We start from the raw sequence: 53,471 nt of genomic DNA, 5'->3' as shown, positions 1-53,471 counted from the left end.
CGGCTTAAATGGATCTAACTTGCTTTTTCTTTGTTTTCGCTTGGATTTGGAAGGAGGATTGGGGGAGTGAATATATTCTCGGACGGTTTTCCGATCGATCCCCAATTTCCTCGCAATTTCGGAAATACTCATTCCCCTTTCATACATCTCTTTGATCATAAAAAATCCCCCTCTCGTAATCATGAACCATAGCTCCTCTCGTTGACACTATGGTTCTATTGTAAGTGGGGAATTTTATTCCGGCTATATTGGGGATTTTATCATCGGCTTTAACAAACGACACAAAAAACAAGAATTAAACATATTATTAAGGCTATCGGAGGATTTAAAAAAGAGTTAAACAGTTGAAACAAAAATAAGAAAAGAAATCCAATTAAAAAATATTTAATCGCAGTTTCCTTCTTTTATAGATACTTTCCACATGAATTTAGAATGCTTGGTAGTTTAAAGTCCTTCAAACACTTTCTCCATTTCATCTATCACGCGCCCCATTATTTGGTCACTACGATTATAAGAAATAACCTTTATCGTGTGTCCGGGGGACTAATGAGTAAAAACCCTATTTTTAGTATATATTTCACGTAGAAACTAATGATATTCATGCCATTGTATTGTCCTTAGATCATCATATTGTTCATCTTTAGAAAAACCATAGTAATATTTTGGCTTTTTATCGGCAGAAAGAGCTATTGGGTTGATATCTCTTTCATTAAACTTCCCTTCCCAGTAAAAAATCTCGATATTCCCTAGATGCATTGGACGCAAAAATCTTTCTCCGTCCGTACCAGCTTCAACATATTTAATGTCATTTGTATTTGTTTTAAAAGCCAACATAAGCATATTAATGGTTTGATCATTTATCTTGGCGTAGCCAACTGTTTCAATATCATTTTTTAAATTTGATTGATAATTAAATGCTATCTCACTTTTCCAGAATGGTCCAAAAGGCTTAGATATGACAGTTTTATAGGATTGATCGTTATCCTGAAAAATATATATTTTGTTTTCACGAGCGCTTATTTCTTTTAGTAATACAGCATTCTTATGTATATAATTGTTTTTCTTAGCAGCATTTAAAGGAGTAAGATATAAATCCAAAAAAAATACAGTACATGCAAATACAAAAACTAATATAAAAAAGACGATACCTATAAGCTTTTTAACAGGTTTTCTTTTGTTCATAAAGATCCCTTCCTGATAGAATATTTGACCCTGACATACATGCATAAATTTATTCTCTATTTCAAAATTTCAAATCGATTTGATGCTGTTGTTTTGCTTTCCAAAATTAATCATGTTCATTTTTCTTTTACACGTCATAGATGATATATATAGATTCAGATTAATTTTCCGACATAACTATCTGTCCAATGCGTTGGAGCACTTTTTCTGGAAATTGAGTGAGATGCTCCAAGAACGAAACAATCGATTCCCGCAACTCTTTTCGATTGGCATGAAACCGATTGGCAATCACGCTCTCTTTCAGCCATCCCCAAATCCGTTCGACCAAATTTAAATTCGGTGAATACGGAGGTAAGAATATCAAAGTCAACCGTTCTTCGTGCTCATGTAGAAAAGGCTGAAGAATTTTGGCGCGATGAATTTTTGCGTTATCCAAGACCATCACGACATGTTTATCTGGATACTGGTCCAATGTGTATTGAAGAAATTGCAGAAAAGCCTGTGCATTGCATTGATTGGTTTCCATACAGTGAAATTCCCCCGTTTCGATATTCACACCGCCTAATAAGCTAACGGTTGCGTGATGTCCATACGTAGGGATTTGTTTTTGACGCCCTTTCACACTCCATGTGGCCCGTAGAGTTTGGTAATCTTGAATATGGCTTTCATCTTCATAGATGATGACCATGTTGTCGGACAAGTTTTTTTTATGAGTTCCATCTCCTGTTGAAACTCTTTTTGTTTTTGTGGATTGGCCCGTTTGAGGGTATACGTAGGGCGTGTATAGCGAAATCCCCATCGATGAAGCATATCACCAATACCGCCACGGGACATGGTGAGCATTGAATATATTAAGAAAATATATCAAAGGTATTCCCAGAGCAATACAAATTGCGAGGGATAATGGGTGCTTGAACCACCCCTTGAGAATAAGGGTAGTGTAAACTACCAAACTTCTCAAGAATCTCCACCTTCTGTAAGGTGGAGAGGTTCAAGAAATTAGCGCAGATATCTTAGTTGCAACGTAATCCACACAAGAAAAATAAAACTGACAAAGCATTTCATCTTCGTAACCAAGAAGAGATATAATAGCTTCTCTGATTTGTTGTTTAAACTGATGCGGCGAACACTTATGAAGATAATCTCCCTCCATTAATTCTTGAATAACATTGCTGGCGATGATAGAAGATGGATGCAAAGCAGTATCCATCTCTTGAGCCAATGCCTCCAAAAAACGCTCCAGTTCTACTTCGATGACATGATTCCCGTATAATGAAGGTTCATAAAAAGCATATTGTAAAAACAAATAATGAAATGAATTTAATGTGGTCCTTGCAGTGGCGTTCATATGCGTTTCCCCTCCATTATTTGGATGATACCTCTATTATATTGATTTTTTCGATAAAATCAAGAACATATGTTCCCGATAATAAGGAATGGAGGTAATGTAGGTATAAAGAACTACAACCACATATCTATATAATATACCAAAAGACAAAAATATTACAACTCTTATTACAATAGTCCTATATAACCAAAAAATTCTACAAAAAATAAAAGCCTTCTCATCATAGAGAAGGCAAGTCCAGAAAATACACTATTAAATTTGCTATCATTATAACACGAAATATGACATTCTACAACAAAGAAAAAGAAAAAACTTCACAGTTCAACAATTTTGTGATAATATGATACCAAGTCCAGAAAATCTCAAGAAATTTGCTATTGCTGTATTACTTAGCAGCAAGCAGGTTTCTTGGGCATTTTTGGTCGTACAATTGCATAATCTGTACGACTTTTTTATTTACCACTGATCTTTGACAACATCATACCATGACAAGAAAAAAGAAATTCTAGCGGGGAACTAGAATTTCTTGGGAAACTACCAAAGCGTCAGCGAAAACGTTTGGCAGAGTTAGTCTATATTCGTATGTTATATGCCTTATTATAACGGTAGTTTCCCTTCTTGTCAAAAGGAAAGAGGGGAGTTATCGTGTATGGAGAGAATTTTGAAAACAAACTTTCTCTTCTAGAAACGGATCCACAATTAAAAGGATATCGTTTTTATCGACAGGTGCCAACAGATAAAAAAATAGAAACAAAGAGAAAAGACAAAAATGGTAAACCTGTCAAAATTACAGTCAATCAAAAAGAATATTACTCTATTGAAGACATCGAACAGCTAGATCTAAAACAATATTCTAAAGTACTTCCAGACATGAATGGGCACAAAACCATTATAAATAATTATTTCATCAGGTTTTGGGCTCCTGTTCTGGATCCAAAACAACGATCGGGTGGAAACATTGCTTTCTTGTATATTACGTTATTGAGTTATTGCTACGGCGATAGAGATTATGTGTGGGTTAGCATCTCAACATTAGCAGAAACCATTAATGCATCAGAAGAAACGGTTCGAAAATATTTAAAAATACTAGAAGAAGAAGGATTTATCATCCGTTTCTGGAGAGAAAAAGAAAACGAAGAAGAAAAGACAGAGCAAGGAAGCATGCTCATTAAAGTGCGGCGTAGTATTCCATTTTTAACAAAAGAAAAATTAGAAAAACTGTCTCCAAAAAAGAAAGCAGAACATGACCGATTCTTGCGCAGCATTAAATTAGAAAGCCAATTTGAATTTGAAGAAGCATACAACTATATCCATGCGTTAGAAAAATTCCGGGAAAAAGCAGTAGAAGTGAAGATCCCAGAGATAGAAGAAACATCAACTACTCCATTTGACATAGAATCTGTAAAACACATGTTTAGCAAAGAAGAACAATTATATTGGGGAATGGTATTAAAACGGATCGAACAAAAAATCAGCAAAGAAAGCTATGAACAATGGTTTGCAAACACGATGGCTTCTATTCAAGATAATCGATGGACAATTTATTGTCCACATATATTCATTAAAGAACATTTAGAACAACGCTATACTTCATTTATTCAAGAAACAATCCAAGAATTGACCTTCGATTGCAAGCAAATACGCTTTACCGTTTTCTCAAATACATAAAAGAGCCGATAGGCTCTAATTTTTTTATCCACAAAATTATCCACACTCTATTCACAGAATTAACAATTCCACAATTTTCACAAGGGGAAATAGTGGTCAAATGATTAGAGGAGGGGTGGTCTAACCATTGGAGGAGGGGAAAAATGCCGAAAAAACGTGGTCTAATCATTAGACCAGGGTGGTCAATTCATTAGACCAGGGGGGTGGTCAAATGATTGGAGGAAGGTGGTCAATTGATTTGACCAGGGGTGGTCAATTCATTAGAGGAGGGGTAGTCAAATGATTTGACGAGGGGTGGTCAAATGATTGGAGGTTAATAAGAACAAAAGGGAAGAAGAACTAACTCTAAGTAATGCCCTATGTTATTACCAATAGAATCATTACATTGAATTAATTAAACTATGTGCTAAATACACAAAAATAAAGGAGAAATTTTTGTTCTTAGGGGAGGATTTTTCTTTTAGAAGATCGAATAGTTACCACATAGTTCAAATAGAACATGGAGGGGGATAGAATGGATTTTGCTTATGTGAAATTAACAGAAATTCCTGATTCGCTTCGAAAAAGAGTAAAAGAAGAAATAGAAAAATTTAGCGATACGGAAATCATATGTATGTTCCGAACAAGGCCAAATGAAAATACTTATGTGTACCATGTGTATTTAGATTATTACACAAATTTCACGATCCTTCGTTTAAAAATAGAGAATCAAAAAGAACAGGAAATTGAGGTGACCAAATTTGATGTAGGGGACATTAATTTTATTCTTCGACATAAACCAGAAGTTAAAGCATGGCTCATTTAGGAAAGCAGGAGCTTGTTTTTTACAAGCTCCTTAATATTCATCCGGCAGCAATACTGTTGTTGTATTCCGATTTGCTTCTGTAATAATATAGAATCGGATTCCATTTGAAGATTCATAAACAGAAAACAATCGGCCACTTTCTTTTAATGCCTGATCATTTAGTTTCGCACCTTCTTCACTTACATCTCCCCAATCACCGGCAGCATGACGGGAAATCGCTTGAAAAATCTCATGATAAGAAATTGCTTTTCTAGCTCCTGGAGTAATTAATAAAGCTCCTAATTCGAATTTAGATTCCTTTAACATATATATACCTCCTTAAAAAATAAAACCTCCCCGTATAACAGGGGAGGTGAAATATCAATTTTTTAATTGCAATGTTTTCTTTTGAATTTCATAAATATAGGTGACAGCTCCATTATCAATGGAAAGCTCAAAACGATCTTCATATCCTTGACCATGACTAATGCGACCTTCATATGCGTTAAACACATTTGCTACAGCTTCTTTTAATTTTACACGGGCTATATCTAAATCAGTGTATATATCGATATTTATTTCTGGTTCAAGAGATAATCCATTACGATAAATCTCTATCAGCAAATATAAATCCATTTGCTTGTTCATTGTTCTCCACCTTTCTTTACAAATAGATAAAAAATAAAATAAGCCCAGGATAATGTCTGGGCTTATTTTCATATGTAGATTAAATACCGTGATAACTTCTAAATGCAGAAAGAACACGCTGAAAATCATATGGATGCATTATGCCATAAAATTTTCGAAATCTAGTAGTAGCAGGTATCTCATTATACCAATCATATTGAACCCAAGAAGGTGATCGTAAACCTGCATGTCTCCAATAAATAATTGGTATGCGGTAAGGAAAATGTGGCGTTCTTCCTGATCTTGTGACCTTCAATCCAATAGCAAGTGCATGATTGCTTTTGAAACCCAAAATAAGAACAGGACGATAAGAACCGCCCTGTTGTGGATTTTCATATTGAAAGTAAATATCGTATATTCCCCCTGGCACTATCTGTCTTGCCGGTCTCATCAGTCTTCTAACCACTGTCGATGGACAGGATTATTCGGATCGACAATAACAACACCGTTGGAATTAACATCGAGTATGTCACCAGGAGGTAGTCGATCAAAATTAATTTGTGAACTCAAAGTAGCATTCATTTGTGCATATCGAACTTGTTTAGATCGTCTGAAACGAAAAGCCCTAGATGGTTGAAATCCTTTTCTTTTCATAACAGGAGCTCTCAATCGGCGATTCTCCTTTCGTTTCATATGCCATCACCACCTGAAAAGGGTAGTAATAGCATATGCAATCTTCAGTGAAAAATTTATATATTAAGCATAAATAATAAAAACGAATATGTCAAACTTATAGCAAATAAAATAATTACACATAACTAAACTTCTGTATAATAATTTTTCTGGAGAAATTGATTTACAAACATATGTACGTTATAATGTAATCATCAAGCTTTCTTTATAATTCGATGATGTGTCGATTATGTAGAATTTTGTTGATTTGCTTTAAGGAGGTTCACTATGGAAAGCCAAATGCATTTGATCGAAGAACGCCTGAATCGATTGCCTTGGTACATAACCGAGTTTATTGAATATAAAGGACACCGAACTACTGAAAACACATTATTAAGTTATTGCCGAGATTTTGAAGTGTTTTTCAACTGGTTAGTGGCCGAAGGATTTCATCCGGGTCCTGCAAAAGAAATTCCATTAGAGACATTAGAAACGCTTCGTGCAAAAGACATTATCAGCTTTGAAATGTTTTGCAGCAAACGTTTAGGAAATGCAACCGATACGATTGCTAGACGTATTTCTGCGTTAAAATCCTTATTCCATTACCTTTCACAGATTGCAGAAGATGAAAATTTCTACCCATATTTAAAACGAAATGTGATGGCCAAAATCGATGTTGTCCGAGAAAAACAAACCGAAGAAGAAAAAGCAGAACGCATCTCCAGTCGCATTTTATTGGATGAAGAAATTGACCAATTCCGTGAATTTATCGCACAAGGATATGGTGAATTAGTCAAAGATGATACGAAAAAATACAATGCTTATGTACGAAATCGAGAAAGAGATCTTGCGATTATTAGCTTAATCTTAGGTTCTGGATTGCGGGTATCCGAAATTGTTTCTTTAGACATGGATAAAATTGACTGGCATAATCAACATGTATTAGTAAAACGTAAAGGTAATAAACACGACAAAGTAGTATTTAGTGATATCGCTTTGCAGGATATGCTTGAATACAAAAAGATCCGGGAATCTCGTTATCAACCAGATAAATCTGAAAAAGCATTCTTCCTCTCCTACCCTACTCGCAATGGCAAAGCCACCCGTTTGTCGAGAAATGCGGTTCAAAAAATGGTTAACCGCTATGCTAAGGCCTTTGGAAAAGGCACACTATCTGTTCATAAATTGCGGCATACTTTTGCTACTCAGCATTACAAAAATAATAAAGATATTTACACGCTAAAACGACAACTGGGCCATAGCAATATCAATACAACAGTTATTTATACACATGTGTTTGATAATACACTAAAAGAATCGGTTAATAAAGCAGATAATTAAAGGAGCTGCTCTGAATACAGCTCCTTTAATATTCACTCGTTTCATTGAACTTAATTTGATTGTGATCTAAATAACACACCTTTCCTTGCAATACTCCATTTTCATCGTATCGATGAGTTTCATGTGGAGACGCAAGCAATTCATACACATCTTCTTCTGTTTGGCCATCATCCCAAAAACCAAACAGTTTGGCATCATGTATATATTCTTCTACCGCTACTTTCTTGGCTTGATCCGATAGTTCTGAGAACTTATACAACATCATCAATCACTCCACTCAACAAAAAACAAATTCAATATTTTCTTGTTATTTGTTGAATTGGGTATTCGGATTATCTGGTGGAATACAGTTTTGGTTTAGTATCCTCAAATAGTGTTTTGTTACACTGTTTCTTCGTACTGCGACATTATTTCATAAAAACTAACCAATGAGTTTTGCTTCTCTTATTGCCGAATAATGGCTTTTTATCAAAGCATTTTAATACTTCTTTAAGCGGTATTTGTTCCTCATTCCACTTAAATATTAATGTTCCGTTCGGTTTTAAAACTCTCATACATTCTTTAAACCCTTTTGCTAAATCATCACGCCAATTTTCGTCTAACTTCCCATACTTTTTGGCCAACCATGAATTTTCTCCAACCTTTATTAAATGAGGCGGATCAAAAACAACCAAATAGAAGCTGTTATCTTCGAAAGGCATGTTGCGAAAATCCGCAATAATATCAGGATTTATATTCAAAGCACGTCCATCACATAAGGTTGTACTTAACTGGCGATTATCCATGTACAGCACATCTTCATTTTCCTTATCAAACCAAAACATTTTACTACCACAACAGGCATCTAAAATCCGTTTCATCATTTCCCTCCTCTACTGCACAGTTTGTGTCTACTCTGTCACGTATTATTTTTTATAATTACGAAATTAACGTTTCCACCACTTAATCCGAAGAACCTTTTTATCTTTAGAGACAGCAATTACTGCTACAATTAATGACGTAAATGAAATCATTAACGTCAATGCGTCCGTAACAGTAATCATCAGCAGCACCCCTCTCTTCAAGGGAGTAGTCGCTGCCCACCCTGCATGCAGCCGTGCGTCTTTATTTCATAGGCCACTGTACATAAAAATTATGAAATGATTACAAAGTATATCCAATAACTAAGATATTCCTTTCAGTTTTCGCAATCGAACTAATTTTTTTTCAATACCATTTTCTGAACTTATTCAAGTATTATAATATTACTACTTGATAAGGTATTTTCTGTTCATTTAGTTCTTGTCTTCTGGACTGCAATTCCTGTTCTGAATGACAATAAATCACTGTTTCTGTACCATATTCATTTACATAAAGAATCTTCCATATACGTTGGTTTTCCATATTGGCTCCCCCCTCCTCAAAGTGCAATGCATATCGTTTTTCTACTTTAGCATATCGGTAATTACTGCGGCGCAAATAATATTCGATTAATTCAGCATTAGGATATTCATCTAGTAATGGACTTTCTTCAAAAGAATGATCATCTCGATTATGTAGAATAATGACATATTTAGTTTGAATCATGGCCTCCTCCCACCTATTCATCATAATTCCCGACAGGAAATTTTTAACCCAGAATCAATTAATACTTTAAATTTTTCTTCCGCTTTCGTTATACTTGTTGAATGACATATTTCTCTACCATTGCAGATTACCGTATAGTGAAAAGGATTTTCGTAAAACACATAAGCGGTATAGCCTTTATATTTAAATGTTTTGCATAAATTTTGCAATACTAAACACCTCACAAAAATCTAGACATTAAAATTCATCATTTCAACAGCCTCTAAAATGGGATTTTTAAATTCATAAACTCCTTCCGGCAATGGTTCTACCATAAGTGTTTCGCCAAATTTCTGTACTTTATCATTAAGCCAATCTTTCCAATTTTCCACAGTAACATCATCGCCTGTAATGTCTTTCAAAAATGGAAATTGTTCTAATAAGTATGGCTTGCATTCTTCGGCAGCTCTTGGCAACTGATGAGTAAACAAATTATCACCTGTCATGTAGTTTAATATGTCATAGATGCCTTCCATATGTCTTAACGAAACCAGCTTGCCTGTTGTTATGGATAATACATCGCCGATATGAAATTGTTTAGCCATAAAGAAATCGCCTCAATAATAAGAAATATTATAATGTTTTGACGTTAATATGATTTTTGATAAACTCCTGAAACTCAGGTGGGTTCTTTTTCTTGAGCCAATTCACATAAGCAATATTGTCAGCCCCATAATGACCGGATCTTTTAGAAGCAGGGACTTCTTTGATAAATTGTTTCCATAACTGAGTATGAGCTTCTGGATATGCAGTTGCAAATGTATTCGTAATAAAGATAGCTCGATCAATAGTCATGCCCATCATACTAAAACCACCTCTTTTTCAAGTTCTAATGACAATTGATTTTCATCGGTTAATGCAGAAAAGATATGTGCTAATACCCCATTTTCCACAACATAGATGTAATTTTTATAGAGATATTGGCCATCCGGCAAAGATACCGGATCGCCAACATAAAGTTTTTCCGCTACAGCTTCACATAATAGTTGAATCATCTTGTTATTCCTCCTTACCTGCTTCTACTTCTTCTTCAGATTGTTTATATATATCTAACTGAACGTCTGCTTTGAAGTCTTCAATAATAACTTCATCATTTGGATTTAATGTTGGCATTCTTACCGGTAATACTAAATCAAGATTTTGTTTATCATCATTTAGCGGCCGAATTACAATCGGTTTATGCATATGCAAGAATTGCAAACGAATGACTGAACCTTTTGGATAACGATCAATCGAATCTTTCAATAATTTTGGACTTACCGCAAGTTGAATGTTATCGCCTTCTCCATTGATCAATAACAAGTCTTCAACAAGAACGCCGTTTTCATTTTCTTTTGACATTAAACGGAATTGTTTATCTTGAGGGCGAATCTTTAAGATAACCGGATCATTTGGATTCATAATATTTGCATGCTTTAGCATTTCTGATAAATCTTCCGCTTTTAATTGAATTTCTGTTACACAATTTGTTGGAATTAATCGTTGAATATCTGGATAGTTTTGACCAATTAAACGAGTATAAATTTTGGAATCATCCATTTCATATATCAAATGATTTTCCGAGAAATAAACAGTAACATGGCCAGCATCTTTCAAGTGCTTCATCACTTCGTTAATTGTTGATGCAGGAACAATTGCATCGATCTCTGATACATCTGCATGTAAATCATGTTCAATGTATGCTAAACGTAATGCATCTGTTGCTTCTAATCGAAATACTTTATCTTTCACCACATGATGAACGCCAGTCAATGCCGGCCGAGTTTCACTAGAAGATGTAGCATACACCGTTTTGTCATACAATCGGCTTAACACGGTTGGATCAATTTTGAATGAAACTGTATCTTTCAGACGAGGGAATTTTGGAAACTCATCACCTAGCAACACATTAAAGCGAAATTCTGCACGTCCTGACTTTAATATTACTTTCTTATCTTCAATAACCATGCGAGTTGTTTTTCTTGGTAGCGAATTCACAATCGAAACAAATCGTTTATCAGCAAAAACAACACTTGCTTCTACCCCATCTACTACTGTAAAATTCTTTCCTTTCTCATCTCGCTGTACTGTCACTTCTACACCATAGTTGCTATTCATCGCACGAGCAGTAATGCGATCTGATGTAATATGCATATAAATACCTTGCATAATTGGAATCGTAGTGGTTTTTGCAGTAGCACGTTCTACTCGACTTACTAATTGACGAAGCACGTCCGTTTGAATATCCAATGTCATTACTACTTTTAATTGTTCTTCCACTTGTTCATTGATTTCTAAAATTTCTTTTTCCACTAATGCTGTTGTCATATGTTACACCCTCCATTCACAGGTATGTATTTGTTATTATTCGTTAATAATCCCTTTTTGCTTTAAATAATTTTCTACTCGCCATGCTATATCTTGATCAACACTTTCATGATCATTATAAATTTCTTTTACCAATTCAATAATTAGCTCATTAGTTGTTTTTTCAATCTTTCCCTCTTCTTCAAAACATCTTAAATTTTCTTCTACTTGACGCATTAACCATAACACTTCAATAGCATCTAGATCTTTCAATTCATTAGGAATAGGATAAATAGCCTTTGCAAAAATACCTGAATCCACCAGCCAATTTAATTCAGTGTCAAATTGATACCCCTGTTCTTTTAACTTTTGATCGTTAATTTCAAACAAGACAACTGCAAAACTCATCTTATTCCCTCCTATTATGAGCAACATTCTATATTGTTAAGCACAAATAAATCTGTATCGAAGCCTGCCTTTTTTGTCTTTTCTAACGCTTGCAAGTAGGCGGTACAATCTCCAACAGCTTCTACATACCAAGCCAATTCATACCCTTCGCTTTTATGCTGCAAATACACTTTATACAATTGATTGCTCATACGATTGTCACTCCTTCTTCCATCCATCCTTCTTCCAAAATCATATAACCTTGCTTTACGGATTCATCAGCGGCGGGACCATAATTCATAAAGAAAAATCCACCTTTAGGCCCTTCTGCATCAATATACTGACGACAAATACGATTCCAATCTTCTTGATGAATCTTAATCTTTTTCGGATCAATCGTGGCTTTTTCATTCCAACCTAATGAATAATACCATTGCAACAATGCATCGGTGACGTTTTCTTTTGTCACTTCTGGAAATGGAGGCATTTTCACTAATTGAGGCATATATCATAACTCCTCTCCATTGTTGTTTTCAAAGAGGGGCATCAGAACAAAGCCAATGCAATTTGCCCCTCTACTACTTTCTCCGATTTCTTCACGCCTTTGTTGAAGGATTTAGCATCCTCAATGACTTTAATCATTTCATCAAAGCGTTCCATATACGCAATTAATTCATCTGGTGTCATGATAGAAGAATCAGATTGCTCTGTTACACTCGAAATAATACCTTTGGCAATCTTCATGACAGTTTCTAATCCGCCTTCAATCGGATTCACTTCATAATGTTCATAATCCTCATATTTAGCTTGTTGCATTTGTTCATAAGATTGATTCATGCGTTGGAAACGTTCATGAATCGTTTCAAAGTTATCTAATTTCCCTTCTCCAAGCAATTTCTTCGCCAACGCATTCATACCATCATCAGATTCAGACATGGCTCGCAATCCTTCTTCAGAGAATTTACCTTGCATCGCCAATGCGGCGTCAATCTTCTTCGCAATAATCTCTAATACATCAGATTGAATTGTATTTTGATACACCATGGTATATACACGAACTGGTTGTGTTTGCTTGATTCGCCAGCTTCGTCTTGATGATTGCATGTAATCATAGCAGCTGTAATCCATTTGATAATACACAATGGTCGGGAACTGTAACAAATCCAATCCTACTTTTACTAGTCTTGGATTGGTAATCAATACATCCCAATCATGTTGTTTCATCATATCTTTCAACCATTGTTCTCGATCTTTCGAATTAGCTGGCATTTTAATACCATCATAAGAGCCGGAAGAACGAAGAATGCCTACATTATATCCAAGAGCTTTTAGTTTATCATACAGATATGCATCCACTTGATTAAACGCACTAGCTCCTGTGTACTTCACATAAATCAATACTTTTCGTTTTTCTTCTTTGACTTCCTTCTCTAGAATTTTTGTTAGTTCGATAAATTTAGGTGGCGTAAAAGTATTTGGATCCATATTAACCGGTCTTGCAACAACAAATTCTTTTCCATTATCATCTAACATAGTTAATTCAGATGGAAAATTCCATGGTGTATCTGCATATTGATACATCGCATTAATGTAAGTAGAAACATATTTCATTCCACCAAAGAAGGAATTTTGCCGCATCTTATTTCCAATCTCTTCTTCTAATTGATCATAATTTCTTTGATGTTCATCATTCATAGGAACAAATACTGGAATTTCCTCATATGGAGGCAATGCATATCCAAGATCCGCTAATTCTAGGAATACGCAATTACTCATTAAATACAACGGAAATAAATGTGGAGATATACCAGGGCGTTTATTTTGCCCTGCTGCTCTCATTTGACCTTGATCATTTTCTTTAAATTTCTTTTCAAATACGCCATAACGTTTGACAAATAAGTTTTCATCTTTATACGTAATGCTTTCTTTACGAAGTTTCTTTGCATCCAATCGAGCTAACAGATAGAAAATGTCTGAAGCCATTCCGCCGATCAAAGTGCCGGTTAATAAAATTTGCTTTTCTGTATGATTAATTAACTGACCAAGAGCTTGACCAACAGCGGAATCTCCAGATTTATACTCATGTACTTCGTCAGCAATCAAGTAAGTAAAGAAACCTCGACGCAAGAATTTATTGATTGCCCATGCTGGAGAAATCTTGCGTTGCTTAGAATCTAACGGCAACTGTTCTGGTTGCCATAACACAAAACCGCATGGCTGCTCTTCTTTCGTTGGATCAATGACTCGGTGTTTTGGCAGATACTTTGTTTTTACTGTATTATTGCATACATAGTTTACAGCTTTGATTTTATTTTGCCATTTCTTCCCTACTTTTTGTTCAAAGAAGTGGATGTCTGCCGCTTTTCCACGTTCTGCAGTTAATAAACCTCCACAAGATGGACAATGAAAACCTGTTTCACTCATTCGCAATTCTACATGAGTAGATCCATATGGACGATGGTATTCCACTTTTTGAAAGCGGAAGCGAGGAGCTTTCGGCAGCGCAGTTCCTTCTTTTGCCGCTTCCACAAGTTGTTTTTCATATAAAGCCTTTTGCGCTTCTAAATCTTTCCCACCATATCTCCAATCTTTAATTGGTGCTTTTGGATATGTATGTTTCGGCAATTCGCTACTCATGACGTAGTACTCAATTTTCTCTGGACGATATGGCTTTTCTTTTAGTTTCAATACATCTGTCCAGTGTTTGATTTCATATACTTCACAATTTGGAATTCGCTCTTTGATTTCACGCTTCCATTTTTCCACCATAATTGCTGGACAGAAAACTAATGCTCGATATGGTTTTGGATATCGAGTATTATGGATTACTGCTTGAGCAATGTAAGGCGCAACGGCTCCCATCGCCGTTTTTCCGGTTCCCATTTCTCCGATGATAAAGCAGTATTTATCTTCTTTTAGTGTGTTAGCTACACCCATGACTGCATCTGCTTGCGGAGGAAATAAACCGGTAATCCCTTGTTGATTTGCATGCAAGTTTACATCATAAAACGCTGGATGATGTTTATCTCTTTGTGGATCAAAACGAACACGAATGTTTTCTTGGATTCGTTCGCCCAACTCACCAGCAAAGTGAGTTAAATAATCATCTAGTGTTTCGCATTGATCTAATACTCCCTGTACTCGACCATCTTCCATAATGGCAAAATCCAATTCATAAGAAGCAATGCCTTCGGAAATGATGTCCTCTAATTGAAATTCTGTTACTTTTAATAAACCAGCTTCCAATTGATAATTGGATCCAAATGTATAAACATCTAATGGTTGATATAAATTCTTTTCGATTAATTGATCTACGATGTAATCTTTCCATTCTGGAAGCATTGGTGTTGCATAACGATCATATAACACTTTGTAGATTTGCGTTTTATAATCTCCATCCCAGGCCAAGATTAATTCTGCAAATTCATCCGGCAGCGGTGATGGATCTTCTCCTGCATCCAGACGTTTTCTTTCTTCTAATTCCCATTGTTGACGTTCTTTTGTTGAAGGTTGCGCTGCTTTTGATACAATTAATAAATGAACGAGATCATCAATTTTTGTTTGATATTCATCATAAGAATTCTTCTTGTTATGTGCGTAAATAGTGCGTCTTAATACTTCTCCTGTTCGTTCGTTATTAGGCGGTGGAACAAGCCGCCCAACTTTACCATCTTGCATTAATGAAGCAATTTGATCTACATCTGCTTTGGCACCAATTACACTAACCAAATAAACCGTACCTCTGCGATCTAATACAATTAAGTCGCAATAAGCTTCTTTATCACCAATTCCTCGTGGACCATATAATTCAATCTTATGTAAATCAGGGCAGTGTTTCACAGTAACGACCTCCTTTACATTAATTGATGAAACACACCATTACGATCCAAATACTTAACCGAAATGTGATAATACTCCCGCTCTTTTAATGTCTGAATCCCTTGTTCATCTTCTTCTATTGTTTGTTTTGTCATTTTCAATGCGGTGCCTTTCACTAAATGCTGATCTGGTCCTTTTCCGATATATCCATTTAGCAATCCACTAGTTAATAAAAGCATGATATGTCCTTTATGTAGAGGCGTTGGAGTTACAGGATCTTCTTGCGTCAATGTTTGTGTATATGTATTCTGATAGTTCTCAATTAACGAAGATCGTTTTAGCATTGTTAATGCTTCTGAAGCAGTAACAGGACCAATGCGGAAGACATCAATTGCTTCGATGGATTGAGATGGTACTGTATATAATGGTTCTGATTGAATTTCTAATACAGGGATTTCTTTATAAGGAGTTAATTTCGTTTCTGCTAATAAAATCGCTTTTGATTTATCTTCTTCTGTTTTCTTTGCTTTCTTTCTCGCTAGGATAATACATTTTCGATAATGCTCATATTCATCATCATCTAGCCGGTAAATTCGAATATCCTCATAATAATTCACCAATCTTGTAGTAATAGCTTGATCAATCAATTCTTTTGGAGTAATCATTACTAAAATGCCATTTGGCATCAAACGCTCAGTTGCTCTTGTCAACAAGAAATAATCGTAACGCAAAGACATCATTCGTCTTTCTTGCTCTCTTAATGCACGACGAAACGCAATTCGTCTTTCTTTGACTGCTTTTTGTAATTTCTTTTCAAATTCTTCATTTCGTTTTTGAATTGCCTCTTCGGATAACCCTTCTTCTCCAAAATCAATTTGATTATCCATTGCTTGTTGCGCTAACAATCGTTGCCGTTCTTCTTCTTCAAAGTTAGGTTCCACAAAAGGATCTACTACACTAAATAGCTCATCCAGCAAAGCATATTCAATTATAGGATGAACAACTACTAATGAAAAAGCCTCCTTGGACATTTTGCCTTCTGCTTTATAAGAAGCTTGAAACACCTTATGGTATTTATATTTTTCACGAGCAGTTTGCACATAAAAACTGTTTTCATCGACTCCAAATAGATAAGTTTCCCCTTGGTGCCTTTTTGTTAAATTGTATAAAAAACGACCATCATGACAACGAAAATCTAATGCAGTAATTGGCTGATCTTCTGGGAATTTCAAATATGTAGATAATGCTACTGTGGCATATTCGGATAGCGGTTCGTTAATATAACGTGGATACACTCATCATCCCTCCATTTTTGTAATCAGTTATATACCAATATGTCTTTTAATTCCAGATAAATCATTTGAATTAATTCAGCAGGAACACCATTATGTAAGTATGCAATTGCGTTTCCAAGCTTTTTCCCATGATATACCTTAGTATCTGTAAAGAACACTCCATCTTCTGTAACGCTTTCTGTAATGATAAAAGGAATAGGAAGATTCAAATCATATGTACCTCGTTCATTTTGTTGAAATCGAATGACAACTCGATACCATTGATCATTCAGGAGAATACGCTTGTGAAAAATTTTAAATCGATCTGTTGCTCGCAAATCCAAATACCAATCATTCATTTTTAACGCAGGAAACGTTCGTCTCGGTTCAATGTCTGTTAATAAAAATGGCGGACGATTGATTAAATAAGCACTCACTAACTCCATTTTTTCACCTCCTTAAATAAAAATGTAACACAATACAAATCAATAATATAATAACAGGAGCAAATTGGTCAATATAATCTCCAATTTGCTCCTGTTTTCTTTATTTTTATTGCGTTTTTATTTTTTCTTGTATATATGATCTTAATTCTTGAACACTTTGGAAACCGATTGGTTCTAATCCAACATCATAATACATAACATCTAAAATGACTTCAATTAATTGAGACTTAGTAATAGCGCATCCTCCGTTTAACTGATTGTTAGCAGAAAAATTACGAATAAATTCTACCAACTCTTTATTGTGCAAATCAAAGTTTGATTTCCACGCACTAATACCATATACTTCTGATGATATATCCGTTCTTGCAATTTTCTTTGCAGAAGATGACAATGAGTTCGTTGAGATGTTGTTTTCTTTTGACTTCGCAACAACAGTCGTCTCTATTTGTTTAGACTCAGATTTCGGTTCAGCTGCAATTGTAGATGCATTTATCTTTACATCTTGCAATTTCTTTTGTTGATGGGCTAACCGCATTAAATCTTTTGCACTTGGCATTATCACGACCTCCCCACAATTCACTTCATAATTACATTATAAACGAAATGGAATTGTGGGGTAAATATTTTAATAAAAAATATTTTTTAATAAAATTACTGATTAGCTGCTGTCGGTGTTCCATTCTTTATTTGATTTAATTGTGTTTGTAAAATTTCTTTAAGCTTTTCTAATTCATGAACAGCCAATTCGTTTAATGTATTGAATGGGCGAAGAGTTTGAGATACGATTTGATAAATATATTGTGGTTGAACTCCCGCTTGTGTTAAGGAAATCATCATTTGATTAATTTCCTGTTCAAGTCCTTCACGACTATTTCTTGCTTGTTCTACATGCTGAACTTTCTCCATTTCTTCTCTGGAGCAAGATCCAGAATGATAGCCCATATTATCTAATGCACGGCCAACCGCTGATTCTTCTGCGTTTTCCACCCAAGCATTCTTATCGGCGCCATAACCGCCAGCAATTGATAATGAATGTCCTACTCCATCTGCTTTTGTTAAAATACCGATTGTCGTCATAATAATGCCAACATTGCTTGGTGTTGCTTTTTGCGCTAATTCTGCTACTTTCTCTAATACGGCTGGTTCTAATTGCTCAAAAACAGATTTGTCTTTCCAAATCAAGGCTCCCATTAACACATAGCTGGATGAATGTGAAGCGTCTGACAATTGAATCGGAAAAATAACACTATTTGGATAATCTTTTCGTAAACGCACTTTCCGTTCTTTTACTGTTTCGTATTTTGATAAGTCAAAGTTATTATATCCCTTTGTATTTTTGTTAAAAGCCATTTTATCCTCTCCTTATTCTTCTTTTTCGGAGTTGAGATAATTCATAAAAGTATGCTCATCGTGATTAACAATATCAACAAACAAATCAGGTTCACCCGTATATGAATAATAATTATTTGTTGTTCCGTCAAGATGTTCAATATCATGATCTTTTGCAAATTCTTCAGGAATTAATACAATTGCATCTTCTCCAGACAAATATTTATTCAATACTTCCATATCCTCTTTTGGAACAATGCGCACTTTTGCCATATACGAACACATCCTTTCATTTTTCTTGAAGATTGACAAGACTATCAAACTACTTTTCGATGAAATGGAATGATATTTTTTTGTGATCGCTGATTCTTCGCTTTATAAAGATTTAACTTCTCTTTGATAGCATCATAAGAAACAACAAATAATTCAGAAACTTGGCGTATAAATATATCCAATTGAATTGGATCATCAATTGTTGCTAATACTTCAATTACTTTCTGTAAACGATCCGTTTGAAAATGATTAATCATTGTATAATGATATAGTATTTCATCTTGTGTTTGCTTATAAATACGATTGATTTTCCATTGTTCAATGGATTGCATATGCTTATGAATGTATTTGCTTAACCCTTCATTCCATAATCCATAATGCCAGCATAAATCATCAGGATCCATGCCTTCTGGAAGCGGCACAATAAAAGTTTGCAACCCTACTTTTTCTAATACTTTTGCATCCCTTTCAGAAGCAATCAAGCCTGCTTCATCTGCATCTCTCATCAAGATAACTTTTTCTGCACCCGCTTGTTTTAGCAAGCGAGCTTGATGTTCTGTCAAAGCAGTACCCATTGTTGATACTGTATGTTGCGCACCACTTCGATGCAAACTAATCACATCTGTATAACCTTCAGTAACAATGGCCGTTCTCCATTGGCGAATGTAATCTTTAGCAATATGTATGCCATATAAATGATGTCCTTTTACAAAATGCTCTGTATTTTTCAGATTAACATATTTCACAATTTCAGGTTTTCCCTCTTGTTTTCGTTCTTGATTAAGTACTTCTAATATTTCTTTTGAAAATGGAACACGGCCAGCGAATCCAATAATATTATCATAAATATCATAAATTGGAAAAACAATACGATTTTTCAAATTAGAAAAGATTTCATGTGGAATTTCTTTTGCATAACCAAGTTTCCAGATTTCAATCTCTAAATGTGTAAAACCACGACTAGACAAATAAGATAAAGCTTTTTCATTAGTCTTAATCTGCTCGTGAAACTCATTCGCTGCTTGTTCACACAAGGATACCCATTGCTGGTAACGATATTGTTTTTGTTGTTCTTGAGGATTCATTGCAGGAAGCGGTGTATTCGTTAAAGAAGCGAGATACTCCACCGCTTGAGGAAAAGTAAATTGATTTACGTGCTGTACAAAACTAATGACATCAGAAGAATTTACTTTACTATGATTTGATGAACCAGCACCACAAGCATGACAATAAAATGTATTAGTCTCTGGTTTAATTTGCATGCTTGGATGATGGTCATCATGAAATGGACATTTGGCCAAATAATTATATCCAATACGTCGCACCTCGGTGTACTGTGAAGCAATATCCACCAAGTTAGCTTTCATCTTTAACTCCTCTAAAAACTCTGGCGGATAATAACGACCCATATAGATATATGCACCTCCTTTTACTTCCCAAAGCACGCCGACAGGCGTGCTAAGCCATATTGCACGCCTTATTCTAATCCTAAAACATAACGAAATATGTCATTAATATGTTTTACAAGTGTTTCTCGGAATTGTCTGCGTCCTAATGCTAAAGCATGGTTTGGTTGATCTAACCATGTATCTACAAAATGAATAATATTCTGTTGCATAATCCGCAGACGTTGAGGATCTAATTGATGCTTCTCTTGTGTATCTTTTAGCTGTTGTTGTAATAATTCATTTTGTTCATTTAAACGTTTGATCTGTTCTAATAACCGGTTACGCTCATCAATCAATTCTTGAATCAGTTTTTTATTTTGAATAGTCGATAATTGTTCAGATAAGTCTTTTAAATAAACAATATTCTGTTGAATGGTTTCATTCATTACAGCTAATACTTCACGATCTTCCCTTGTCAACAATTGTTCAGCACTTGCAACGTTTTTAGATTCTTTTAAGAAACGCTCAATTCGCTCATCTAATGTTAATGGTTTTTCTTCTAATAATGGCTCAGTAACAGAATGAAGTTTCGGAAAATCTGGTATTTCTTCATGGGCAACAGATACAGGTTCTTTTGTTTCTTCTGTTTCAGGAATCGATACATGTTGCTCCTTCTCTTCTTTTTCTTGTTTCTGATTCTTATCCTCTTGATGATCAGAATTTGCAGTATTTGTTTGATCAGCAACATGAGAAGATAAATCCTTTGTAGTCTGTTTTAGTGTTCTTTCTAACTCTTTTTTAAACTTTTCAATTTCATTCAGATTAAATAACTTGGTAGATGAAGATTTAGAATCAGAAACTTCTTTTACTTTATAATATTTTGTATTGTGTTTGCCTCGCTTTGGAAGAGGGATTAATGAGCCATCATTGACTAAGTTTGTAATATGATAATGAGCAGTAGGAATACTAATATTAAAATGCTTTGATATTTGTGATGCAGATAATTGAATTTCATCTGTTCCATTTTGTTTCACTAAGTCTTTTATATATTCATAAACATCTTCTTTCATTACTTTCTTAGCAGGTGCATTCATAATAAAGCTCCTCTCCATTCCCTTGTTTCTTATTATCATGTATAACCATATTCTATTTCTATTATACGTAAGAAACAAGGGAAAATCATCACTTTGCACCTGAAATCTTTAACTTTTTCGATAAATTTTCAGGAATTTCATCTAAGAATCGAGAGGGCTGATACATTTGAATGCCTTTACCATCTAATCGTGAACGTTGTCTTACATGAGTCAAATACAATCGTTCTTTTGCTCTGGTAATTGCTACATAAGCAAGACGCCGCTCTTCCTCAATATCTTCAGGAGCTTGGCTTCTCCAAGAAGGGAAGATATTCTCGTTGCATCCCACTACAAATACAACCGGGAACTCAAGACCTTTACTAGCGTGAATTGTCATTAAGCGTACCACATTGGATTGTTCTTTTGTTTCTTCTTGATAATCAGAAACCAAAGACATTTCTTGCATAAATTCCTCTAACGTTTTATCTGGGTTTTCAGATTCATATTGAGAAACCAATCGTAAGAATTCCTCCAAGTTATCTAAACGCTCATGACCATTTTTTTCTTTTGTCGCACGTTCTCGATACATTTTCATCAAACCGGAATGCTCTAATACATATCGTACATACGAAGACAAAGAACGTCCTTTTTGTAATTCTTCTTCAAAGTGATCTAATGTATCTAAGAACGTTTGAATTTTCCCTGCTACTGCTTTCTTGATAGTCGGAATATCACGTACACTTTTCAATGCACGATAGACACTTACATTGTGCTCATTTGCATATGCTTCAATATGTTCTTGAGAAGCTTCTCCAATACCACGAGATGGTTTATTTAAAATCCGCAGCATAGCGGCATCATCTTTTCGGTTATAGATTACACGTAAATAAGATGTTAAATCTTTGATCTCTTCTCGCTCGAAAAAGCTTGTTCCACCAAACACTTTAAATGGAATGAAGTTGTGAACAAAGATTTGTTCAAATGGAGCAGACTGAAAACCATTTCGATACAAAATCGCAAAATCTCCCCATTGATATTTGCCACTCATGACTAGTTGCTTCATGGCAGCTCCAATATAAGCCGCTTCTTGATATTCATTTTCCAATTCTACAATCTGAATTGGCTCTCCCGGTTCTTTATCGGTTCGCAATGTCTTCTCCATTTGATTTGTATTGTGTGACATTAACGCATTTCCCGCTTCAACAACATTGCCAACAGAACGATAATTTTGTTCTAATTTGATGACTTTACATGGATCAAAATGATGTTTAAAGCTTAAAATGATTCCAATATCGCTACCACGAAACTTATATATGGACTGATAATCATCCGTTGTCTTGGAGTGTTCCTCAAGCGGAAACACTCTCTCTACTGCTTTCACAGTAGACGAGACCATCTCTTCACCTTTTTCAGGTGCTCGGCGCTTCGAGGAAAGGAGTTTCACCTTTCCCCTACCCCATAACGGGTGGTCGTTACACCTTCCCAACATGCGTATCTCACGACATGGCATGTGGGCTTGGCACGGTGTTGCCCACCGACCTTTACGGTTTGGGGTTCCACCGTTAGCAGCGTGTTTTCTCACGCCACACCCTGCAAGTACAGGTTCACCGAGTTTAACGTGAGCTAATGACTAACCCACGACAAAGATATTAAATTGAGGTTCTGCTAATTTCACTAATAATTGAAATTGAGCAGGATTTGTATCTTGATACTCATCACAAAGGATATATTCAAATTTGTTTTGCCAATATTCTGCTACTTCCGGAAACTCATCCAATAAAGTAATAGTATTCATAATGAGATCGCCAAAATCCATTGCGTTAGCTTCTTTTAACATCCGTTGATATCGGTCATAAACTTGAGCCATAACTTGTTCAGTTTCTGTTTCAGCCTGGTTATATAAACAATATTCTGGTGTATACAACTTATTCTTTGCTTGATCAATGTAATGCATGGCTAATCCAGGTTTATATTTTTCACCTAGATTCATGATTTTATAAATACGTTCAATAAGTTTAAGCGCATCATAAGAATCATAAATGGCAAATTTACAGCGGCCATTCTGATCTTTTTCATAACCAAGCAAATGTCCATGTTTACGCAAAATACGCACACACAAGCTGTGAAATGTTCCCATCCATACTTGATTGGCCATATCTTCGCCAACTACTTTAGCCAATCGTTCTTTCATTTCACGAGCTGCTTTATTTGTAAATGTAGCACAAAAGATGCTCCCAGGCTTGACACCATTAGCCATCATATTTGCAATTCGTGTAGTCAGTGTCTTTGTCTTTCCTGATCCGGCGCCGGCGATCACTAATACACGACCATCAATGGTCATGGCCGCTTCACGTTGCTGATCATTTAATTCTGCCAACATTTGAGCAACTTGAAACACATTAACTCCTTTTGGCATTTCAAGAGTTGATTGCATTTATGTATACACTCCTTATTACTTATTTTCACTGTTTAATTTTTCAGCATTAATACCAAAATATTCAATATCTCGTTCGGAAATATATATTTTTTCTCTCTCTGATAAAGATAATAAAACTTGCTCCAATAACTCTAATTCTGATTTCTTCTGCGATAATTTACTTTCAAGAAAAAATGTATCTGAAAATATACTTAATCTTGGATTTTTAGGAGCACGCATAAATAAGCGAATAAACCATGGTTTTGAATAATACTTATTTGTTTCGTTTTCATACTGTATATATTCTTGTTGCATTTTATTATCATACTGTTCAATTTCTTTTCTTAATCGTTTAATTTTTTGCTCAACGTAAGGCCGAAAGTCTGTTACACTCATTGGAATAAGCATATGATTAACCTCCATTCAACATCATTCATCTAATACATGAGGATTCAGTATCAGCAATAAATCTTCGTTAATTTTAAAACTGTCATCTATATACTCTCCTTGTGTTAATGGCATTTGTTTTACAATTTCTTTTGCTTCTTCCAATGAATATGCTTCTACTTCAATTTCATCAGACATCATCCATTGCACTGGAATTACATATCGTTTCAATTTATTTCTCTGTTTTTGTTTGAGCATGGACGGCCCCCCTTTATGTATGTATGGAAAAGTGGGCCACAAAATGTGGCCCATTATGAATTTTTTGCCGCTTCAAATTCTTTTCGCAAAGCCGTTTTGGCTTGCTCAATAACTTTGTATTCATGATACAAGTCACGAACACCATTACCCGCTATTTGGTTTAGATAACGTTTTTCTGCGGATTCATATTTCTCTAATGCTTTTTCAAAAACTTCTTGCATTTTACCTATATTTGGCATATCAATCACCTTCCAAGAAATATTATTCTATTTTACTTTCGCTTGTAAATTTTTCTTTCAATGTTGAACAAAGAGCTTTCATGTCATCTAAAGTAAATACTAATACAAATTTAATATCTTCATCTGAAGGAGTTTTATCTTTATAATCGTAAGTTAATTCCTTTGTTTGTAAAGAAATTTGAGAAGCATGATAAGACACAATTCCTGGAATCATTTCATCACAAAGTTGAATTAATTCTTCTTTTGTTTTATTGAGTGTCATGAAGATTCCCCCTCTTTGATTTTTATAACTTTTACTGTAATATCAATTTTAAGTGCTTTTCGATATCATCAAACGAATTACCAGAAGCAAATGCTACAATTTGAATATCTGGATTTGATTTCAGTTTTAAATTCTCATCATAGGCTTTTTGATAATAGTTCATTTTCTCCTCAAAATTTGATGTCTTATTGATAATTACTTCTGCGCCATCAATGTTTGGAATACGAACCGCTATTCCAATATACGAAGCATTATTTTTCAAAGCGGCTTCATAACAATCCTGCAAATTTTGTAGAGTAGACAATGTCATTGTTTCACCTCCTTTTAGCTTGTGAAATCAAAACTGGATGTAATTGCAATAATTGTTGATAGAGCTGTTCAAATGTTTGTCGAATATCCCATTGTGCTTCTTCACTTGTACGCAAATTGATCAAATGATAAGCTTCCCATAAATCAAAGTTTGCTACTACACGACGATGATGAGCATTGATGACAACATAATCCGCTAATTCAGGATAACCTGAATCTAAAATGGTTTCATACATTTCTTGGGACAACGCAGCGATTTCTTCTACAAGATGGCTTAATCCGGCCTCTTGAATTCTTGGTGGAATCGTAATACCGAAGTATGGTGTTGGACGATTCCAAGTAAAGTATGTTTTGCGATTATGGCGAAGCAATTGATGCCAGTTGGCTTCAGATACCAAGAATTCCACTGTGTATTTCACTTGATGGAATTCTTCTGGCGGTGTATCAAAGTGTTGCATATTATGCAATAGTTCTCGAACTACTTGTTCTTTTTCTTCTCTTGGTGTTCTTATTGCTATTTGATATGCTTGCTGATATGATTCATTACAATACTTTAATCGCCATAAAGCATATACTTCATTCAATGCTTTTTCTTCTGAATCGATATTTATAATACGCACTCTTGGTTGACGTTCTTCAACTGGAAATGCTGGTTTGAATAATGTTTTTGCTTTCTTCGCAACATACTTTTGATAATCCGATGGTGTAGCATGACGCAATAGCACTGGCAATACTTTCGAAATTTCTGTGCGAATTTGCTCAGCCATTTCACGAACTTCTGGATAATCAGAAACACCGAGTTTGGCCAAACCATCTCGCCATGCACGACCATTTGCTGTCATTCCTAGTTGTGTATACATAGCCAATGGCAATACATAGCGAGCATCTTCAAATGCCAGTTTTTCTAAAGCAGTTAATTTTCTATCAATAGCTTTTGTATCATCTTTCGCTTCAAGTTCTTTATATTCATCAGAAAATACAAATTGTTTCTTTAAATGCGTATAAACACCTTCAATAAGTAATTCAAAATTATCAAATGCTTTATTAAAGAATTCTTCAACTTTATCAGCCAATCCAGCTTCTTTTTTGCCTTTCAAATTAATAAATGGATTATGCCAATCTCCACGTTTTGGTTTCTGATATCGTTGAGAGTATTCTGTAATTGATAAGAATGTATTGCTAAGTTCCAATTCTGAACTTGCAAGTCTTGACACTTTTTCAATACCGATATGTGCCTTTGCGTGTTCAGCCACACTGGAATGACCATACCCAACTGTCCATTTTTCATGAAACTTTTTCGCTTTTTCATCCAGCTTCGGAAATTCTTTTGCAGCACCTACAATCGATAAATCTTCTTCTGCTAACGCTTGACGCAAATGTTCTTTAAATGATTTTGGTGATCGTGACACCCAGGCAAATAATGTTGCAATAAATTCTTCCGGCAATCCTGTAATCGCATAAATGTTACCATCTACATTCGAAACATATGGAGAAATATCTACTTCTTTCGTGGATTTTTCCAATTCGGCACTTTTCGAAGATTCTTTTTTTGATCCAGTTGCTTTAGAGCTACTTTGCTTGCGATTCCGATTTTTTGACTTTGTTTCTTCATGTTGTTCCACTACCTCTTTCTCTGTTGTTGCCAATATTCCTCACTCCTTTAATGATTTCTTATGTATTCTCCCATCCCAATGAACAGAGAAGGATAAAGCATGTGGGGGGATAAAGGGAGAGGATATATGATGTTCCCTTCTCTGCTCATTGCGATGGCTGCAAGATTAACTTGCAGCACACTTGTCTTTATAATCTTTGATAATGTTATCATAATAACGAACAATGGATTTACTGCGATCTTTTGTCTTAAATAAGTTCACTACTCGCTGTATAGGAAGAGCATAAATAGGATCTTCTCCATCTGTTAATTGTACTCGAACCAATTGAATATTAGGAGCTTCATACAACCATTTTGCTTCTTCAATATTTTTGATAATGGTTTCACCAAGAATTACACCATAAGCAATCAATAAAACAGTGGTGTCTTCTGTTACATTATTTCTTAATAAACTCATGATATGTTTATCAATTTGTGCAAGGGTTGGCCGAGTATATCCTGGCAATAAATCATTTTTAATAATTTGTGGCACTACTTTTTCTCGAATTTCGCTGATCACTTCTTCATAATCATTTAAAAAATCGTTTACTTCTTTCATTTACAATCACCTTTCATTATTTCAAGTCATTGAATACACTAATATTACTTCCACCCTGATAATATTCAGGTTTTTTACCTTCATCAATCTTTTCACCGGCAGCGACTAATGAGACTTCCAAATCTTTTGTTACATCAACACAAGATTGTCCTTGTCCATTTAACACTTCCATCTTGATTTCTCCACCTGGCTTAATGATGAATTTTACTTCGTGACGTTGCATGATAATTCCTCCCATCTAACATTTTGTCCAATTGGTAATTGTAAATATTGTGTAGCATCATATGAGAAAACAGTAGCGTCATTTAGATTTTCTATCCAACCAATATCGTTATTCCAATATCCTTCATCAGAAGCAATTACAAAACTCTTATTCATTTTGCATCAAAGCTCCTTCAAGTCAAAACAACTTGATAATATAATATCAATTATCTAATACTTGTTATAATTTTAACAATATATTTTTGTCATAGTGGGTGCAGAGATAAACTCCAAGCATGACCAAATTCAAAATAATATCCGTGTTTATGTACAAGCTTTTCAAATTGTTCATAAATATTATAAGATCCGTTATAACCATTTAGCTCATTATATAAGCTTCCTTCAAAAGTCATGGTTACTGTATCAGGATTGGCGTATTGAACATAATCAAAAACATTTATATTAGTTTCTAATCCACGTTCTGGGGTTAAACGCTGATTGTTGTAATAGATACAGACATCAGACCATAATCGATTCTTGACCAAGAAGAAAACAATATCCCGAACAATTTCCTCATTTTTCAGTTTTTGATTCATGAAATGATCACCCTTTATAAAATTTAAACTACCTTCCCCATCTCCAAAATATTATAGAGATGGGGATTAGATATTTCATTATGCAAATTGAACAGCCAAAATCTCGATTTCACCATTTTCATTTACAGTAATACTATCTTCATCTACATGCCAACGATTTTCTTCACATACTTGTAATACGTGATATTTACTATGAAGCTGAGAAATTTTATCTGTAAATTGCTTTTGACCAAATGGAATTTTAAACCAATCCGCTTGTAATTCTAATTCATTGGTTTTCTCATTACGAACCCAACCTAAAGGTAGCAATTCTCCGTCTTTCATCACAGCTAATTCCGCATGACGTTTTTGACCATACCAGTCTTCAATCACAACATTTTCTCTGTAATCCAAACCCATTTCCAATAAACCACGTTTGACATAATCCATGTTTTGCACATTGCAAGTATAAACAGCAAAATGACTCATAAAAATTCCTCCTTTAAAATAGATTATTGTATATCTACACGAAGCTCCTTTGCTAACTTCTGTACTGCTAAACGATAAATATGTTTTGTATCTTCGTCACTTGTTAAATGTTCAGGAGCTTCGTTTAGTAATTGCACAAATTGAAGCAAACGCCCAATATGATAATCATGATTTGGACGTAAATGACGTTTAAAACCAACTGCAATAGATTCCACAAGGGCATCTACAAAACGGCTATTTGATAAATTAGGGGATCCTAAATCTGATTCTTTTGTTTTAAATACATTTAAAATTTCTTGTTTCAATTGTTGCACACGAATTTCATGCATCATCGCTTATCACTCCTCATGAAATGAATGCATCAAATATTTCCTAGCAATCTTTTTTAATAATTCCGCACGCTGTTTCTGACTCTGTATAATTTGTTGATAAACATCAGACGGAACTTGTTCCAATTCCTCTTTCGTATAATTTTTCTCAATAAGAAAACGCAAATCCCGTAATAAATTTTCCATATTCCGTACTAGTGGATCTTTGATTATCTCTTGATAAACAACCAAGTGTCCTACTTCTTTTAAAAAGCGGCGATATAATTGTTCGAATTCCTCCAGTTCATCTAACGCCAAAGTAATAGACATTTTCAAATACTTGCGTTTCTCCATTTGCTGTTCATGTTCTTGAAATTGGCTTAAAACTTCGTAGATCTTCTGCTTTTCTTGTTGTGGATCATATGACATATATTCACCTCTATTCCCCTAAAATCAAGTCATCTTCATCAAAATCAATGGATAGAGATTCGTGATCATTATCTTCTTTAGAAGATCCATGCAAAAACTTATGTTCTTCAGAAGATGCACATTTTGCAGAAGTTTTAGCCCAAGAACGCAATTGACGAACCAGATCAGCATTTCGAACAGCAAATGGAACCATTTGTTCAACTTGCTCTAAAATATCCTCTTCTGTTATGTAATGTGTTTCACGAAGCCCTTTTCTAAATTCTGCATAAGCACGTCTGCCGGCTTCAGCAATTACCTGTTCAATTTCAGCACCTGTGAAATTTTTCATTTCAACAGCTAATCCTTCAATCTGATATGTAGTGAACTCATCTGGACCACTAGATTCATATACAATTTTATAACCACGTTTTTGAAGGTGAATTTTTAAGATTTCTTCTCGTTCCTTTTGATGTGGCAAAGAAACAAAGAAAATTTCATCAAAACGACCAGCACGAGTTAATTCAGGTGGCAACTTCGTAATATCATTAGCTGTGGCAATCACAAATACAGGGGCTTCTTTATCAGATAGCCAAGTTAGCAACGATTGAACCACACGAGATAGGGTACCACTATCAGAACGATCAGAAGATGCTACTCCCGCCAAACCTTTCTCGATTTCATCAATCCATAAAACGCATGGAGCAACAGATTCTGCTAGTTTTAATGCTCGATCGATATTCTTCTCAGATTGCCCAACTCGGCTATCCATAATATTGCTCATGCTCATCTTTAGTAATGGTAGATTCCATAAGTGAGCTAATGATTTAGCTATGAGACTCTTACCAGTACCTGGCACTCCAACTGCAATCGCACCCTTCACCGGATCAATATTATATTTCCGTGCTTCCGGTTCAAATGCGTATTTTGCATCTTCCAACCATTCTTTGAAGATGTCCATTCCGCCGACATCTTCCATTCTTCCTAGCTTTGTAACATACTCTAATAATCCTGTTTTTCTAATTACTTGCTCTTTCTCTGCTACAATTTCTTCTAATACGATCTTTTTATTCTTTGCAACAGATTTTTTCAATACATTTACAATTTCTGTTTTAGTCATTCCAACTAAAGCATGAATAATAGCTTCCCTTTCTCTGCCTTCCGGAACTGGAAGTCCTCTATTACGCAAGAATGCTTCCATTCCTTCTAATTCCTCAATGACTTGTTCTCTTGTTGGCAATTCATATTCCACAACGGTAATTAATTTTTCCAATTCCGTTGGAATATTTGTGTATGGAGAAATGAGTAATAATGGTTTATATACATTTTGTTTTGTTTCCAAAATATCTCTTAATGCACGTTTTGCCTGATAATTAGTCCAAATATCATGGAAATCCTTTAATACAAAGACAGCTTGCTTATCATACTCCGCAATGTGATTCATTAATCGAATCGGATCATAAAGATTTTTTACTGCCACATCACCACTTATTAGATCCCTTAATCCGGCAGTAATAGACCAAGTATACGCTTCGTATCTTTTCACTTCAATAAGTGATTTTAAATCTTCCAGGAATCGTTCTTCCTCAAATGTATTTACCAAAATAGCTCTTCTTCGAGAGTTAAATAACATTGAGATTTCTTCCATTCCAGACAATGATACAGTATTAGCTGTACTCATCAACATGCCTCCCCTTCCATCAGTAATCTCCTAAAAGGACGCCGACAGGCGTGTTAAATTTCTAACTCAATGTCTGCGAATTGATGATAAATTTTCTCTTTCTTCGCTTGTTGTTTAGCTTCTTGTAAAATCGAAAAACGATTCTCGCAAAATTGGCGAATTTGTTCTTCATAATCTGAACTAGACTCATCAATGGCTTGCAAGAGTGCTTTATCTTTAATAGCTTGCGTAATCATAGAATAACGAAAGTGTGTATTAGGAAACTCTTCTAATGACAAAGTCGCATTTTTAATAGTGATCATGTTTCGGAAATCTGTGTCTGTTATATTCATGTCGATATATTGAAAAGAATCAATGATGTAAACTTGATTCGATTGGGGATCATAATACGCATAAAAGTAATCATTTGTATTTTGAACAAATTGTTCTGTATATGAAGGTAAAATCAACACATGTTTTAGCCAATAAGTAACAGTTAATTCAGATTTAGGTTCAATTTCTATGCTCTCAAAAGTGCCAATCTCTGTTTTTGTTCGGCTATCTATAATAAATCCTAAACCATTTGATTCAACACTCTTCTTTTGTAATGGGTAGATTTTATGAACATAATACTGTTTTGCAATTTCTTGATAAACACGAGTAACATATTCAGAGAAACGTGGTTCATCTTCTAAAGATATGTATTCAGCTGAATTTACTATGTCATATAAAATTTGTTCCAATATTTCGACAGGAATCATAATAGTGGCACGATATTTATTAAAAAGTGTTCCAGTTAAGTAAATTTCGTTTTCTATGTTATACAATTGCAAACGCAATTGCTCTATTTCTTGCGTTTTCATATCCATAACTTTTATTGGTTCCAACACTAGTTTATCAACTTTGCTGACATCAATATAATGTGTTTCTCCGGTTACAGGATCTTTAAATGGCATTACTTATACACCTCCTAACAGTTTCATTTCTTCTTGTCTTTTATAATATCTTCTGTAACATCTTTCACCACAAAAGCGGCCAAAATATTTTGGTATTATATGACCACAACATTTACATGTTTTATTCTTTTCTACCATGGTCATATATTCATGTGGTGTGAAATAAACTAATACTCCTCGTTCAAGAGTTGCTTTGCAAAGAACTATACGCTGATTGCTGGATCCAATAAACCAACCATCATGCATGGTTTCATGCGTCGTTAAACGCTTATCCGCTTGATAATCTCCATCAATAATCCAATCCACATATTCCATTAATTCTTTAACATCATTAGGAGTTAAAATAATAAATTGAGTGCGATGCATTTCTCTTGAATAAGCATAGGAATAATCCATTAAATGATTGCGCATGGCATCTCCATACTTCGGAATCCATGTAAATTTTAATCCATATTTCATCAAAGTATCCACTTTATATGCAGTATACAAGATGATATGAAAGGTTGGATCTATCTCTTTTAATTTTTTAGCCACTTTTGTAATGGCTTTGGCCTGCAATATTGGCTCCCCACCACAAAAAGTAACTTGTCGGTTCCAGGCATCTCTATCGATCATTTCTACACATTCATCAACCGTCATTTCCCTATACGGTCCTTCAAATGCCCATGTAGTTTCATTAAAGCAGCCTTCACATGGGCTAATCACACCACGAATACAGCCTTTTGTAAATAATTCTAATCGCTTTCCTGGACCAGCAGTAGTCGCATCTTTTGTTACGCCGATAAATCGTAATATATCATACATTTTAAACCATCTCCGGAATTATGTATTGTGTTACACACAAATATCATACAATAAAACATAGGGAAAAACAATAGAAAAATGGCGTATTTCAAAGAAAAATGAAATACGCCATTCATTGTTAATGAATTATCATTGTTATCGACAATATTCCCAAATTAATTCTCTTTCTTCATCTGTTATTTCTAAATAAGCATCACCATTTTCATCTGGTTCAATTTCAATTGGTTCAGTAGTTGCCATTGTGCCAAAATGATTAACTAAAACATGAGGTTCTACAGTGCATGGATATCCACAGTCCTCATCCGAATGACGAATATCATAATAGTAAAGCCATTCTTGACGATCTTCTTGTCTGATTCTTGACTCTGTAACCTGAACTACCGGTACACCACGAAAATGAAATAACACTTGCTGATCCTTTGCCAACATATTATTCACTCCTTAACAACTTCAATGCTTTCAATTGCTTCAATGTGCTCAAAATTAGCATCAAAATTATATTCACTGCGAATTCGTTCTACATCAATTCCCAATGTCTTTGCTTGTTCAAAAGACATGCCATATTCATCAACAAATTCATCTAAAATTTCCTGATGAATTAATGTAGAATGTTCTTTGCTCCCTACACATCCAATAGCGTCTTCTGGACAATCTGCTTCCACAAGATATGTACATCTGGCTAATTGAAAAGCATTGATTTTATATGTTGGCATTGTAAAGCCTCCTTTTAATGCATTGTCGTATTTTCGCAGTATTATTTATTATCCATAAATATCATATTCTTCTCCAAACTCTTCAAAATATTCATTAATAACATCTTCTAATGTAGCCGTTAATCTTTCTAAAAATTCATCTGAATTAACTAATTTAACCGCTAGTTCTTTCCTCTCCTTTGCAGACATATTTTCAAGATCTTCAAAAGCAATTCCGCCTTGATGATTTTCCAAAGTATCTTGAATAACCAATTCTGTTGCTTTTCTTAAATCCATAAATACTCTCCTTTCTTAATGAACATTATCTTCGTACTGTGCATTAAAGTTCATTAAAATACTTTTCAGTGACATTCTTGCGATAAAGCAACTTTAACGCTGGATAGGTTACAAAGTAATAAACAGAACCTTCTCTCATACCCTCTTGTTTAGTGGCGAATCCCTTTTGAACAAGGTCTTCCCATTCGTCATCAGGCGTACTGCAATAGTAATAGTTTCTATATGGTTTTCTTGAATAATCCAATCCTAAAGCGTGTCTCATCTTACCAATTTGAGTTGGTGTTAAATCGGCTAAACTCAATTCAGTTGCCGTTGTCATAGCTTTTCTCCTTCCTGCACAGTATGTGTCTACTACACAACACTTTAACCCTAATCTAAAAATCTTATTAAATATTAGAACGAATAGATAAAGTTTCAGATGGTGCAACATACTCAAAATCATCAGTCAACATTTCTTTTAACTGCTCAGTTATTTCAGCAAATACTTCTTCACGGATCTCTTTTTCTCGCTTCTTCAATAATTTTCTTGTATTCAAGCGCCTGCTCCAACGTCCATATAGGCGTTGAAGCTAATACTTGGACTGGTTCAGGAAGTGGCAACCGCACTTTCTGCCCCTCTCGTTGTCGGTGATACTTCGTACTCAATCTTGCCTTGTCCCATCTGAGTATTTCAGCAAATTCTTTTAGTCCAACGAGAGGGGGAATTACTCCCCCGACAATGTACCAATCTCATATAAGTACTTCTCTACATCTCGTTTAAGGTGATGAAGATGGTAGCGAAGCTCGTCAACTGTCATTAACTCACCAGTGTCGTGTGAACCTTGCCACTGTGACGAATGAACGAGAAGAAACATATCTTCTGTTTTTTTACCATCGATCATGATAACCTTGTGCACATATTGGTGTAGCCCTGTTCCACCTGTCTGCCAGTTTCGTCCATCCCATTCATCGAGGCACACAGATTTTTCTGTGATCTCAATAACTGTTTCCGTCATATATGATTCTAAAATGACTTTACGCCAATTAGAGCCATCCCACCACTCGTATACTTTCGTTTTTTCAAGTTCATTTGCCTTCCAAACCTGTACGTTTTCTTTATCAAACAAGGTGGTTTCATCCGGTTCCATCCATTCATCTGCATCCTGTATAGATGCTTCTATTCCCAACTCCTCTTCTAAAAATATTTCAAAATCGTCCGTATCCATAAATCGAATCGTAAAGTCCTCATCCTGTTCTTCTTTTGCCGATAATACCTCTAAAATTTGTGGCCATTGATCGTCATTGATACCTTCGACAACTAACAAGCCTTCTGTATATACTTCCTCATGTACATCTTTCGGATCAATCAACAATGCCGAATTTCCCTTATTCAATTCCCACAATAATCTTTTCACTTTTATTTTTACTTCTCCTTTCTGATAACTTTGTTATTAATTATACCTTTATTATAAATATTATAGATAACTTTGTAAACACTTTTTCAAATATTAGATCTAATAGATAAAGTTTCAGATGGTGCAACATATTCAAAACCATCAGGCAACATTTCCTTCAACTGTTCTGTCATTTCAGCAAGCACTTCTTCACGAATTTCTTTTTCTCGTTTCTTCGTAATTTTCTTCTTCTCACTAGCCTCAATTTCTTGCTGGATACGTTGTTGTGCTTCTTTTTCGACTTCTGCCATTAATTGATTCATCATGTAATCCTTTAATAATTGCTTGTCCAATTCTGCCGGTTTCAAGAAAGATTCTAATTTTCCTTTTTCTTTTAAATATTGACGAACTTTTAATTCATCTTTGATTTCCACCTTTTGTGGTACTTTTCGCAATGATACCGTAGCTACATCTAATTGCAATGGGTGACCGTTTCGCTGCTCTTTTATGTAGTGATTCACAATATTTTCGATAGTTTTTACTTGCTCTTTCTTCTTCTGGATACGGCGATCCCAATCTGCGACAATAGCCTTTTTCATTTTCTCCATTTTATCGATGTCTTTTAACAGATAGTTTCTGGCTAAAACCATGCGGCGAACTGTAAAATCATCTAACTCCGGACGAATATATTCTCCATTAGCCTCTGCATTGCCAAGCATTTCTTGCATCATATCTTCTAAATTCATTACAACTTCTTTAGCCTCTAATTCCAAAGCTTCTTGTAATGTAACAGAAGACATATATATTCCTCCTTATTCATATTTTATGAAAGTGAAATATCTTCAATTTCCCACGACCATGTTTCAAAAGAAAATTTAATACCTTTGAATAAACCACGATTCAATGCTTCCTCAATTAACTTAATATATATCAACAGATTTTCTTCAATTAACTCAATTTGAAGCTTTTCATTCTTTCTCAATGGTTGTTTCAGTAAATATTTCACCACCAATAATCTCATATCTTCCCCATATTTTTGTTCTAAATAATGAATGACATTTACAATATGGGAATCCCTCATTTGATATGGATATAATTTAACGCCTTCTTTTGTCACCCAATAAGGGTTGTTAGGAGAATGTTGCTTTCTATTTTGTTTTGCAGTTTCTTCATCTGGGGGCAAATAATTGTACGCTTCGATTAATTCCATATGATCACCAACTTAAAAAAGGTGCTTATGTAACATCTCTCATATTAAACTGAAAGTTGTTTCTGGAGTAATTTAATCTGTTCAACAAGCATTTGGATAGTTTGAACATAAGATAAAAGAAGATCATACTCAAGAACAACATAATCTTTATCCCCGTCTTTAAAACGGAAAGGCAGAAAATAATAATCTCTGCCCATGAGTTTAGCTTCTTCTTTGAGTTTATCGAGCCATTTCTTATGTATGGTAATATATTTCTCTCCTTTTGCATTAACACTGCCCCTCTCCTTGAATTCCGCTAAAGCAGCGGTTAATTCTTCTTCAGTGATCATATCACCTAGTGCAAAAGAGAAAGCTCCAGAAGCTAATTGCCGATGAGCTATATCCTTTGCAAAATGAACAGCCTGATTATATTTTTTAGCTCCTTCTTTCTCAAATTCCATTCCCTGTTTTTTCTCTTTTCGATTAACTGATTTAGGCCGCAAACGTTTATATTCTTTATGAGGTTGATACATATTATAGTTAAAGCATTTAAAGCAAGATTTGTTAAAGTTTCTACAATCATTAGAATATACACATTCCATGGCAAATTCACCTGAAAAACTCTACTTTTTGCATTGATTATATCTTTGTTCCAATTCTTTATATTGTTTGATTTTTTGATTTTCCGCAATTAATCGCATTCTTAATTGAGAAAGTTTCTTATCAATTTTTTGTTCTAATGTAATACCTTTCAATCGATCTAACCAAGTTAATCGAACAACTTTTTCATATTCAAAAGCATTTGCTTCGTACTTGTGATATAGAATACGTGCTTCTTTTTTCGAATAAACACGAACCTGTATTTCATTGATTGCCCATAATCCATATTCAGTTAAAAATTGAATAGCTCTAGGAGAACTCAAGGTAAATCATTCCTTTACGAATACCTTGATACTAAATCATCAATTTTTAAAAGAGAATTGTTGGTTATTTTTGCTTCCGCTTTTGCCTGTAAGCTCTTAATAATCGAATCCAACGCATAATAAAACCATTTAAATTTATCCTCTAAATAGAATAAATCAACTTTATCCGGGTAAAACCCAGGAGGAGTGGGGTAATTTTGAGCATATTGAATCCCAGCTGCCCTCCGTGCCCAGTCATTTTTCCCGGCATATAAATCATTCAGTACATTGTATATAATGCGCTCAATCGCATCTTTGTTTCTTCTAGCTCTTGCAAAATGATACTGCACTTCGGTATACAAATCATTAATTTGACAATTAAACGTGTGCAATGTTTCAGGGGTATTTTCGGTAGGAACTTTTAATTTCCGATTTCGTTCTTCTAAATCCTTAATAGTTTCCTCCCATTTTTCTAAATCTTCTAATAATAGTCGTTCTAACACTTGACTCATATATACACCTCAACCAATACTTATTCTAGTGGCTCATATTGGTCGCATAATTGGTTGATACGATCAGCAAAATGCTCAAAAATATATTGTTTCACCTGGCATGCCAATCCTGGATTGGCTTTTACCAGTTGTCTTAGATGCTGTATTTTTTGATGGAGGTACGCATCTATCTCTCCATCTTGTCCATCAAACTGATAAAAGCAATCCAGGATTTCCAAAGCCACCTCTTTTGCCTCCCACTGTTGACACGACGCACTGTGCATGCCTAATGTCCTCCCCAGTGAACATTAATTATTTTTTCTTACTACTAGGGCAATTGTTCCGTCCTCCCTGTGCTCAACATTCTCAATTTGAGCATTCTCTAACACATCATTTTCTTGTCCAGAAGCCAATAATTGTTGAAGTGTTTGAATCACTTCATGTGACTTTTCCAACATCTCCTTCAATTCTCGGATATGTTCATATGCTTCATGAAGATCGTTTTGCAATTTCATGATCTCGTTGTTTTTAGCCATCAGGACATGTTGGAAACGATTTACACTGCTATTCAATTGACTAACCATATTAAAAATATCATCAATATCTTCTGTTTCATCATGGATGCCATGAAACACAATCGTATTTGATTGTGCTCTTCCTTCGGACGGAATAATGCCAACGATACCAAGCTTTCTTAATTTGCGCAAAGCACGATGTACAGTTGCTTCACTTAAATTAATTTTCTTTCCGATATCACGATTGCTTTCTGAAATTTCATTACTTCCTGTTGTTTCAGCCCTTTCTTTTAAGTATTCGTACACAGCTAATTCACTTTTGGTTAGTTCTAGCAATAGCGCTTGTTCTTTATTCATATAAAATCCTCCTTAACAACATAAACAACCATATTCCAATTTATAGAAACCACACACATTATAAACAAGAAAAGGAACAAATATACAATAGAAGCATGTAATACCATACACATATATTATAACATAATATTAAAACGCTATTGACTATAAAATACGCAAATTTCTACATACATTATAGAAAAGGCTGAAACAAAGAACAAGAAAAAAGTCGAAAAATGTCGAAGAAAATCGATTTTTTTTAGAAGAAAAGTGTCTTAATTCCCCTTAATTTTGCAATTTCTTGAATTTCTTCTTTACTATAGATACGATAATTATTCTTTGGGTTTCTTCTTGCTTTCGGAATCATGTTGTTTCTTTCCCAATACAAAATGGAATCCCGATGAACGCCGAGAATTTTGGCTGCTTCTTTTAATGTATACTCCTTTTCTTGAGTCATTGGCGAATCATCTCCTTCTGTGCTTTTCGATATTCTAGCTGTGTCTTCGCCATAGACAAGTGCTTCATTAGCCAATTATATTGAATAGAATTTGATGTAATGTCTTTCAAAGAATATGTGATTAATAAGTCAGAACCAGTAGAAAGTGTTGTTGTATCTCCCGGCTGAATAGATGTAGCAGAATTCATCAAAAAAGCTCCGGCATAATAACCTAACGAAACAATTACTAATGGCTGTATCAAAATGAGTTCGGATACTAAATGATGATGACATGCCATGTACTCTGTAGATCCTTCACATTTTACTGCAGAAGTAAAATAAATATCATTCAAGTCAAAGTGAAGTTGTTGTAAAATTTGATACAACATTTTGCCATGTTCTGTTTGTGGATTTAATTCTTGTGGGTCTTGCGTAATAATCATAAAAGAAGCATGAAAGTTGGACATTGGAACAGTTTTTCGATATTGGTGCAAAGGACAAGCGTGACAATTATATACGCTTGTCTTTAGATGAAATGCACCAATATCTTTTTTAAAACCCTCATCAGGTGTATTCATTTGATCATAAAAGACAGGTTTATACTCTTTAATAAGCGATGTTTCTGGATGGTCTCCCATGCAGATTCCCCCAATTATGACTCAACTTCTAACAATTTTTGTTCTTCGTCTTCTTCATGATCTGTTTCTTCTATAAATTGTGCATCTTTTGGAATACGACCTTGCACAATATCATTAATGTAATTAAACAAAGCAGGACTTTGCTTCAGAACAGCTTCCAATGTTTCCTTTCCTTGCCATTTTAATTGATTTCCACTTGCATCCGTGTATACATTTTTTGCATCATTTGGATCTGGTCCCAAGAAATAATAAGCGCCTTTTCGATGAATAATTCCCATATCAATAGCCGTATTCATAATATCTTTAATCACATCTATGCCAGTATCCCAATAATAATCAAATTCTGCTTTTGTGAACGGACGTGACACTTTATTCTTCTTAATATTCACGGTAATTGTTTGACCTATGATTGCATCGCCTTTCTTAATTTCTTTCCTCCGTACCTCTAATCTGACAGAAGAATAGAATTTCAATGCACGTCCACCAGGAGTTGTTTCAGGATTACCATACATAACTCCAACTTTCTCCCGGATTTGATTAATCATAATTACTAATACATTATGTTTAGCCGCCAGTGAATTAATCTTAGATAAACATTTGGAGTTTAATCTTGCTTGCAAACCAATATGATTGTCTTCTGCAGAGCCATCAATCACTGCTTTTGGAATAAACGATGGCAAACTATCGCCAACAATAATGCCCACATGTCCAGAAAGAATTAATGCCTCCATTAAATCATATGCTTCCTCACCATTGTTTGGCTGAGAAATTAACATACCTTCTCTGGATATATCTACTCCTAATGCTTGCGCATGGAATGGATCTAACGAATGTTCCGCATCAATGAAAGAAGCTTTCTTTCCGTAAAACGGATGACCCTCTTGTTTTGCATATTGCTGGAATGTAGCGATAGTCTTCAACGCCAATGTAGTCTTACCGGAACTTTCTGGACCGTATATTTCCACAATTCGTCCCCAAGGAAGCCCACCGATACCTAATGCATAATCCAGAGATGGAATACCTGTAGACACTGGTTGAACTTTTACCGTATCATCACCATCAAACGTATAAATCGTTCCTTCTCCCATTCGAGAATTAATCATTTTGAGTAATTCTTTATTGCTGATCATTCTGTGTGTCACCTCGATATGTTTCAATAAAGTGATCAATAGCATCTTTGACTTGTTTTAAGTCTCTCAAAGCAGCTCGCAATCTTGTGATTGCTTGTTCATCATTAGAATTTGTTTCTTTGAGTTTTTTAGATAGAACAAATCCACGATGATTTAAAAATTTTGAAACAAACTGCATAGTTAAAACAAGAAGATGGTCAGGAATGCCCTCTTCTCTTTTCGCAAAATCCAAGCAAGTATCGTACACTTCTTTAAACATTCTTGCTTTTGCGGTTTCCAAGGGCATTCCTTTGTCATGATAGTATTGAAAAATGCCATGAATAAAACGATGAAATACATAAGTTGCTTTTGCTTTCTCTCTCTTCATGGCTGTTCACTTCCAAGTGATTATCTTCCTGCTCCTACTGGAGCGCCAAATCCGTTTGGTGGCATTGGAGCTCCCGGTTGTTGTGGCGAGAAGTTTGATCCCGGAGCGTTAGGAAATCCTCCCATGCCTCCTGCTGGTGGTTGTCCCAATCCTTGTGGTTGACCAACAAATGCAGGTTGATTCATTGGCGGAGTCATTGTATTTGCTTGATTTTGTTGTGTTTGTTGTTGTGCTGAATTATCAGATTGAGAAGATCCTCCACCGTTAAAAGCAATTAAGTTTTGAACACGAATTGTTGGATAGTACGTATAAACTGGTTTACCTTGGCTATTTAAAATTGGTTGCTTTGTTTGAGGATCTTTTGCTTCTGTTTTCTTTAAGTATGGTATTCCTTCCACAAACACTAAGCGACCTTTCTTGCAGTAATCTACCAAGAAATTATGCAATGAGGATGATTGACCTTGGTTTAGGTTTACCCAAATTTCAATGTTCCAATAATCCGGATCATCACCTTGTTTAGAACCTTTATGATTAATCGCAATTGAAGAAGAAGCTACTTTGGATTGACCAATCATTTCGGATTTTGGATCTGTCGTTAAATATCCAATTAGTTGTATTTTTGCATGATTCATAAATGCAGATTTATTTACGTTTGCTTGATCTTGATTATCTTGTGTATTATTCATATTGCCTTGAAAGCCACCATTAGAACCGCCATTAAATCCACCTTGAAATCCGTTTTGGAATCCACCTTGAAAACCAGCGTTTTGTCCTTGGAATTGATTGAAATTCATAATAAATGGTCTCCTTTCTCGTGATATTTTTATATTTCACAAAGCACGCCGACAGGCGTTAAGAAGCTAAAGCTAAATAGTAACGTATTTCTCTTTCTTTTTTCTCAATATGAGTAACTCTCATGATCTGCATAGAATCATCCAGCATATGTACTACTAAAGTTTCGCCAACTTCTATGTCTCGATTGGGTGGATACATAAAATCCTGTTCTGTTCCATCAGGAAAAACTAATATGTTACGCATGTGTTTCACCTCGTATTAATTCAGCACGATAAGCAACAATCGAACATTCTCTTTGAATTGTTCCTTTTAATTCTCTTGTAACAATATTCACATACCCTTCAAACATCACTACATTGCCTTTATGTAAAATCTCTCTATAATGGTTAAACATCATAGGAGACACATAAACCATAAGTGATCCCACACCATCATCTACTTCAAAAACATAACAAGATAATAAATAGTCATCTTTAGATTCCATAAGCGGAAATCGAATTTGAGTAATTTTCCCTGCGATACGAACTTGATCTAGATGTTTGGCACGTTGTTTCACTTCTTCAGAATAATGTGTAACATATGAGCCAATATCTTTTACTAAACTCATTCCCAACGACCCCTTCTGTTTCGCAATTCTTGATGCAATTCACGAAGCAGATTATGAACCTCATGTGGTTGAATAATCTTTTTCTGAATTAACAGATGTAGTAATGTATTTACCAACAAATATGAAGTCCGAACTTGATCTTCAAGTGTAATGATCTCCTCTTCAAATGGCGTCTCTTTGTGTTCAACAATGAGTTCATCTAAGAAGTTAAAGGCTTGGTCATCTCCCATCTCTGGCTCCCCTTTAGTCTAAAATTTTTACTTTGACTAGATGACTTCCACTAGTGATACTTGCTTTAGGAATATAAATATCAATTTTATGTCCTTTGATAGCAGAACCGGTATCTTGTGCTTGTCGTTTTTCGATTCTGCCATCAGGATATTGAATTAACACCCATGCTCCTAAAGGAATAATGGAGGGATCTACGGCAATAGTTACACCAGCTTGCACCGGTTTGCCACTTTTAGTGATCCCATATCCGGGATCACCGGGATTCTTTCCTGTTGATTGCTCGTTGGCATCATAATAAGTAGCCCAAAAATAAGTCCATTCTCCCTCTTTTTGTCCACGACTTGCAAGAGAAAAATTCTTTCTTGCATGAGTGTTCTTCTTTGCTTGCAAGTCCCTTTTTAATTTGCGAATGTGATTTTGTTGAATCTGTAATTGCTTCTGCAATTCATTATTTTGATATTGCAGTTTTTTATTTTCTTCCTGCAGCCGCTTGTTTTGTTCTTGTAATTCTTGATTATTTTGCTCCAATCGATAAATATCTTTCTGAGATTGTTTATAATCCTTCTGCAGTTTTTTATACTTTATAGAGAACGAATGATGGGACTTTTGTAAGTCTCGATGTTGCTTTTTTAAAGCATCGATTTCTTTAGACATTGAATAAAGCTGAAAAGAACCAGTAAACGCTATTGTAGAAGCAAGTAACAAAGATGTGACGGGTTTTGCTTTTAATTTCTTCATTTATCTAACTCCTTTTCGCAAATCCCCTATCCTTTCCCTATGTTATCATTTTTAACAGAGTTGTGCAACACATTACACAATATTTTTTAGTTTAAGAGTAATGTGTTACACCAGTTTTCGAACAACAAGCACATTGGGGCGTAGTTCCTGTACTACCTCCGAGCTTAATAAACGAATTTTGTTCAATGTTTTATGTGGCAGTCTATACTGATAAGCAATGGCTGGATAACCGGCAGAAAAATAATAATATTCGTGATCTGTCATATAGACTTCCATTTCCATTGCACCTCACAAAACAAAAACTAATTGACTTTCTTCTTTTCCTTGATGAACAGGACGAATAGACACAATATTGTCCTGATCAAATCCCTGGATTGTGTCCGGATGATATGCAAACCATGGAGCATACCAATACATTTGAATCCGGCATAGCCGTATGGCAATACGGCTTATATCTTGTGCAAAGCAACGAAGAAAATAATTCGAAGCGGCTAATAAAATGGAACCGCATCCAACTGATGGCTCTCCAATGGTTTGACGTTTCATTGTTTCTTCATCATCGCTCTTTAACATTTCCACCATTGCAACGCTAAGGTTAAATGGTGTAGGGAAATAACCCAATGCTTCTTTATAGCCCTTCCCTGTTTCTTCGGAAAGAGCATAACTCAAGTAATCAGTTGGATAATTTAACACCAAAAACAAATCAAAATGACGATAATAATGCTCATTTAATTCTGGAGAAATATGATCAATGGTAGTTTCTTTGTCAATGGCCAATGCCCACGTTAACCAATCTGCAAATTTATCAATAGTAGAATCATAATGATCTAAGCATTTACGAATCATTTTTCGAGTATGTTCAATTCCTCGATAATCTTGAGACCATTTTATTTTTGGAATTGGACCGCTTCCTTCGATGGTTCCTTTTTCGATAATATCAAACCAATAATTCCAACGACCCCACAATAGGCCATCATAACCAAATAAAAACGGAAGCATCCAGCCACGTTTGCTGAATACTTCCGAATGATGACGAGGAAGGCCATTAATGGCTTTGGCATATTCTAAAATGACTTGTTGCATATGTATTAAATCTTCAATAGAAAAACGTTCTATTTGATAATAATCAGATTTCATGTTATAGATCACCCTGCTTTATGACAAGAGTTATTTAAGATGTCTTCAAAATAAGCAATAATTTCTTGTTTACGAATATCAGAAGAATTATTATCATTAATTTCTTGCAAACCTATTAATTGTCCTTTAGAAAGACCATAATATCGAGAAAAAGCGTCTAACACATCTGGATCAAAATCTTCAATAGCTGTGTCATTGTATGTTAATAACTTGTATGCTATTTCTTCATCCATCTGTTTAGCTAACAATCCAACAGCACAACAAGCATTAAAATCTACTTCATCATTATATTCGTCAAAATACTTATGTGCAATTAAAGTTATATGATCGTTTGTTTTTAATAGATTTAAAACATTTTCTAATCGTTCATGTTGTTCTTTCGTTAATGGTTTAGAAGTTTCGCAAACCACCGTATATCACCCTTCTTTGTTATGTACTAAAACTAAATATCAAACAAACTCATTTGTTTATCATCTATAGCTAAATTATTTTCACCATCCATATAAGTGTTTTCTGATTCTTGAAGACCAACAATTTCTTTTAAATTCACACGAAAAACTCGCTGACCGCTATTAAAGTCATCCAATTTTTTGTCTAAATCACTTTCTTTAATTTCTACTTGAACGGGATATGCATGATGATTGTATAGTGACTGATAATCAATGTAAGTTATCGTAGCATGCCCGGTGTAACAATCTGATTGAATAAAAACAGTATCTCCTTCTTTAATTGGGAGCATATGATCACCCATTCTGCTTTCTAAATATGACAATCTACTACAACTACTTGATGATCAGGATATTGATCAAGAATATTTAGATATAAAGCTTTCCACTCATCTTCAGGCATTTCATCTTTCACCATGGCAAACATCATCATCTCACCTTTCTCATGCCATTTGCCATCAGGTGTTAAAACTGCAAATGGAGTTTTATCTTCTTGAATCGCTTTTTCTTTAGCTACTGATACATCAACCAGATTATTTTCAATATCATCTATATATGGAGATGTATCATTATCAGATGTCAACCAACCATTCCATCTGCCACCAATAACATACCAATCCCATTTAGAGTTTGGATTATATGTAGTTTCTCGTTTACCTGTTCCTTGACAAGTTTCACAGCTTGGATCCGGTTTTTGATATAATGGATGCTCTTTTTCTTTTTTATCGACTAATTCTTTATATGGCTGAATATATGTATTCCATTCAGGTCTAGATTCTTCAGGCATATTCCAATATTCTTCTCTTAATTCATTAAGAGTTTTTCCAAGTTCTTGTTGTGCCTGTCTTCTAGCTTCAATACTTGCTATAGAATTAACACAATAACATTCAGTTTCATATGGATCAACTTCTATATTTTCATCAAAAGGCTCCATTAATTGAGAAATTGTATCTTCAACTTGATCGTTTTCAAGATTTTTAGGAACAATGATATGAAGGACAAAATGGCTCATTATACATCTCTCCTTTAATGTAAAATCAATTTATTTGAAATACCTACCAACGCCGCCGAGAGGCGGAATATCAAGTTCACCCTATTACCGTGTTAAACAATAAACTTCTTCTAGCCAATTTTCTGGAATATTATCCAAAGGAAACTTAACTAATAATCTACAGTTATAGTAACCACTGTCTGATTCTTCAATATAATATCTATTATGCTGCGGGCTTTTTTGAAAACCCTTATAAATCTCTAAAACATTATCATCCAAATTGATAATATAAGCCCATTCACAAAATAGACTATATTTAATAAAGTCGCTGTTATCAATCATATATCGTAAACCGTTTTTATAAGCGTTTAAATCTCCTTGTGCATTTCTTAATAGACAATACCAATCATCTACTGAACCAGTAGAAACCATATCATTATAATATGTAATACATTCCGTAATCTGTTCTGCTGTTGGTTTATCATCTTCATTTACCATGATAATTCGATCAAAAATTTCATCCATTTCTTCAATAGTTGTGTTTCGAATAAAATCTACAATTTTTTTACCTAACCATTCTGGATAACTATCAAAATGATTATATGTAGCTTTTGTTACTCCGTTTCTATAAAATCCATACATGCCTCTAGTTCCCATTAGAGTTCTCCTTCCTTTTTAGTTTTGTGATTTTGAATTATTTTTCTTTGAATCATTTTTCGTTCATGTGTTGTGTAATAAACATATTTTTCACCAAACGAAGAAGACGATTTTTCATCTGCATGAACAGTCACATTAGGATAATTTTGCTTAAATTCATCTTCATCAAGAATACGCATATGGAATAATGGTACTCCTGTAACAGACATGCGCACATTATCAGACCAGCCTTCTTCTTTTAACTTTTGAATATTCTTATGCATTTCTTCTTCATTGTTATGAAAGACATGAATAACTTCTTTTTTAGTGTATTCAAAAATAAGCATTTATACTTCCCCCTTTCAATCACCTGTTTGTTTTTGCAACAACAAGCCCGCCGACAGGCGGGAAACTATTTAACAATGACAATCCACGACTACTACTTTTGTGTTCGGATAACGATCTAATATCTCTAAATATTTTTGTCTCCATATTTCTTCTTGTTCCTCAGTATCTTCTAAATCATCTCGATCATACCAGTGGCCATCCGGTGTTAAAACAGCCAAAGGAATACATTTGCCTTTAACAGCTTTCTCCTTTGCAATAGATACAGCAACTACATTATTTTCTACATCATCAAAATAAGGAAAATGACTAATGGTTTGGTCTTGTGTTAGCCATCCACTCCAGCGGCCGCCAATCACATACCAATCCCAACGACCATTGGGATTATCTGTAGTCAGCATGTGCCCAGTTCCGTCACATTCTTTACATTCTGGATTAGGTTTTTGATACATTGGGTGTTCTTTTTCTTTTTGTTCTCTTAGCTCAAGAAATGGCCGAATATATTCACTCCATGATGGTCTTGTTTCTTTGGGCAAAAAATTATATTCATCTTCCAATTCTGAAAATGTTTTTCCATATCCTTTTGCAGCTAATTCCCAAGATTCTATCGTAGCAATATCATTGACACAATAACATCGTGTTGCATACGGATCTACTGATTTATTCTCATCAAACGGATCTAACATGGCACTAATTACATCAGGAATGTCATACACCTCAATAAAATCTGGAACAAGTACATGTAAAACATAATGCATGATAGAACTCCTTTCAGGAATCTTTATTCATCATCATCTTCTGAATAATATTGATCTTCGCATTCATCGCTACAAAAGTCTTCTGAATAAGTTCCATCATGGATAGTATCACATTTCAAACAAACAAACGACTCTTCTTTATGAATAAATGTAATTCTAATAGCAACAATTTCTCCTTTTTCATTTTTGGCAACACTCAAATCGTATAGACCGTCACCAAAGCCGCTAGTGCTGACAACTCCACCATTAATAACTCCTGCTTGCTGCTTGCTTAACGTAACAGCGCAACAATACGCATACCATTTGTCACCTTTATCAGAAATTGATATTCCATCAAATAACTGCGCATTTTCAGGAACAGTATTATCGTTTTTATAATGTGAATAATTAAAAATTCCTGCTTGGCCACTATCTACAGTAATGCGATCTTCTAATGAAATCCATTCTGCATGCTCGTAAGGTACGGATTGATGAAAAACCATCAGTTCAGAAATGTGTTCTCCCCATTCACCTTCATCTGTTATTGTTGCATATGCTCTCCATTCTCCATTACAAACATCTTCTAAAATTGCTTGACACCGTATTCCTAAGCTATAACATGGATCGGAAACAACAACTTTGCGATCTGTTACTTTAAAAGTGCCTAACTTTTTCATTTATCTTGCTCCTCCCCACTTTGATCCACTACAATGGTATAAAGCATTTTGTCTTTAATTATGTCAGCAGTACCATTCATAAAACCAATTGCTTTTGCTGGAATACGAGAAGAGCCACGATAAAATTGCACATCTACGCAACTTTCCTCTTTGCCGCTTTGCATGACACAAAGGGTAACGTAATGATTATTAGGCAGTTTAATGCTAAACGTATGCATAAACTCACCTTTTTGTGGATCCAAATGAGAAAGATCAACAAAAGTGTGTTTACAATCATTGAAACGAGGATATTCGTATGTATTAGTATTAGATAAAGCTTGAACAGTTGCCATTATGCATGGTCTCCTTTCTTTTTTTATTATTTTTATTTTTTGGGCTGATAAAATAAACGGCCTCCTTATACATCAAAAGACTAATGAAGCAATCGCTGCTTACGCTTTATATCTTGTTCTGCTTGAGCACGCAACATCTTTTCAGCATACATTATTTCGCCTTCTTTATTATTACAAAATTTTACTGTCAACTTATAAGTGTATGTTCCTGCGTGTTTGTAATACAATGACATATCTTCTAGTAAAAGAATAAGGTTACGAATAATGTTTAATTTATTCAATCATATTAAAATCTTTCATTAAACATTATTCTTTGTTAAGCTACATTTAGCTTAACAGGGTGTAACCCCACACCCTCTACTCCATCTGCAAATGCATTTGGAGATACTTTCTTAATAATCTGATAAGCTCCATTCACATCTGCATTAATTAAAATTCCTTTATTACTTCTAAACAAGCCTCTTTTAATTCTTCTGCTTTTATCATAATTTTCTTTTGTTGGAGCTTCGCCATCTAAAAATGATGTTCCACTTGTATATGATTCATCTGTTAATACAATCTTAATTCCAACTTCTTCACATTTATATTGCAATTGCTTAATAAACATGTCATAAGGAATTTGTACGAATGATTGATTTAATCGTTTTCTTAAATTGATCTCTTGTTTCCAATTGTCATTTTTACCAATAACAATCGTATCAATATTATGATGAACACACCAATTTACAACATATCTGCTTGCTTTGTGCATAAAATCCTTCATCTTATTATTTCGTTTTAATGTTAATTTTTCTAATCTTTTACTCCAATCTAGTCCATTTTGTTTCTTTAAAATGCTTTTAAAATATGATAATTGTTTGTTGTAGTATTGATTTATGGATTTGATACCTTTGCCATTAATAACAATCGGTGTTTCACCGATGTTATTTACCATAGTTACAAAGTTATCTAATCCTAAATCAATACCTACAACACGATTACTTTCACGAATTATATCTGGAATTTCTTTTTTATAAACAACTTCAATTATGTAAATACTTCCCTTTGGTACAATTCGCACTTGTTGTAAACCCTCTGTAACTTTTGTCTTTAACTTTAAATCGGTTTTAGGAAATTTAATATATCCATCTTTAATTTTGCATTGCTGATTCGTAAAAATTACAACATTACGACCATTTTTCTTTTTATATTTAGGCAATTTTGGTTTACCTAAATATTTATCTTTATTTTTACTCCAATCCTTTATCGCTTTAAAAAACGACTTCCAATTCTTATCTAGTAATTTTAATATTTGTTGTGATGTTTGAGCAGGCAACTTTTTATAAACACCTTCTTGTTTTAACATTTTATCTAATGAATTATATCTAATCCATTTATTATTATTTACAAATTCTTGTCGTATAATATAATTAGCATAATTATATAAATTCTTTGATTTAAAACATAAATCGTCACACATTTGCCACAATACGTTTGTTCGTTTAATTTGATGTTGTTCTACTCTTGTGACAAACAAATTTTTCACCTCACTTTAAAGGGGTGGAGTCTTTTGTTTATTTGCGATAAAATCAACATTTTTATTTAAAAACATTAATATGTTATATCAATTTTAATATTTTATCAAACTATACTTCCTCCTCATTACAGTTATGTTTGCACAATGCGCAATTGAAAATCTTCTTTTGGATTTAACAACCAGATAGGTTGATTTGCATACGATGTTCTAGCATAATACAGGCATTGATAAGTTCCACCTTTCGATCCATCAAAAACAGCCACAATAATTCCACTGTGATCTACCATATACTCATTTCGTTTATGCATTTTTTGTTTGCTATATTCTCCTATTGGAACCTGTGGAACTCGATAATCTTCTAAAGTATCTACATATACCACTTCATCTGCTTTTTCTAGCATTTTTCTGTACCAATATTTATGTTCATCCTTCCAATATTGATCTTGTTTTTCGAATGGCACTGCAACAATATTTTGAATGTGGGAATGTTTTTGCTTCATCAAGTGAACACACCAAAAAGCTGCTTGATCTGTTCCTAATGCTCCGCCACTGATGAATCTAGTAATTCCATGTCTGATCACTAATGTATTAATAACATTCAAAAGTTGATTTTTTAACTTTTGCATGATTGGATTGTTCCAATCATAGCCACCAAGCTTATTAGGACGGTGACCAGTAAAACAAGCGGTTATTCTTCTCGTATTCATGTGATTTCGCAATATTTTTTGTCTTCGCTCAAAATCTGTTTGATTCATTACTAATGTGTTTGGAAACGAAAACATTTTAATCCTACCTCTCTGCATAGTTAAAAATACCCTAAAAGCCCGCCGACAGGCGGAAAACAAACAAAAATTAGTTTTTAAAATAATCATTACGTTCAGTCATATAGATCCTCCTTAACACAAATAATCACTATAAAACCAGCCGAAAGGCTGGTTCTCAATTATACAAGATTATTTTATTTGATAACATACCAATTACCATCTAAAACACCTTCAATAGTCATCATTGGATTTGCTGAACTTCCTGGAACAAAGCGATATGTATCGCCGTCACATTCAACTTCAATAATTTCTCCATCTTTGTAAGCTTCAAATGCTGTGCTATAAGATACAGGATAGCGTTGTTGCTCTTTTAATTTATATACCACATTAGCAGTATCGGAATTGATCGGGAATAATTCATCTGCATCATCTGCATATACTAGATCGCCATATTCATCTATTGTTACTTCAACTAGTTCATCATCAATGGTTGTGACCGCTACCAAGCCTGGTTTTAATACATCTAGTAGTTCAAGTAATGTATAACCTTCATTAGATTTTTCGGCTGTTTTCTCTTTTTCTTCTTTCAAATTTTCTCTATAAAATTCTTCATAATCTTTAGTTAATTTTTCTTCAGATGAACCAGTTATTAGGCATAAAAGCGGTAAAACCACACTCTTTTTAAATTCTTCTGGTGTTGGTAAACCTTGTTTTGACATATTCTCTTACCCCTTTACTATAATTTCTTCTGTATCCTCATAAGCGGGAACCCGTTTCATCAACTCTATTTCTGAATACAGTTTCCCTGCTTTAAATAACAATTCCTTGTATTCTTCTGTATGAGATAAACCTTGTGATTCCATATCGTTGATTTCTTGTAAAACTTCTTGATATTTTTTCTGCAAATACTCTAGCTGGCTTAATGAACGATGCATGGATGCCTCCTCCATAAAAAAGCAAAATATTCGTCACTACAAATGATAACAGAAGGTATTCATTTATGTCAAATAAAAAATGTAACACAATACAACATTTTCTATAGATATCTTAATTTATCTTTGAAATACTGTATTGTGTTACATTGATTATTATGTATTTTTCGTTGCATTTTATTTACACGAAATAACTACCATCTGTTAGAATTTCATTCTAACATTAAAATTACAATCAAAAACATAAACAATATGATTGCTGCAGTAATCATTCTAGTTATTTTAAATGACAGTATTAAAATTGCGATATTTACACTGATTAATAACACGATTGAGAAAGTGAATACATTTTTAAATGTTATTTTCAACCTTCTTAGAAATTCATCCATATAATCACCCTACTTTACTGATTGCTTAACCAATTCTCAATATATTTAAGGATATTTTTACCATAATCATCATATTCCTCTAAATACATTCTAACCAATTTATTATGTAATTCCTCATCAATCAACCAGGACCAAGCAATATAATGCTGAATACTTCTATCCGCAGATAATCCTCTTCCATTATTCGCTTTTTCCCAAGCAAAATCCAAATAATCTCTCATTTTTCTTAAAACATCTTCTTTTGTTTTAAGTCTATCTTTTTCCCACAATTCTTTCGCATCTGGTCTGCTTAAAAATTCTTCCGACAACATATCTTTTACATCTTCAAAAGGTAGTGCCTCTGCAATATCATATTTTCCAAACCCAAATACATCTGCTTTAAAACCTTCTTCAACTTTTTGTTTAATTTCATCTATTGTTCTAATAATCATGCAAATTTCCCCCTTTTAAACAAATTCAGGATTTCTTCTCAATGCAAGAATCGGATCATCGCCAAACATCATTACATCTTTAATGCTACATACATATTTTTCTGTCCAAATAACTACCGGTCTACCATTATCATTTAATTGCATTGCAACAAATTTATCATCCAATAACTGTTCGAGTTTATCTTTAGTGATTGTTATAGTTTCATCATTTGTTAGATCAATAATCTGAAAATTAACCCATTCTTTTTGTATTTTCATAATCTCACCTCCAATGTCTCTTTTCAGTAGTCTAAATACGCATCAAATTCTTCTTCATTAATCTCATTTAGAATATTCAACATCTCTTTTCCATAATCAGAAAGCCAGGATCCTCCTACGCTACCGCCATGTTCTAACAAACCCGCCTCATTAAGTTGATCA

The 53,471-nt window shown here is 34.4% G+C and carries 86 protein-coding genes and 1 pseudogene (2 of these 87 only partly in view); 3 read left to right on the top strand and 84 right to left on the bottom strand.

What is annotated here, in order from left to right:
• From B9L23_RS08540 to B9L23_RS08520, 5 genes and pseudogenes are all read right to left on the bottom strand, one after another.
• Window positions 1–183, bottom strand: a pseudogene (locus tag B9L23_RS08540) (helix-turn-helix domain-containing protein) (its annotated part extends 210 nt beyond the left edge of the window); the annotation flags it as partial.
• Window positions 184–588: 405 nt separating this feature from the next.
• Window positions 589–1,182: a hypothetical protein gene (locus B9L23_RS08535; RefSeq protein ID WP_089097359.1), complete on the bottom strand. Its 594-nt coding sequence runs from the start codon at window positions 1,180–1,182 to the stop codon at window positions 589–591.
• Window positions 1,183–1,342: 160 nt separating this feature from the next.
• Window positions 1,343–1,870 (bottom strand): IS630 family transposase, encoded by a 528-nt coding sequence (locus B9L23_RS08530; RefSeq protein WP_089097358.1) that lies wholly within the window; start codon window positions 1,868–1,870, stop codon window positions 1,343–1,345.
• Complete coding sequence (locus B9L23_RS20915) at window positions 1,801–1,992, bottom strand: winged helix-turn-helix domain-containing protein (protein WP_245842326.1); 192 nt, start codon at window positions 1,990–1,992, stop codon at window positions 1,801–1,803. Before B9L23_RS20915 ends, B9L23_RS08530 begins: the two co-directional genes overlap by 70 nt.
• Before the next feature lie 181 nt (window positions 1,993–2,173).
• Window positions 2,174–2,530: a hypothetical protein gene (locus B9L23_RS08520; protein WP_089097357.1), complete on the bottom strand. Its 357-nt coding sequence runs from the start codon at window positions 2,528–2,530 to the stop codon at window positions 2,174–2,176.
• Between the two features lie 645 nt (window positions 2,531–3,175).
• Between B9L23_RS08520 and B9L23_RS08515 the strand changes: the two genes are divergently transcribed.
• A complete protein-coding gene (locus B9L23_RS08515; RefSeq protein ID WP_089097356.1) occupies window positions 3,176–4,198 on the top strand; it encodes a DnaA N-terminal domain-containing protein in 1,023 nt (340 codons plus the stop codon).
• A 514-nt stretch (window positions 4,199–4,712) separates the two neighbouring features.
• Window positions 4,713–5,003 (top strand): hypothetical protein, encoded by a 291-nt coding sequence (locus tag B9L23_RS08510; RefSeq protein ID WP_089097355.1) that lies wholly within the window; start codon window positions 4,713–4,715, stop codon window positions 5,001–5,003.
• A 30-nt stretch (window positions 5,004–5,033) separates the two neighbouring features.
• On the opposite strand, the gene B9L23_RS08505 is transcribed toward B9L23_RS08510, so the two are convergent.
• The 4 genes from B9L23_RS08505 to B9L23_RS08495 all read right to left on the bottom strand — a co-directional run bounded on the left by B9L23_RS08505 (window position 5,034) and on the right by B9L23_RS08495 (window position 6,302).
• Window positions 5,034–5,309 (bottom strand): hypothetical protein, encoded by a 276-nt coding sequence (locus tag B9L23_RS08505; RefSeq protein ID WP_089097354.1) that lies wholly within the window; start codon window positions 5,307–5,309, stop codon window positions 5,034–5,036.
• Window positions 5,310–5,363: 54 nt separating this feature from the next.
• On the bottom strand, window positions 5,364–5,630 hold the full coding sequence (locus B9L23_RS08500) for a hypothetical protein (protein ID WP_089097353.1): 267 nt from the start codon (window positions 5,628–5,630) through the stop codon (window positions 5,364–5,366).
• Between the two features lie 79 nt (window positions 5,631–5,709).
• Complete coding sequence (locus B9L23_RS21665) at window positions 5,710–6,060, bottom strand: type II toxin-antitoxin system PemK/MazF family toxin (protein ID WP_141103859.1); 351 nt, start codon at window positions 6,058–6,060, stop codon at window positions 5,710–5,712.
• Complete coding sequence (locus B9L23_RS08495; protein WP_089097352.1) at window positions 6,060–6,302, bottom strand: hypothetical protein; 243 nt, start codon at window positions 6,300–6,302, stop codon at window positions 6,060–6,062. Before B9L23_RS08495 ends, B9L23_RS21665 begins: the two co-directional genes overlap by 1 nt.
• Before the next feature lie 267 nt (window positions 6,303–6,569).
• On the opposite strand from B9L23_RS08495, the gene xerS reads away from it, so the two are divergent.
• Window positions 6,570–7,622, top strand: a complete 1,053-nt coding sequence (gene xerS / locus B9L23_RS08490; RefSeq protein ID WP_089097351.1) for a tyrosine recombinase XerS — start codon at window positions 6,570–6,572, stop codon at window positions 7,620–7,622.
• A 25-nt stretch (window positions 7,623–7,647) separates the two neighbouring features.
• Here the strand turns inward: xerS and B9L23_RS08485 are convergent, their stop codons facing one another.
• From B9L23_RS08485 to B9L23_RS08120, 75 genes are all read right to left on the bottom strand, one after another.
• Entirely contained in the window at window positions 7,648–7,884 is a 237-nt protein-coding gene (locus B9L23_RS08485) for a hypothetical protein (RefSeq protein ID WP_089097350.1), read from the bottom strand.
• Window positions 7,885–8,029: 145 nt separating this feature from the next.
• The gene (locus tag B9L23_RS08480; protein WP_211278799.1) at window positions 8,030–8,482 is read right to left on the bottom strand and encodes a class I SAM-dependent methyltransferase; all 453 of its coding nucleotides are present in this window, start codon (window positions 8,480–8,482) and stop codon (window positions 8,030–8,032) included.
• 66 nt (window positions 8,483–8,548) lie between these two features.
• Window positions 8,549–8,665, bottom strand: coding sequence for a putative holin-like toxin (locus B9L23_RS20910; protein ID WP_245842325.1), 117 nt, complete (start codon window positions 8,663–8,665; stop codon window positions 8,549–8,551).
• Between the two features lie 193 nt (window positions 8,666–8,858).
• Entirely contained in the window at window positions 8,859–9,188 is a 330-nt protein-coding gene (locus B9L23_RS08475) for a hypothetical protein (RefSeq protein ID WP_089097348.1), read from the bottom strand.
• Window positions 9,189–9,418: 230 nt separating this feature from the next.
• A complete protein-coding gene (locus B9L23_RS08465; protein ID WP_089097346.1) occupies window positions 9,419–9,772 on the bottom strand; it encodes a DUF7736 domain-containing protein in 354 nt (117 codons plus the stop codon).
• A 28-nt stretch (window positions 9,773–9,800) separates the two neighbouring features.
• Window positions 9,801–10,031: a hypothetical protein gene (locus B9L23_RS08460; protein WP_245842324.1), complete on the bottom strand. Its 231-nt coding sequence runs from the start codon at window positions 10,029–10,031 to the stop codon at window positions 9,801–9,803.
• Window positions 10,028–10,222 (bottom strand): hypothetical protein, encoded by a 195-nt coding sequence (locus B9L23_RS08455; protein WP_089097345.1) that lies wholly within the window; start codon window positions 10,220–10,222, stop codon window positions 10,028–10,030. Before B9L23_RS08455 ends, B9L23_RS08460 begins: the two co-directional genes overlap by 4 nt.
• A 4-nt stretch (window positions 10,223–10,226) precedes the next feature.
• Window positions 10,227–11,534 carry a DNA polymerase III subunit beta gene (gene dnaN / locus B9L23_RS08450; protein ID WP_089097344.1) on the bottom strand — a complete coding sequence of 436 codons (1,308 nt, stop codon included), beginning with the start codon at window positions 11,532–11,534 and terminating at the stop codon, window positions 10,227–10,229.
• 36 nt (window positions 11,535–11,570) lie between these two features.
• Window positions 11,571–11,921 (bottom strand): hypothetical protein, encoded by a 351-nt coding sequence (locus B9L23_RS08445; RefSeq protein ID WP_089097343.1) that lies wholly within the window; start codon window positions 11,919–11,921, stop codon window positions 11,571–11,573.
• A gap of 14 nt (window positions 11,922–11,935) precedes the next feature.
• Complete coding sequence (locus B9L23_RS20410) at window positions 11,936–12,112, bottom strand: hypothetical protein (RefSeq protein WP_169712542.1); 177 nt, start codon at window positions 12,110–12,112, stop codon at window positions 11,936–11,938.
• Entirely contained in the window at window positions 12,109–12,405 is a 297-nt protein-coding gene (locus B9L23_RS08440) for a hypothetical protein (RefSeq protein ID WP_089097342.1), read from the bottom strand. Before B9L23_RS08440 ends, B9L23_RS20410 begins: the two co-directional genes overlap by 4 nt.
• Before the next feature lie 41 nt (window positions 12,406–12,446).
• Window positions 12,447–15,740: a DEAD/DEAH box helicase gene (locus B9L23_RS08435; RefSeq protein ID WP_089097341.1), complete on the bottom strand. Its 3,294-nt coding sequence runs from the start codon at window positions 15,738–15,740 to the stop codon at window positions 12,447–12,449.
• Between the two features lie 14 nt (window positions 15,741–15,754).
• Window positions 15,755–17,014 carry a DUF6094 domain-containing protein gene (locus B9L23_RS08430; RefSeq protein WP_089097340.1) on the bottom strand — a complete coding sequence of 420 codons (1,260 nt, stop codon included), beginning with the start codon at window positions 17,012–17,014 and terminating at the stop codon, window positions 15,755–15,757.
• Between the two features lie 23 nt (window positions 17,015–17,037).
• Window positions 17,038–17,439: a hypothetical protein gene (locus B9L23_RS08425; protein WP_089097339.1), complete on the bottom strand. Its 402-nt coding sequence runs from the start codon at window positions 17,437–17,439 to the stop codon at window positions 17,038–17,040.
• 106 nt (window positions 17,440–17,545) lie between these two features.
• On the bottom strand, window positions 17,546–17,995 hold the full coding sequence (locus B9L23_RS08420; protein WP_089097338.1) for a hypothetical protein: 450 nt from the start codon (window positions 17,993–17,995) through the stop codon (window positions 17,546–17,548).
• A 95-nt stretch (window positions 17,996–18,090) separates the two neighbouring features.
• On the bottom strand, window positions 18,091–18,789 hold the full coding sequence (locus B9L23_RS08415; RefSeq protein ID WP_089097337.1) for a hypothetical protein: 699 nt from the start codon (window positions 18,787–18,789) through the stop codon (window positions 18,091–18,093).
• A gap of 12 nt (window positions 18,790–18,801) precedes the next feature.
• Window positions 18,802–19,041 (bottom strand): hypothetical protein, encoded by a 240-nt coding sequence (locus B9L23_RS08410; protein WP_089097336.1) that lies wholly within the window; start codon window positions 19,039–19,041, stop codon window positions 18,802–18,804.
• A 44-nt stretch (window positions 19,042–19,085) separates the two neighbouring features.
• A complete protein-coding gene (locus tag B9L23_RS08405) occupies window positions 19,086–20,450 on the bottom strand; it encodes a DNA primase (RefSeq protein WP_089097335.1) in 1,365 nt (454 codons plus the stop codon).
• A gap of 68 nt (window positions 20,451–20,518) precedes the next feature.
• Entirely contained in the window at window positions 20,519–21,523 is a 1,005-nt protein-coding gene (locus B9L23_RS08400; RefSeq protein WP_089097334.1) for a winged helix-turn-helix domain-containing protein, read from the bottom strand.
• Between the two features lie 88 nt (window positions 21,524–21,611).
• A complete protein-coding gene (locus tag B9L23_RS08395; RefSeq protein ID WP_169712541.1) occupies window positions 21,612–22,883 on the bottom strand; it encodes an ATP-dependent helicase in 1,272 nt (423 codons plus the stop codon).
• 249 nt (window positions 22,884–23,132) lie between these two features.
• A complete protein-coding gene (locus B9L23_RS08390; protein ID WP_089097332.1) occupies window positions 23,133–23,936 on the bottom strand; it encodes an ATP-dependent helicase in 804 nt (267 codons plus the stop codon).
• A gap of 18 nt (window positions 23,937–23,954) precedes the next feature.
• A complete protein-coding gene (locus tag B9L23_RS08385; RefSeq protein ID WP_089097331.1) occupies window positions 23,955–24,326 on the bottom strand; it encodes a hypothetical protein in 372 nt (123 codons plus the stop codon).
• 21 nt (window positions 24,327–24,347) lie between these two features.
• Complete coding sequence (locus B9L23_RS08380; RefSeq protein ID WP_089097330.1) at window positions 24,348–24,563, bottom strand: hypothetical protein; 216 nt, start codon at window positions 24,561–24,563, stop codon at window positions 24,348–24,350.
• Window positions 24,564–24,616: 53 nt separating this feature from the next.
• Window positions 24,617–24,802 (bottom strand): hypothetical protein, encoded by a 186-nt coding sequence (locus tag B9L23_RS08375; RefSeq protein ID WP_089097329.1) that lies wholly within the window; start codon window positions 24,800–24,802, stop codon window positions 24,617–24,619.
• 22 nt (window positions 24,803–24,824) lie between these two features.
• On the bottom strand, window positions 24,825–25,064 hold the full coding sequence (locus B9L23_RS08370; protein ID WP_089097328.1) for a hypothetical protein: 240 nt from the start codon (window positions 25,062–25,064) through the stop codon (window positions 24,825–24,827).
• Window positions 25,065–25,095: 31 nt separating this feature from the next.
• Window positions 25,096–25,374 carry a hypothetical protein gene (locus B9L23_RS08365; protein ID WP_089097327.1) on the bottom strand — a complete coding sequence of 93 codons (279 nt, stop codon included), beginning with the start codon at window positions 25,372–25,374 and terminating at the stop codon, window positions 25,096–25,098.
• A 4-nt stretch (window positions 25,375–25,378) separates the two neighbouring features.
• Window positions 25,379–27,019: an FAD-dependent thymidylate synthase gene (locus B9L23_RS08360; RefSeq protein WP_089097326.1), complete on the bottom strand. Its 1,641-nt coding sequence runs from the start codon at window positions 27,017–27,019 to the stop codon at window positions 25,379–25,381.
• A 132-nt stretch (window positions 27,020–27,151) separates the two neighbouring features.
• Window positions 27,152–27,583 (bottom strand): hypothetical protein, encoded by a 432-nt coding sequence (locus B9L23_RS08355; RefSeq protein WP_089097325.1) that lies wholly within the window; start codon window positions 27,581–27,583, stop codon window positions 27,152–27,154.
• Window positions 27,584–27,599: 16 nt separating this feature from the next.
• Complete coding sequence (locus B9L23_RS08350) at window positions 27,600–27,806, bottom strand: DUF2997 domain-containing protein (protein ID WP_169712540.1); 207 nt, start codon at window positions 27,804–27,806, stop codon at window positions 27,600–27,602.
• Window positions 27,807–28,050: 244 nt separating this feature from the next.
• Entirely contained in the window at window positions 28,051–28,380 is a 330-nt protein-coding gene (locus B9L23_RS08345; protein WP_089097323.1) for a hypothetical protein, read from the bottom strand.
• Between the two features lie 78 nt (window positions 28,381–28,458).
• Window positions 28,459–28,848: a DUF1257 domain-containing protein gene (locus B9L23_RS08340; RefSeq protein ID WP_089097322.1), complete on the bottom strand. Its 390-nt coding sequence runs from the start codon at window positions 28,846–28,848 to the stop codon at window positions 28,459–28,461.
• Window positions 28,849–28,871: 23 nt separating this feature from the next.
• Window positions 28,872–29,180, bottom strand: coding sequence for a hypothetical protein (locus tag B9L23_RS08335; RefSeq protein ID WP_089097321.1), 309 nt, complete (start codon window positions 29,178–29,180; stop codon window positions 28,872–28,874).
• A gap of 6 nt (window positions 29,181–29,186) precedes the next feature.
• Entirely contained in the window at window positions 29,187–29,585 is a 399-nt protein-coding gene (locus B9L23_RS08330) for a hypothetical protein (protein WP_089097320.1), read from the bottom strand.
• Window positions 29,586–29,595: 10 nt separating this feature from the next.
• Complete coding sequence (locus tag B9L23_RS08325; RefSeq protein ID WP_169712539.1) at window positions 29,596–31,242, bottom strand: AAA family ATPase; 1,647 nt, start codon at window positions 31,240–31,242, stop codon at window positions 29,596–29,598.
• Window positions 31,243–31,295: 53 nt separating this feature from the next.
• Complete coding sequence (locus tag B9L23_RS08320; RefSeq protein WP_089097318.1) at window positions 31,296–32,177, bottom strand: hypothetical protein; 882 nt, start codon at window positions 32,175–32,177, stop codon at window positions 31,296–31,298.
• 3 nt (window positions 32,178–32,180) lie between these two features.
• Entirely contained in the window at window positions 32,181–32,981 is an 801-nt protein-coding gene (locus B9L23_RS08315; RefSeq protein WP_089097317.1) for a 4Fe-4S cluster-binding domain-containing protein, read from the bottom strand.
• 135 nt (window positions 32,982–33,116) lie between these two features.
• Entirely contained in the window at window positions 33,117–33,410 is a 294-nt protein-coding gene (locus B9L23_RS08310) for an LPD28 domain-containing protein (protein WP_089097316.1), read from the bottom strand.
• 5 nt (window positions 33,411–33,415) lie between these two features.
• A complete protein-coding gene (locus tag B9L23_RS08305) occupies window positions 33,416–33,694 on the bottom strand; it encodes a hypothetical protein (protein WP_089097315.1) in 279 nt (92 codons plus the stop codon).
• A gap of 48 nt (window positions 33,695–33,742) precedes the next feature.
• A complete protein-coding gene (locus tag B9L23_RS08300) occupies window positions 33,743–33,970 on the bottom strand; it encodes a hypothetical protein (protein ID WP_089097314.1) in 228 nt (75 codons plus the stop codon).
• 43 nt (window positions 33,971–34,013) lie between these two features.
• Entirely contained in the window at window positions 34,014–34,289 is a 276-nt protein-coding gene (locus B9L23_RS08295; protein ID WP_089097313.1) for a hypothetical protein, read from the bottom strand.
• A 67-nt stretch (window positions 34,290–34,356) separates the two neighbouring features.
• A complete protein-coding gene (locus B9L23_RS20405; protein ID WP_169712538.1) occupies window positions 34,357–34,506 on the bottom strand; it encodes a hypothetical protein in 150 nt (49 codons plus the stop codon).
• A gap of 168 nt (window positions 34,507–34,674) precedes the next feature.
• Window positions 34,675–35,364, bottom strand: a complete 690-nt coding sequence (locus B9L23_RS08285) for a hypothetical protein (protein WP_089097312.1) — start codon at window positions 35,362–35,364, stop codon at window positions 34,675–34,677.
• A gap of 86 nt (window positions 35,365–35,450) precedes the next feature.
• A complete protein-coding gene (locus tag B9L23_RS08280) occupies window positions 35,451–36,143 on the bottom strand; it encodes a hypothetical protein (protein WP_089097311.1) in 693 nt (230 codons plus the stop codon).
• A gap of 23 nt (window positions 36,144–36,166) precedes the next feature.
• Window positions 36,167–36,553 (bottom strand): hypothetical protein, encoded by a 387-nt coding sequence (locus B9L23_RS08275; protein ID WP_089097310.1) that lies wholly within the window; start codon window positions 36,551–36,553, stop codon window positions 36,167–36,169.
• Between the two features lie 44 nt (window positions 36,554–36,597).
• Window positions 36,598–37,134 (bottom strand): hypothetical protein, encoded by a 537-nt coding sequence (locus tag B9L23_RS08270; RefSeq protein ID WP_089097309.1) that lies wholly within the window; start codon window positions 37,132–37,134, stop codon window positions 36,598–36,600.
• 21 nt (window positions 37,135–37,155) lie between these two features.
• Window positions 37,156–37,455, bottom strand: a complete 300-nt coding sequence (locus tag B9L23_RS08265) for a hypothetical protein (RefSeq protein ID WP_089097308.1) — start codon at window positions 37,453–37,455, stop codon at window positions 37,156–37,158.
• 14 nt (window positions 37,456–37,469) lie between these two features.
• On the bottom strand, window positions 37,470–37,946 hold the full coding sequence (locus B9L23_RS08260; RefSeq protein WP_089097307.1) for a hypothetical protein: 477 nt from the start codon (window positions 37,944–37,946) through the stop codon (window positions 37,470–37,472).
• Between the two features lie 20 nt (window positions 37,947–37,966).
• Window positions 37,967–38,170 (bottom strand): hypothetical protein, encoded by a 204-nt coding sequence (locus B9L23_RS08255; RefSeq protein WP_141103855.1) that lies wholly within the window; start codon window positions 38,168–38,170, stop codon window positions 37,967–37,969.
• A gap of 63 nt (window positions 38,171–38,233) precedes the next feature.
• The gene (locus tag B9L23_RS08250) at window positions 38,234–38,797 is read right to left on the bottom strand and encodes a winged helix-turn-helix transcriptional regulator (RefSeq protein ID WP_089097305.1); all 564 of its coding nucleotides are present in this window, start codon (window positions 38,795–38,797) and stop codon (window positions 38,234–38,236) included.
• A gap of 238 nt (window positions 38,798–39,035) precedes the next feature.
• Entirely contained in the window at window positions 39,036–39,233 is a 198-nt protein-coding gene (locus B9L23_RS08245; RefSeq protein ID WP_089097304.1) for a MerR family transcriptional regulator, read from the bottom strand.
• A complete protein-coding gene (locus tag B9L23_RS08240) occupies window positions 39,230–39,850 on the bottom strand; it encodes a uracil-DNA glycosylase family protein (protein WP_089097303.1) in 621 nt (206 codons plus the stop codon). Before B9L23_RS08240 ends, B9L23_RS08245 begins: the two co-directional genes overlap by 4 nt.
• Window positions 39,851–39,864: 14 nt before the next feature.
• Complete coding sequence (recA, locus tag B9L23_RS08235) at window positions 39,865–40,980, bottom strand: recombinase RecA (RefSeq protein WP_169712537.1); 1,116 nt, start codon at window positions 40,978–40,980, stop codon at window positions 39,865–39,867.
• Complete coding sequence (locus B9L23_RS08230; protein ID WP_089097301.1) at window positions 40,967–41,347, bottom strand: hypothetical protein; 381 nt, start codon at window positions 41,345–41,347, stop codon at window positions 40,967–40,969. The genes recA and B9L23_RS08230 overlap by 14 nt, the downstream gene beginning before the upstream one ends.
• 20 nt (window positions 41,348–41,367) lie before the next feature.
• Window positions 41,368–42,141, bottom strand: coding sequence for a single-stranded DNA-binding protein (locus B9L23_RS08225; protein WP_089097300.1), 774 nt, complete (start codon window positions 42,139–42,141; stop codon window positions 41,368–41,370).
• A gap of 58 nt (window positions 42,142–42,199) precedes the next feature.
• The gene (locus B9L23_RS08220; protein ID WP_089097299.1) at window positions 42,200–42,385 is read right to left on the bottom strand and encodes a hypothetical protein; all 186 of its coding nucleotides are present in this window, start codon (window positions 42,383–42,385) and stop codon (window positions 42,200–42,202) included.
• The gene (locus B9L23_RS08215; RefSeq protein WP_089097298.1) at window positions 42,378–42,749 is read right to left on the bottom strand and encodes a single stranded DNA-binding domain-containing protein; all 372 of its coding nucleotides are present in this window, start codon (window positions 42,747–42,749) and stop codon (window positions 42,378–42,380) included. The genes B9L23_RS08220 and B9L23_RS08215 overlap by 8 nt, the downstream gene beginning before the upstream one ends.
• Complete coding sequence (locus B9L23_RS08210; RefSeq protein ID WP_089097297.1) at window positions 42,746–42,979, bottom strand: hypothetical protein; 234 nt, start codon at window positions 42,977–42,979, stop codon at window positions 42,746–42,748. The genes B9L23_RS08215 and B9L23_RS08210 overlap by 4 nt, the downstream gene beginning before the upstream one ends.
• Before the next feature lie 13 nt (window positions 42,980–42,992).
• Window positions 42,993–43,718 (bottom strand): 3D domain-containing protein, encoded by a 726-nt coding sequence (locus B9L23_RS08205; protein ID WP_089097296.1) that lies wholly within the window; start codon window positions 43,716–43,718, stop codon window positions 42,993–42,995.
• A gap of 105 nt (window positions 43,719–43,823) precedes the next feature.
• Entirely contained in the window at window positions 43,824–43,982 is a 159-nt protein-coding gene (locus B9L23_RS20400) for a hypothetical protein (protein WP_169712536.1), read from the bottom strand.
• A 24-nt stretch (window positions 43,983–44,006) separates the two neighbouring features.
• Entirely contained in the window at window positions 44,007–44,855 is an 849-nt protein-coding gene (locus tag B9L23_RS08200) for a DNA methyltransferase family protein (protein WP_089097295.1), read from the bottom strand.
• Window positions 44,856–44,863: 8 nt separating this feature from the next.
• Window positions 44,864–45,265, bottom strand: coding sequence for a hypothetical protein (locus tag B9L23_RS08195; RefSeq protein ID WP_089097294.1), 402 nt, complete (start codon window positions 45,263–45,265; stop codon window positions 44,864–44,866).
• 32 nt (window positions 45,266–45,297) lie between these two features.
• Complete coding sequence (locus B9L23_RS08190) at window positions 45,298–45,606, bottom strand: hypothetical protein (protein WP_141103854.1); 309 nt, start codon at window positions 45,604–45,606, stop codon at window positions 45,298–45,300.
• A gap of 8 nt (window positions 45,607–45,614) precedes the next feature.
• Entirely contained in the window at window positions 45,615–46,313 is a 699-nt protein-coding gene (locus B9L23_RS08185; RefSeq protein ID WP_089097292.1) for a hypothetical protein, read from the bottom strand.
• Window positions 46,314–46,397: 84 nt separating this feature from the next.
• Window positions 46,398–46,949 (bottom strand): hypothetical protein, encoded by a 552-nt coding sequence (locus B9L23_RS08180; protein WP_089097291.1) that lies wholly within the window; start codon window positions 46,947–46,949, stop codon window positions 46,398–46,400.
• On the bottom strand, window positions 46,949–47,275 hold the full coding sequence (locus tag B9L23_RS08175; RefSeq protein ID WP_089097290.1) for a hypothetical protein: 327 nt from the start codon (window positions 47,273–47,275) through the stop codon (window positions 46,949–46,951). Before B9L23_RS08175 ends, B9L23_RS08180 begins: the two co-directional genes overlap by 1 nt.
• A 69-nt stretch (window positions 47,276–47,344) precedes the next feature.
• A complete protein-coding gene (locus B9L23_RS08170; RefSeq protein ID WP_089097289.1) occupies window positions 47,345–48,031 on the bottom strand; it encodes a hypothetical protein in 687 nt (228 codons plus the stop codon).
• A 23-nt stretch (window positions 48,032–48,054) separates the two neighbouring features.
• Window positions 48,055–48,687: a DUF4241 domain-containing protein gene (locus B9L23_RS08165; protein WP_089097288.1), complete on the bottom strand. Its 633-nt coding sequence runs from the start codon at window positions 48,685–48,687 to the stop codon at window positions 48,055–48,057.
• Window positions 48,684–49,019, bottom strand: coding sequence for a hypothetical protein (locus tag B9L23_RS08160; RefSeq protein ID WP_089097287.1), 336 nt, complete (start codon window positions 49,017–49,019; stop codon window positions 48,684–48,686). The genes B9L23_RS08165 and B9L23_RS08160 overlap by 4 nt, the downstream gene beginning before the upstream one ends.
• A 316-nt stretch (window positions 49,020–49,335) precedes the next feature.
• On the bottom strand, window positions 49,336–50,544 hold the full coding sequence (locus tag B9L23_RS08150; protein ID WP_245842323.1) for an RNA-guided endonuclease InsQ/TnpB family protein: 1,209 nt from the start codon (window positions 50,542–50,544) through the stop codon (window positions 49,336–49,338).
• A gap of 122 nt (window positions 50,545–50,666) precedes the next feature.
• Window positions 50,667–51,317 (bottom strand): SLOG family protein, encoded by a 651-nt coding sequence (locus tag B9L23_RS08145; RefSeq protein WP_089097284.1) that lies wholly within the window; start codon window positions 51,315–51,317, stop codon window positions 50,667–50,669.
• 176 nt (window positions 51,318–51,493) lie between these two features.
• Window positions 51,494–52,018 carry a hypothetical protein gene (locus B9L23_RS08140; RefSeq protein WP_089097283.1) on the bottom strand — a complete coding sequence of 175 codons (525 nt, stop codon included), beginning with the start codon at window positions 52,016–52,018 and terminating at the stop codon, window positions 51,494–51,496.
• 6 nt (window positions 52,019–52,024) lie between these two features.
• On the bottom strand, window positions 52,025–52,234 hold the full coding sequence (locus tag B9L23_RS08135; RefSeq protein WP_089097282.1) for a hypothetical protein: 210 nt from the start codon (window positions 52,232–52,234) through the stop codon (window positions 52,025–52,027).
• 400 nt (window positions 52,235–52,634) lie between these two features.
• Window positions 52,635–53,051: a hypothetical protein gene (locus B9L23_RS08130; protein ID WP_089097281.1), complete on the bottom strand. Its 417-nt coding sequence runs from the start codon at window positions 53,049–53,051 to the stop codon at window positions 52,635–52,637.
• A 15-nt stretch (window positions 53,052–53,066) separates the two neighbouring features.
• Entirely contained in the window at window positions 53,067–53,309 is a 243-nt protein-coding gene (locus tag B9L23_RS08125; RefSeq protein ID WP_089097280.1) for a hypothetical protein, read from the bottom strand.
• 23 nt (window positions 53,310–53,332) lie between these two features.
• Window positions 53,333–53,471, bottom strand: the final stretch of a protein-coding gene (locus B9L23_RS08120) for a hypothetical protein (RefSeq protein ID WP_089097279.1). The gene runs 263 nt beyond the window's last position; only the last 139 of its 402 coding nucleotides appear in the window; the start codon falls outside the window, past its right edge — the gene reads right to left on this strand; it ends in the stop codon at window positions 53,333–53,335.

This window comes from Parageobacillus galactosidasius, from assembly GCF_002217735.1.
GTDB classification, from domain to species: Bacteria; Bacillota; Bacilli; order Bacillales; family Anoxybacillaceae; genus Parageobacillus_B; species Parageobacillus_B toebii.
The sequence above is the reverse complement of the archived record's forward strand: the minus strand, read 5'-3'. Positions and strand labels throughout refer to the sequence as shown.

Excerpts from the sequence above, each read along its gene's own strand:
- B9L23_RS08310 (WP_089097316.1), bottom strand. The coding sequence starts at position 33,410 with ATGTTGGCAAAGGATCAGCAAGTGTTATTTCATTTTCGTGGTGTACCG.
- B9L23_RS08320 (WP_089097318.1), bottom strand. The coding sequence starts at position 32,177 with ATGCCATTTAAAGATCCTGTAACCGGAGAAACACATTATATTGATGTC.
- B9L23_RS08160 (WP_089097287.1), bottom strand. The coding sequence starts at position 49,019 with ATGGCAACTGTTCAAGCTTTATCTAATACTAATACATACGAATATCCT.
- dnaN (WP_089097344.1), bottom strand. The coding sequence starts at position 11,534 with ATGACAACAGCATTAGTGGAAAAAGAAATTTTAGAAATCAATGAACAA.
- B9L23_RS08175 (WP_089097290.1), bottom strand. The coding sequence starts at position 47,275 with ATGCTTATTTTTGAATACACTAAAAAAGAAGTTATTCATGTCTTTCAT.
- B9L23_RS08465 (WP_089097346.1), bottom strand. The coding sequence starts at position 9,772 with ATGGCTAAACAATTTCATATCGGCGATGTATTATCCATAACAACAGGC.
- B9L23_RS08440 (WP_089097342.1), bottom strand. The coding sequence starts at position 12,405 with ATGCCTCAATTAGTGAAAATGCCTCCATTTCCAGAAGTGACAAAAGAA.
- B9L23_RS08510 (WP_089097355.1), top strand. The coding sequence starts at position 4,713 with ATGGATTTTGCTTATGTGAAATTAACAGAAATTCCTGATTCGCTTCGA.
- B9L23_RS08370 (WP_089097328.1), bottom strand. The coding sequence starts at position 25,064 with ATGACACTCAATAAAACAAAAGAAGAATTAATTCAACTTTGTGATGAA.
- B9L23_RS08530 (WP_089097358.1), bottom strand. The coding sequence starts at position 1,870 with ATGGTCATCATCTATGAAGATGAAAGCCATATTCAAGATTACCAAACT.
- recA (WP_169712537.1), bottom strand. The coding sequence starts at position 40,980 with ATGATCAGCAATAAAGAATTACTCAAAATGATTAATTCTCGAATGGGA.
- B9L23_RS08240 (WP_089097303.1), bottom strand. The coding sequence starts at position 39,850 with ATGGGAGACCATCCAGAAACATCGCTTATTAAAGAGTATAAACCTGTC.
- B9L23_RS08225 (WP_089097300.1), bottom strand. The coding sequence starts at position 42,141 with ATGAATTTCAATCAATTCCAAGGACAAAACGCTGGTTTTCAAGGTGGA.
- B9L23_RS08130 (WP_089097281.1), bottom strand. The coding sequence starts at position 53,051 with ATGATTATTAGAACAATAGATGAAATTAAACAAAAAGTTGAAGAAGGT.
- B9L23_RS08250 (WP_089097305.1), bottom strand. The coding sequence starts at position 38,797 with ATGAATAAAGAACAAGCGCTATTGCTAGAACTAACCAAAAGTGAATTA.
- B9L23_RS08410 (WP_089097336.1), bottom strand. The coding sequence starts at position 19,041 with ATGGCAAAAGTGCGCATTGTTCCAAAAGAGGATATGGAAGTATTGAAT.
- xerS (WP_089097351.1), top strand. The coding sequence starts at position 6,570 with ATGGAAAGCCAAATGCATTTGATCGAAGAACGCCTGAATCGATTGCCT.
- B9L23_RS21665 (WP_141103859.1), bottom strand. The coding sequence starts at position 6,060 with ATGAGACCGGCAAGACAGATAGTGCCAGGGGGAATATACGATATTTAC.
- B9L23_RS08190 (WP_141103854.1), bottom strand. The coding sequence starts at position 45,606 with ATGGGTGATCATATGCTCCCAATTAAAGAAGGAGATACTGTTTTTATT.
- B9L23_RS08380 (WP_089097330.1), bottom strand. The coding sequence starts at position 24,563 with ATGCTCAAACAAAAACAGAGAAATAAATTGAAACGATATGTAATTCCA.
- B9L23_RS08330 (WP_089097320.1), bottom strand. The coding sequence starts at position 29,585 with ATGTCATATGATCCACAACAAGAAAAGCAGAAGATCTACGAAGTTTTA.
- B9L23_RS08170 (WP_089097289.1), bottom strand. The coding sequence starts at position 48,031 with ATGCATTATGTTTTACATGTACTTGTTCCAGATTTTATTGAGGTGTAT.
- B9L23_RS08340 (WP_089097322.1), bottom strand. The coding sequence starts at position 28,848 with ATGAGTCATTTTGCTGTTTATACTTGCAATGTGCAAAACATGGATTAT.
- B9L23_RS08210 (WP_089097297.1), bottom strand. The coding sequence starts at position 42,979 with ATGGGAGATGACCAAGCCTTTAACTTCTTAGATGAACTCATTGTTGAA.
- B9L23_RS08520 (WP_089097357.1), bottom strand. The coding sequence starts at position 2,530 with ATGAACGCCACTGCAAGGACCACATTAAATTCATTTCATTATTTGTTT.
- B9L23_RS08355 (WP_089097325.1), bottom strand. The coding sequence starts at position 27,583 with ATGAAAGAAGTAAACGATTTTTTAAATGATTATGAAGAAGTGATCAGC.
- B9L23_RS08205 (WP_089097296.1), bottom strand. The coding sequence starts at position 43,718 with ATGAAGAAATTAAAAGCAAAACCCGTCACATCTTTGTTACTTGCTTCT.
- B9L23_RS08125 (WP_089097280.1), bottom strand. The coding sequence starts at position 53,309 with ATGAAAATACAAAAAGAATGGGTTAATTTTCAGATTATTGATCTAACA.
- B9L23_RS08405 (WP_089097335.1), bottom strand. The coding sequence starts at position 20,450 with ATGGGTCGTTATTATCCGCCAGAGTTTTTAGAGGAGTTAAAGATGAAA.
- B9L23_RS08535 (WP_089097359.1), bottom strand. The coding sequence starts at position 1,182 with ATGAACAAAAGAAAACCTGTTAAAAAGCTTATAGGTATCGTCTTTTTT.
- B9L23_RS08350 (WP_169712540.1), bottom strand. The coding sequence starts at position 27,806 with ATGCAACGTCACGAAGTAAAATTCATCATTAAGCCAGGTGGAGAAATC.
- B9L23_RS08365 (WP_089097327.1), bottom strand. The coding sequence starts at position 25,374 with ATGACATTGTCTACTCTACAAAATTTGCAGGATTGTTATGAAGCCGCT.
- B9L23_RS08185 (WP_089097292.1), bottom strand. The coding sequence starts at position 46,313 with ATGAGCCATTTTGTCCTTCATATCATTGTTCCTAAAAATCTTGAAAAC.
- B9L23_RS20910 (WP_245842325.1), bottom strand. The coding sequence starts at position 8,665 with ATGATTACTGTTACGGACGCATTGACGTTAATGATTTCATTTACGTCA.
- B9L23_RS08280 (WP_089097311.1), bottom strand. The coding sequence starts at position 36,143 with ATGTCTTCTGTTACATTACAAGAAGCTTTGGAATTAGAGGCTAAAGAA.
- B9L23_RS08345 (WP_089097323.1), bottom strand. The coding sequence starts at position 28,380 with ATGAATCAAAAACTGAAAAATGAGGAAATTGTTCGGGATATTGTTTTC.
- B9L23_RS08375 (WP_089097329.1), bottom strand. The coding sequence starts at position 24,802 with ATGCCAAATATAGGTAAAATGCAAGAAGTTTTTGAAAAAGCATTAGAG.
- B9L23_RS08270 (WP_089097309.1), bottom strand. The coding sequence starts at position 37,134 with ATGGAATGTGTATATTCTAATGATTGTAGAAACTTTAACAAATCTTGC.
- B9L23_RS08400 (WP_089097334.1), bottom strand. The coding sequence starts at position 21,523 with ATGAATGCACCTGCTAAGAAAGTAATGAAAGAAGATGTTTATGAATAT.
- B9L23_RS08305 (WP_089097315.1), bottom strand. The coding sequence starts at position 33,694 with ATGCCAACATATAAAATCAATGCTTTTCAATTAGCCAGATGTACATAT.
- B9L23_RS08215 (WP_089097298.1), bottom strand. The coding sequence starts at position 42,749 with ATGAGTTTAGTAAAAGATATTGGCTCATATGTTACACATTATTCTGAA.
- B9L23_RS20410 (WP_169712542.1), bottom strand. The coding sequence starts at position 12,112 with ATGAGCAATCAATTGTATAAAGTGTATTTGCAGCATAAAAGCGAAGGG.
- B9L23_RS08145 (WP_089097284.1), bottom strand. The coding sequence starts at position 51,317 with ATGTTTTCGTTTCCAAACACATTAGTAATGAATCAAACAGATTTTGAG.
- B9L23_RS08180 (WP_089097291.1), bottom strand. The coding sequence starts at position 46,949 with ATGGGAACTAGAGGCATGTATGGATTTTATAGAAACGGAGTAACAAAA.
- B9L23_RS08495 (WP_089097352.1), bottom strand. The coding sequence starts at position 6,302 with ATGAAACGAAAGGAGAATCGCCGATTGAGAGCTCCTGTTATGAAAAGA.
- B9L23_RS08275 (WP_089097310.1), bottom strand. The coding sequence starts at position 36,553 with ATGGAATTAATCGAAGCGTACAATTATTTGCCCCCAGATGAAGAAACT.
- B9L23_RS08260 (WP_089097307.1), bottom strand. The coding sequence starts at position 37,946 with ATGAGTCAAGTGTTAGAACGACTATTATTAGAAGATTTAGAAAAATGG.
- B9L23_RS08460 (WP_245842324.1), bottom strand. The coding sequence starts at position 10,031 with ATGATGGGCATGACTATTGATCGAGCTATCTTTATTACGAATACATTT.
- B9L23_RS08445 (WP_089097343.1), bottom strand. The coding sequence starts at position 11,921 with ATGAGTTTTGCAGTTGTCTTGTTTGAAATTAACGATCAAAAGTTAAAA.
- B9L23_RS08220 (WP_089097299.1), bottom strand. The coding sequence starts at position 42,385 with ATGCGTAACATATTAGTTTTTCCTGATGGAACAGAACAGGATTTTATG.
- B9L23_RS08425 (WP_089097339.1), bottom strand. The coding sequence starts at position 17,439 with ATGGAGTTAGTGAGTGCTTATTTAATCAATCGTCCGCCATTTTTATTA.
- B9L23_RS08325 (WP_169712539.1), bottom strand. The coding sequence starts at position 31,242 with ATGAGTACAGCTAATACTGTATCATTGTCTGGAATGGAAGAAATCTCA.
- B9L23_RS08245 (WP_089097304.1), bottom strand. The coding sequence starts at position 39,233 with ATGACTCAAGAAAAGGAGTATACATTAAAAGAAGCAGCCAAAATTCTC.
- B9L23_RS08165 (WP_089097288.1), bottom strand. The coding sequence starts at position 48,687 with ATGAAAAAGTTAGGCACTTTTAAAGTAACAGATCGCAAAGTTGTTGTT.
- B9L23_RS08420 (WP_089097338.1), bottom strand. The coding sequence starts at position 17,995 with ATGCCAAGTGCAAAAGATTTAATGCGGTTAGCCCATCAACAAAAGAAA.
- B9L23_RS08390 (WP_089097332.1), bottom strand. The coding sequence starts at position 23,936 with ATGCAATCAACTCTTGAAATGCCAAAAGGAGTTAATGTGTTTCAAGTT.
- B9L23_RS08485 (WP_089097350.1), bottom strand. The coding sequence starts at position 7,884 with ATGTTGTATAAGTTCTCAGAACTATCGGATCAAGCCAAGAAAGTAGCG.
- B9L23_RS08475 (WP_089097348.1), bottom strand. The coding sequence starts at position 9,188 with ATGATTCAAACTAAATATGTCATTATTCTACATAATCGAGATGATCAT.
- B9L23_RS08480 (WP_211278799.1), bottom strand. The coding sequence starts at position 8,482 with ATGAAACGGATTTTAGATGCCTGTTGTGGTAGTAAAATGTTTTGGTTT.
- B9L23_RS08315 (WP_089097317.1), bottom strand. The coding sequence starts at position 32,981 with ATGTATGATATATTACGATTTATCGGCGTAACAAAAGATGCGACTACT.
- B9L23_RS08230 (WP_089097301.1), bottom strand. The coding sequence starts at position 41,347 with ATGAAGAGAGAGAAAGCAAAAGCAACTTATGTATTTCATCGTTTTATT.
- B9L23_RS20400 (WP_169712536.1), bottom strand. The coding sequence starts at position 43,982 with ATGACAGATCACGAATATTATTATTTTTCTGCCGGTTATCCAGCCATT.
- B9L23_RS08335 (WP_089097321.1), bottom strand. The coding sequence starts at position 29,180 with ATGATGCATGAAATTCGTGTGCAACAATTGAAACAAGAAATTTTAAAT.
- B9L23_RS08140 (WP_089097283.1), bottom strand. The coding sequence starts at position 52,018 with ATGTCAAAACAAGGTTTACCAACACCAGAAGAATTTAAAAAGAGTGTG.
- B9L23_RS08295 (WP_089097313.1), bottom strand. The coding sequence starts at position 34,289 with ATGACAACGGCAACTGAATTGAGTTTAGCCGATTTAACACCAACTCAA.
- B9L23_RS08300 (WP_089097314.1), bottom strand. The coding sequence starts at position 33,970 with ATGGATTTAAGAAAAGCAACAGAATTGGTTATTCAAGATACTTTGGAA.
- B9L23_RS08455 (WP_089097345.1), bottom strand. The coding sequence starts at position 10,222 with ATGATTCAACTATTATGTGAAGCTGTAGCGGAAAAACTTTATGTTGGC.
- B9L23_RS08385 (WP_089097331.1), bottom strand. The coding sequence starts at position 24,326 with ATGCTTATTCCAATGAGTGTAACAGACTTTCGGCCTTACGTTGAGCAA.
- B9L23_RS08135 (WP_089097282.1), bottom strand. The coding sequence starts at position 52,234 with ATGCATCGTTCATTAAGCCAGCTAGAGTATTTGCAGAAAAAATATCAA.
- B9L23_RS08505 (WP_089097354.1), bottom strand. The coding sequence starts at position 5,309 with ATGTTAAAGGAATCTAAATTCGAATTAGGAGCTTTATTAATTACTCCA.
- B9L23_RS08200 (WP_089097295.1), bottom strand. The coding sequence starts at position 44,855 with ATGAAATCTGATTATTATCAAATAGAACGTTTTTCTATTGAAGATTTA.
- B9L23_RS20915 (WP_245842326.1), bottom strand. The coding sequence starts at position 1,992 with ATGCTTCATCGATGGGGATTTCGCTATACACGCCCTACGTATACCCTC.
- B9L23_RS08415 (WP_089097337.1), bottom strand. The coding sequence starts at position 18,789 with ATGGCTTTTAACAAAAATACAAAGGGATATAATAACTTTGACTTATCA.
- B9L23_RS08500 (WP_089097353.1), bottom strand. The coding sequence starts at position 5,630 with ATGAACAAGCAAATGGATTTATATTTGCTGATAGAGATTTATCGTAAT.